The sequence below is a fragment of the Cohnella sp. genome (assembly GCF_041640265.1).
In the GTDB taxonomy this organism is placed as follows: domain Bacteria; phylum Bacillota; class Bacilli; order Paenibacillales; family Paenibacillaceae; genus Cohnella.
This window is the reverse complement of the sequence record NZ_JBEQAP010000023.1, coordinates 1-57,671: the sequence shown is the minus strand read 5'-3', so window position 1 is coordinate 57,671 and position 57,671 is coordinate 1. Positions and strand designations below refer to the sequence as shown.

Genomic DNA, 57,671 nt, shown 5'->3' with positions numbered 1-57,671 from the left:
CGCAGCTTCCTTCATCTCAAACTCTAAGCGTTCGATAATGGATGCGCGATCCTTTTTCGAAAGCTTGCTGAGATTTTCCGCACCTGTGAGGTATGTGCTTTTCTCCTCGGCAACCTTCGTAGCTTCGATAAGATCTCGAACCTTCTTAACGATCGTCTGAGGAGTAATGCCATGCTTTTCGTTATAGGCAAGCTGGATCGTTCGGCGGCGTTCGGTTTCGCTCATCGCCTTCTCCATAGAATCTGTGATCTTGTCTCCGTACATGATGACGCGTCCGCCGGAGTTCCTCGCTGCGCGTCCAATGGTCTGGATCAGCGATCGTTCCGAACGCAGGAAGCCTTCCTTGTCCGCATCCAATATCGTAACCAAAGATACCTCCGGCAAATCGAGCCCTTCCCGCAGGAGATTAATTCCGATAAGCACATCGAACACACCCAGCCGCAAGTCCCGCAAAATCGCCATCCGTTCTAACGTTTTGATATCCGAATGGAGATATCGCACCTTGATCCCGACTTCCTTCATGTAATCGGTCAAATCCTCGGACATTTTCTTTGTTAAAGTAGTAACAAGCACTCTCTCATCCTTGGTTATCCGGTCACGGATTTCACCAAGGAGATCATCAATCTGTCCCTTCGTCGGACGGACTTCGATAATCGGATCAATAAGTCCTGTTGGACGGATGATTTGCTCTACTACAGTAGGAGTATGCTCTAGCTCGTATGGGCCAGGGGTCGCGGATACGAAGACGAGCTGCTTAGCCTTCTCCTCAAACTCTTCGAATCGAAGCGGCCGATTATCTTTGGCGGATGGCAGTCGGAAGCCGTGATCCACGAGCACGTTTTTACGAGCCTGGTCACCATTGTACATCGCGCGAACCTGGGGAAGCGTAACATGAGACTCATCTATAACGATCATGTAATCATCCGGGAAAAAGTCCATCAGCGTATAAGGCGTCGCTCCAGGCTCTCTGAAGGTCATCGGACCGGAGTAGTTCTCGATCCCGGAGCAGAAGCCCATCTCGGCCATCATCTCCAGATCGTAACGTGTCCGTTGCTCAAGCCGCTGCGCCTCGAGAAGCTTTCCAGCCTCTTTAAGCACAACCAGCCTTTCCTCCAGCTCTCTCTCGATGTTCACAAGTGCCCGTTTCATCTTCTCTTCACCCGTTACGAAGTGAGAACCCGGAAAAATAATGACATGCTCGCGCTGTCCGGTAATCTCGCCGGTCAGCACGTCGATTTCCGTAATCCGCTCAATCTCATCCCCGAACATCTCGACCCTAATGGCAGAGTCCGAGCGTGAAACCGGGAAAATTTCAATGACATCCCCGCGCACGCGGAATGTACCCCGAACGAAGTTCAGATCATTACGCTCGTATTGGATATCGATCAGCTTATGAAGAATCGAATTCCGTGATCTCTCCATGCCCACGCGCAAGCTTAGCCGTAAATCCCGATACTCCTCGGGAGAACCGAGACCGTAAATACAGGATACGCTGGCTACGATAATGACATCTCGTCTCTCGAACAAAGAAGCGGTTGAGGAATGCCGCATCTTATCAATCTCATCATTGATGCTTGAATCCTTCTCGATATAGGTGTCGGTTGACGGAATATAAGCTTCCGGCTGGTAGTAGTCATAGTAACTCACGAAATACTCCACCGCATTTTCCGGAAAAAACTCTTTGAACTCGCTGCAAAGCTGCATAGCAAGCGTCTTGTTATGCGCGATAACAAGCGTTGGTTTGTTCACTTTGGCAATGGTTTGGGCAATCGTGAAGGTTTTACCCGTTCCCGTTGCGCCAAGCAACGTTTGATGCCTTTTCCCCTCTTGTATCCCTTGCACCAGCTCCTTAATCGCACCAGGCTGATCGCCATCCGGCGAATATTCCGACACTAGCTTAAAAGGCTTATTCTCGATCTCCAAAGCCGACATTTCCAGCTCCCCCTCTCAATTCATTAGATTTAATACCTGTGGGTTAGGCTCCCATAAATTCCGATATAAATAGCAATGTGTATGATTTAGCAGAATGTGTGTTCCCATGTATTATATCGATTTCCGTTAGCATCGTCAAAAGGTGTTGCGGCAAGAGTAAAGTATTGTAAAATTAGGAATATACAATCGTGCTGGGGAGAGTGAACCATGGGACTATTTGATTTCATCAAAGGACAATTTATCGAGGTCATTGAGTGGTTGGATGACAAGGGAGTACTGGTGTACCGTTTTCCAGCTTACGATAATGCGATTAAGATGGGCGCTAAGCTCATTGTTAGGGAATCCCAAACCGCCATTTTCGTGAACGAAGGACAAATTGCCGACGTATTCGGACCGGGCACGCATACCTTAAGCACGCAAAACCTTCCAGTTCTTACTGCACTTAATTCTTGGAAATATGCTTTTAACTCCCCTTTTAAATCCGACGTCTACTTCTTGAACATGGCCAATTTCACGGATTTGAAGTGGGGAACGACCAATCCCGTCATCATGCGGGACCCGGAATTCGGCATGATTCGCATACGCGGCTTCGGCAGCTACTCCATTAAAGTCGGTGATCCTGCTCTATTCCTTAGGGACATATTCGGAACGAAGCAGGAGTTCACGACTTCCAGCATTACGGGATTTCTCAAATCCGTTATCGTATCTGGTATTAGCGATCTGCTGGGCGAATCCAAAATTCCGGTGGCTGACTTATCCAGCTCGTACGATGAGCTAGGACAGTTATCCTTAGCTAAGCTGCAGCCGCATTTCTCGTCTATTGGCTTAATTCTATCTTCCCTCACCATCGAGAATGTCTCTTTGCCAGAAGAAGTAGAGAAGATGATCGATCGGAAGTCCTCCATGAACATAGCCGGTAATTTGGACAACTACATGAAATATCAGACTGCGGAAGCTATTCGCGAAGCTGCGAACAATCCCGACGGCGGCGTTGCCGGTGCAGGTGCAGGACTTGGTGCCGGAATGGCAATGGGACAAATGATGAGCCAGATGATCAATAGTCCCGCCGAGCCTCGGCAAGCTCCTCCTTCGCAACAGCCAAGCACACAACATACGAACACACAACCGGTACAGCAGGCATCAGGCACTAAGAAGTTCTGCTCCGAGTGCGGAGCTAAGCTTGGAGAAAATGCGAAATTTTGCTCCGAATGCGGAAGCAAAACGTAGCGGTGACAGATATGAGTACCCAAAAGACAGCCATCCGTTTCCCTTGCGCCAGCTGCGCAGGGCCGATGCTCTTCGACACGGAAAGTCAAAGCTTGAAATGCCAGTATTGCGGCGCTGAGCAGTCGATCGAAAACGTGATGGAGCAGCCGCAGGAGCATTCCTTCGATAATACGGGAGAAAATATCGCTGCCTTGCATGACTGGGGTACTAAGCAGCATGCGATTCACTGCGAGAGCTGCGGCGGCGAGACACTCATTCCCGTAATCCAGACGGCAACGTTGTGTGTCTTCTGTGGTTCTCCGAAGGTGCTTCAGCAGGATGATATTCGTAGCTTCCGACCCGAGACCCTTATTCCTTTCCAGATCTCTCGCGAGGAAGCATTGACCTCATTCACGGCATGGAAGCGTAAGCGCTGGTTTCTCCCGAACAAATTCAAGAAGCAGAATGTCGGCTCACAGCTGAATAGCATCTATATTCCCTACTGGACTTATGATACGGATACTTATTCATTATACTCCGCTGAAGTAGGCATTTATCATTATCGTACGGTTACGCGGACAAGAGTGGTCAATGGAAAAACTCAAACCTACACGGCTACTGAGAGGTACACCGTTTGGCACTCCACACGGGGCGATTATGACCGGCTTTTCGACGACATTCTGATCCCTGCTTCCGGACATTACAACTCCGGGCTATTGAAGAAGCTAGGCGATTTCAAGCTCGGCGAGCTTCTTCCTTACAAGCCCGAATACTTAAGCGGATTTATCTCCGAGCGTTACTCCGTCACTCGCGAGCAAGGCTGGGAGAAAGCGCAGGATTATGCAGGTGAGCATCTGGAGAATGAGATTAAAAGAAAGATCGGCGGCGATGAAATCCGCAATCTCAACATCCGTACGACTTATAGCGATATCACTTACAAGCATTTATTACTTCCTGTATGGAATGCCAGCTATACCTATAAATCGAAGCCATATTATTATATGGTGAACGGACAGACGGGTACCGTATCCGGACACGTCCCTCGCAGTGCCCTTAAAATTACGTTATTCACGCTAATGTGTCTGAGCATCGCGGGCGCCATCGTTCTTTTCATCATGAACCAACAGTAAGCTCAGAAGGGGCTGTCCTTAGGGGCAGCTTTTTTCTTGCTATACAGCGGGGTCTTTCGGAAAAAGTCGATTGACACGATTTAATATTTAGCTTATTGTCTAAATATAAGATTTAGATAGTTGCCTAAATATTTAAACAAATATCCCCCTTGAAAGGAGGAGCCTTGTCATGAATGATGCGTTCAAAGCACTCTCCGATCCGACCCGGAGGAAAATCCTGCAGTTACTGAAAGAGAGTGACCTCAGTGCCGGTGATATCGCGGATCAATTTAACATCTCCAAGCCAAGTATCTCTCATCATTTGAACATCCTCAAGCAAGCTCAGCTAGTCCAGGATGAACGACAAGGCCAAAGTATGATCTACTCGATTAATTTAACGGTTATGCAAGAAGCCATGGGTTGGTTTCTCGGCATAATTGGAGCCAAAGGAGACGATTCAAATGACAAATGAAAAATCCAAAGACACTTTAACCTGGTCGGGGAAAGATTGGTTTCTGCTTTCGGTAAACGCGATACTGTTTATTGTGATGTTTGTGGTGTTTAACGACCGCCTGCCTAATGAGGTCGGCTCGCATTACAATATTCGCGGGGAGCAAGACGGCTCGATGTCCAAGACAAGTTTCTGGTTAATGAATGGCGCTATTTGCGTTGCTCTTCCCGGACTGCTGTCATTCATGCGCTATATTGATCCGCGCCGTAACAATTACAGCCGATTCGAGGGTTATTATGACTTAATGCGCTGGTCAATCAGCTTATTTCTTCAAGCAACTTTCCTTATTGTTATTCTAGTCAACCTTGGTTATGACATTCCTGTCCTTCATCTGGTATTGGGCGGACTTGGCCTCCTTTGGATGGTTATCGGCAATCGGATGGGACAGCTTCGCAGCAATTATTTCGTCGGAATAAAAACGCCTTGGGCACTATCAGATGAGACCAATTGGAAATTAACTCACCGTTTATCGGGCCGGTTGTGGTTTGTTGCCGGACTAATCATGTTAGTATGCGCGTGGTTCGTCTCCGTGGAATGGTTTCTGCCCGTCTTGTTGATTTGCGTACTATCCAGCTCATTGATCCCCGTTGCTTATTCATATATTCTCTACACACGCAAATCTAAAGCTTGAATTCTATACTCCAAGCAAAACAAAAAACCGAAAGTATCCGAGGCTCCGTAACGTCAAGCGTTACGTATAACCGTCAACGATACTCCCGGTTTTTTTGTTTCCATATCCTACGCTCGCGTTTAATATCAAGGATTTTTCCGAGACTGACTAGCTCGAGGCGGAAGTCCTGGATCTTGGATGACTTCCTCTGGCTCGGCAGCCAGTTCTTGCTCTGCAACCGCCGCAAGTTCAGCCTCTGCCCTCTTTGCTTCCTTACGTGCAATCATAGTCGGAGAGTTGCCAAAGCGACGTGCTCCGGCTTCCTGAAGACTCTGCCATATCGTTCCTGAGCGAGGCGCTGCAACAAACTCTACCCCTTCGTCGGGTGCCAGGATCAATCCAAGCTGATAATGCTCACCCGCATATCGAGCACGCTGCAGGAATTTAATATGCCCTTCGCGGTTAACAACCTCTATCTTGCAAAAAGCCGATTGCAGCTGCATGGCTGCGTGCAGCTCCTCCTTCGTGCGGACGGCGGCACTATTCACCTTTTTGATTACCTCTCCAGCCTGCAGCCCCATCTCGGAAGCGGGTGTTCCCGGGAGAACAGCCAAAACCTTCACTCCTGTCCCATCCTGAGAGTAGAGCGGAACCCGGCCATTCTCCCTCCAACGGCTAATGAATAGAAGCCCTTCATGGAGAAGGAAGGCCGCAAGTGCAGCCACAACAACGAGCGATGACCAGAATTGCGCCCCAGCTGCCAACGCTGCAATGATAACTCCATAGATCATGAGTTGGTTTCCCGAAGCGCGTGCTTTCTCTTCGGGCCAGAACGCGACAGTGCGATCGCTAAACCCAATCAACACGGGAAAAGCCATCAAGCTCCAGCTAACTACCTCCCCACCAATCCCGAATAAGGGAGTCCAAGGCAACGTGAAGCCGCCCCCTGCGGGGATGAGCCAGAGCAAAGGAATCGGCCAAGCGCCGGAGAGCGCATAAGCTCCCATCGGTTTTCCTCTTTTTCCTAACAGGAATAATGGAATAGCTAACTTCGAGCCTTGCAATCGCACGAGTAAACCTTCTGCAATATGCAGAATCCCGGCCATAAAAAGCAGCCCTGGAACATCGATTGAGGCTAGTAACTGAATCTCGTTCTCAAGCATTCCCGGAGTCGATTGTAATCCTGTCCAATCAGACAAAACCTGAAGCAAACCCAAAGCCCCGGCAGCGTAGGCCAGGCAAATATAGCGCAGTCGAAAGAGTGCAAGAGTCCCCATAGCAATCCAAAGGAATAGGACCGTTTCCGGCGTGAAGCTTGCCCCAGCTCCCAAGCTCGCAAGAGATAGGATCAAGCCGATTACAACGCCGCCTGCTAATCTTGTTAACGTCAAGTACAAGGAGCCGTACAATCTAACGTGAAACAGCTTGCGCTGTAATGTAACTCCGAGTCGGGCATGCCACCAAACAAACGCTATCGCAATATAGAAATACGGGAGCATGAACAATTCAAGCGCAGCTTGTCCCGCCTCCCGCAATACATTCAGCAGAGGTTCCACTTTCCCTCCCCTTTCCAAACGACTTCACGGTTCGTTCTTAGTCTATAGTAAAAAAAGGAAGCTGACCTGAGGCCAACCTCCTTATATATTCGACAGCAAGAATAGAATTCCTCCATCATGGAGAGGAAGTTAATATCATTTCTCTAGCTTTAGCGAGCGCGGATTGCCACTGCATATCATAGTTGTCATCTTGAAGATTTACGTAGAGGCGTTCTTCTAAGCGTTGTGCAGTCTCCGCAGTTACATCGCCTGTCACCGGCAGTGACTCCTGCAATTGAAACGCCTCAAGAGCCGTCTTCGTTCCTAGGCTGAAGTAACCATCATTACGGTCAGCGGGGTAGCCGACCCCTTCCATGATGTTTTGAAGATTTTTGACTGCTTCGCCTGTGAAATCGTACTTGAGCACGGAATCCCGAGGCAAGCGCGAGGCTAAGAAATATTCAGGCTGGGGCACTGTGATATCAGGAGTTATCCCCTTTTCATGAATCCAAGTCCCGTCGGGGAGCAGCCATTTATATACGGTTAGCTTCACCAAGCTGCCATCGCCCAATTCTTTGTCATAACTCACTTGCACGGTACCTTTACCATACGTGGTCTCGCCAATGAGCACCGCATTTGCGGATTGCTTCAACGCCCCCGCTAGGATCTCGGCTGCGCTGGCGCTGCCTTTATTCATTAATATAACGATCGGATATTGTTTGCTCGTTCTGAAGCCATTCGGAGCAAATTCACTTTTGCGCTGTCCGTCTTTGTATTCGGATTGTACGATCGGCTTGCCCTTCTCAACAAATTGATCCGCTACATCAATAACCGACTGGAGAATGCCCCCTGGATTATCACGCACATCAATGATGAGTGCCTTCAAACCGCTCTCCTCCATCGAAGATAATTGTTCAGCCACTTGAGCGGAGGTTTCGTAATTAAACTGATTAATCCATAAGCGGCCGATCCCATCCGCTCCAAGCTTCGCATCCACTGTAATCCTATCAATCCGATCGCGAACTAGTTCTAGCTCTAATGGGTGTGCAGCCCCGGCCCGCTGTACCTTAAGCTTGGCTTTGGTCCCTTTTGGTCCGCGGATTTTAAGTACAGCATCACTTAAAGTCAGCCCTTGCAAGCTCTCACCATTCACGGATAACAGAATATCATGCGGCTGTAACCCTGCCTTTTCCGCAGGAGATCCGCGGAAAGCAGCCTCTACGACAATTGCACCCTTATCCAACCTTAGCTCTGCACCAATACCTGTAAAAGCGCCCTCTAATGCATCCGTAAATTTCTGTGCTTCATCCTTTGATTTATATACGGAATAAGGATCATCAAGAGCTTCAACCATGCCTTGAATCGCACCATCAAGCAACTGATTACGGTCCATTGGAAGAAGATACCGACGTTGTATTAAATCAATCGCCTTGTTTATTTTGTCTAGCTCATCCTTCTGAATTCCCTTTTCCGAATCAGAGGATGCTATCCCTGGCTCTGGTGCCGAAGCTGAGGAAAACCATCCAGGAAGTGCTTGGTACACATAAGTCGCCATACTGGCAGCGATTGCTGTTAGCACCATCATGGCCAATACGGTGCGCCCTCGAAACCACACGTGAGCCCACTCCTCGTCATATAGCTTATTGTTAGATTATGACAGGTCATCTTCATATATCCAATAGGTTTTATATGAAACCTTGAGAAAACTTTATCCCTTTTTTTTAGAAAAACAGCCGTCATCCGACATGTGGGTCGGGTGATCAGCTGTCACTCTTGTTGTTATTTCAAATATGGCGCGGGATTAACCGGTTCTGAATTTTTACGCACTTCAAAATGAAGATGATTGCCGGTAGACTGGCCGGTCGATCCGACTAGGCCGATTTTTTCTCCTCTTTTGACGGTTTCGCCTTTATTGACGAGGATTCCGCCATTCTTAAGATGACCGTATAGCGTCCACAGACCGCCGCCATGATCGATAATGATGCAATTCCCATAACCGCTCCAGGATTGCGCTACGATGACAACTCCTGTTTCTGCAGCGTAGACAGGCGTTCCGCTAGGTGCTGCAAAATCCGTACCGGCATGAAGCTTTTTCTTGCCGGAGATTGGGTGAGTTCTGTAACCGAACGGCGATGATAAGCGATAATCAGACTTCAATGGCATGCCTAGCTTGCCGCCCTTGTAGTAATTCTTGATGGTATTCTTCTTCGCTTCTAATGCGGAAGCTTTCTTGGCGAGTTCCGTAAGCTGCCTCTCGGACTCCTCGCTGATTTCTTCCATCTCTTCGATTTCTTTAGAAATCTGGGATATCATGACTTCTTTTTCACGCTCGTTTTTTTCGAGCTCTGCCTTACGGTTTTCCATTTCGGCATATAGTGCTTTAACTTCCTTGAGCTCTTGTTCAACTTGCGCTTTCTTACCCGCAACTTCCACTGAATATTCTTTCTTCTGAACCGCTATGTTGCGATCCTGGGTAACGATAGATTCAACCGCATCGTAGCGATCGAGAAAATCGGTAAAACTTGTAGAACTGAGCAGAACATCTAAATAGGAAGCAGTACCCGTCGTATAAGCCAGACGAACCCGAGAATCCATGAGCTCTTCTCGGTTCTTCAATTGCTTAAGCGCTTCTTGCAGCTCCTCGCCTGTCACGAACAGCTTCTCTTCGGCAACGGCGATATTACTTTGAGTCGCTTCAAGCTTCTTCTGCACCTGGTCAATTCGACTAAGTAAAGCTTGGATATCCTCTTTGGTCGTTTCCTTCTGACCGGTAAGGTCTTTTACGGTTTTTTCAGCATTCTTCTGATTTTTAGCTGTTTGCTCCATCTCGTTTTTCAGCTCTTTTAGCTGTTTGTCTATTTTCTCGACTTCCGATAAAGCTTGTCCATCATAAGGTTGAACAACAAGTATGAGTACCAGGATCATTGACAGCAGCAGCAGAAATTTCCTCTTCACAAAGTTCCTCCTTCTGATAAGGTTTACCAGATATAATTAAAGGTTAATAATGGTTAAACTTTTAAATATTTGCGAACGGAAATCGTACTGCCCCAAATTCCTAACAGTGTTCCAAGCGTAACAATCGTTCCTCCGACCAACCACATGACCTCATCTACCGTCGAGAATTGAATCATCAGTAAGCCAACATTCGCGGTTGTCGTTTTCACTAGTTGGGTGTATCCAAAAAGCAGGATGGCAGTACTTAGAATAGATCCGCCAAACCCGATAACCGCCCCTTCAATGAAAAACGGCCAACGGATGAAGCTATTCGTCGCACCAACAAGCTTCATAATCGATATCTCGCGGCGACGAGCTATAATGGTCATCTTGATTGTCGTCGAGATGAGGAACATCGCCATTACGGCTAGACCCAGCACGATGAAAAACCCAATATTTCGAACCGCATTGGTAATAGTGAATAGCTTCTCGATCGTATCTTTGCCATACTTCACCTTAGTAATGGGCTTGGTTGTATCCATTAAGTTAATGGCGTCGATCTGCTTGGCTATAAAAGCGATCTGCTGAGGGTCGAACGCTTCAACCTCAAAGGAGTCCGGTAAAGGGTTGTTCTCCTTTTCATAGCCTTCCAACGCTTCCTTACCGTCTTCCCCCATGCTTTCCCGGAAGCGATTTAATCCTTCTTCCTTAGAAACAAAAGTGACAAGCTTTACTTCGGGAATCCGTTTAATCATTCTTTCAACTTCATCAATCTTCGTCTTCTCTATATCCAATTGAAGGTAAACGCTAATCTGAACTTGGCTGTCTATTTGATCTGCCAGCTTGTTTACGTTAAGGGCAAGCAGCATAAAGATACCAAGTATAAATAACGACACAGCTATGGAGCTCATAGAGGCGAATGTCATCCAGCCATTGCGGCCAACGTTCTTGAAGCCCTCGCGAACGTGACGGGTAACGGTGCTAAATTTCATAACCGTATTCCCCTCTCTGCTGGTCACGAACGATCGAACCCTTCTCGATCGCGATTACGCGCTTACGGAGCGTGTTCACGATCTCTTTGTTGTGGGTCGCCATAACAATCGTTGTTCCGCGGAAATTGATCTCCTCTAGCAGGTTCATAATGCCCCAAGAGGTCTCCGGGTCTAAATTTCCTGTAGGCTCGTCCGCGACAATAACAGCTGGACTATTCACGATTGCCCGTGCGATCGCGACACGCTGCTGTTCTCCACCGGATAGCTGCGCTGGCAGGCTGTTCGCTTTGTGCTTTAGGCCGACTAGCTCCAATACTTCCATAGTGCGACGTCTAATCGTGCGCCGAGGGGTTTCAATAACCTCCATTGCAAAGGCTACATTCTCATAAGCCGATAGCTTAGGCAATAGCTTGTAGTCCTGAAAAATGACGCCGATGTTCCGTCGAACGTACGGAATCTTGCGATGCTTAAGCTTACCTATATTGAAGCCATTCACGGAAATTTGCCCTTTTGTCGGCACTTCCTCTCGGTAAATCAGCTTCATAAACGTGGATTTTCCCGCACCGGACGGGCCGACAATGTATACGAATTCGTTACGATCAATGACAACATTAACTCCCTGAAGGGCTGTTGTACCATCGGGATAAGTCTTCCAGATGTCATGCATATCAATCACGGTATCACTTCCTGTTAAGATTCAGACTTAAGTAACTTCGACATCATGCCTTATAATCCTTTCTTTGTCGAGATTTTTGTAGGGGATTTTGTCGTTTTATACGGCTCGATCCTATGCGGGGTAAGCTCTTTAACTAAATTTTAAGAAATTTCTAATCTTTTAGGAAAACGAAGTGAATGTTTTGAAGTATATATAATTAGAAAGTTTTGGAAGATAGCAGTAAGGAATGGAGATGGATGCACAATGAGAAAAGGTTGGTTAATCACCTGTCTGCTCGCGCTGCTCATTATTGCGGCTGGGGCAGGCGGAACCATTTATTATGGAAGCGATGAAACGATGCCGGAGGGTACTCATGTAGGAGGCTTGGCAGTTGGAGGGCAGACAGCGGATGAATCGCTTAGACAGATACAGAATCAAGTTGCAAAGTTGGAAAAAGTCACGGTTACAGTAACGCCTCCCACGGTTAATGGAACTATCGGCGATTCGTTGTCGGATTCCACACGTACACTTGAGGAGTTAGGTATGCATATAGATGCTACGGACGCAGTCAAGGCCATCGAAGACTTCCGCGATGCCTCCTGGTGGGAACGTGCCCTCATACGATATCAGAATAAGATGAAGAGCAGCTACGACATCCATGTGACTTGGGATGAAGAGATGTTCCAGAAGGAGGCCACCTCCTCCTGGAGCCAGGCAGCTGGACTGCCGCCGAAGGAAGCTACGCGAACGATTAACGAACGAGACGAGGTTGTCTATACTTCAGAGGTCATTGGTACGAAGTTGGATATACCGGCGTTGCTGGTGAAGGTGAAGACGTACGAACCGAAGAGCTTGGCTGCAGGATCGGTTGAAGAGATCGAAGATATAACCATTGAACTGCCAGTCATTCAAACTGCTCCCGAAATTACATTAGCTAAGCTTAAGGAAGAAGGTATTGAACGTAAAATAATTGAATTCACAACTGACTTTTCTACTAGCGGCGAGGGACGTACGCATAACGTAACGGCTGCTGCCAAAGCATTAAATGAGACACTTTTGTTGCCGGATGAGATTTTCGAATATGGAAAAATCGTTGCCAAAGCGGATAAAGAATATGGATATAAGGAAGCTCCCGTTATACTCAAAGGTAAATTAACGCCCGGTATCGGCGGCGGGATCTGTCAGGTTTCCAGCACACTTTATAATGCAGCTTTGTTAGCTGGACTCGACATTGTTGAGCGCCGCAACCATTCCCTCGTCGTCGGCTACTTGCCTAAGGGGCTTGATGCAACATTCGCGGACGGGTATATTAACTTCAAATTTCGGAACTCGACGGGTAAGCAATTATTAATTCGCACTGTAGTGATAGGCAAAAAAGTGACTGTGAAGCTATTCGGAACGAAGCCGGAGGATGTTTCCTATCGAACGGAAACGGAGCAGGTGAAAGAGAATCCTCCCAAGATCGTTTATGTCGCCAATGATAAGCTGATCTTAGGTAAGCAGGAAACCCTGCAAAAAGGCTCCTCAGGTTACGTCGTGGAATCGTACTTATTGAAGTTGGTTAGCGGCGAGTTAGTGGAGCGCAAGAAGTTATCCAAGGACACTTACCGCTCTCAGGATACAATGATTGCAGTGAATCCGCATGACCCAAGATTGAACTTGGATGGCAGCACGCCTACACCAGGAGCGACCCCTGCTCCAGAAGGAACGGACGGACCTGTTGAGCCTATCTGAGCTGGCAGCTGTATGGGTCGGTTGGGGGATATAATAGTTTATAATTATATAATGATATTGTTATTTCAGTGCTGGAAAACAGTGTCGTACGCGGGCTTAGGCTGCGGGGTGACACTGTTTTTTTGTGGTTATCCCGTTAGCTCAGAGTGGGAATGAGGGGCTGGCGGGTTAACTTTTAGAAGTGATTAGCGGAGTCTGGACATAGATGTGGTGATAAAGCTCCACAGCTGAGATACATGATTGCGAATGCGACATGCAGGGTTGGCGGGGTTGGCGGGACAGGATGTTCCTCTTCTAATGAGGCCCATCCTGCTTTATTCACGTAGACTCGGAACTAAATTAAAAATAATCGCATAAATGCATCTAATCAAACAATTCTTGCCTATTTTCGAAGAATAACAGCATATTGCAGCTAAAAAGTGTGAATATCAAATAAATGATAGATATCGGGTTAAATAGATGCACTATGTTGTTATTTCGGTCCAACCATCCACTTAGAAATAAAATAAATGCATATACGCACTATTTCTTCATGCTGACACATTTTCACTCTATAGCAGGAACTATCTACATTTTCCATCTCGTCATTCACACATCATTCCTCTCACTTAAATACGCTTCGAAGAAGCTCGTAACGAACGACTCTTGCGCCAGAATTTCCTTGGACTGGACGGAACCAGCCCCGATCACTTAATGACTGAAGCAACCCCACCGCCCTGCGATGATTCATTCGTAACTCCACTGTCACGTCTTTCGGCCGAACTGAATGGGATAGTACCATCGCCAGACGGATTACTTCACTCTCTGCGAACAAAAGCGGCTCCGGTTCCATCTGAATGGATTCATACCGGCTTAGCAGCATGCGAAACAATGCAATGATTATCTCAGGCTGCTGAACGATATCGTCGTACGCAATTGAAATGACTTGGAATCCGAGACCCGCGAGAAATAACTCCCGTTTACACTCATTGCCAAATCCTTGCCTATCCATTTCTTTTATATGTTTGGTATACCCCTTAATCTCCCATATAAACTTCGGACCGATTCTAGGTATATAAGCAAAATCCCCAAAATAGGATTTCCCCCGCCAGTCTACAATTTCATACTCCGGGTGCATTCCCTCGAAATTCCCTTTTAGGATCCACCAAATATTTTGGAGGAACAGCTTCTCACCATGACCGTGACCCCGTTCTAATCTCCCCCTTCGTTCCCCGGTTCGCCGACCCAAATGGCTGTTCAGAAATACTTCATGCGCTTGGTCAAAATTCACACTAACCCCTCCTCATATAGACTTACAAGTAAAACAGTTTCGCCGTCCTAAGTTATCAGAAGTGTATATGGGCATAGAAAGTAATACATTCTGACAGTCTAGAAAGACAAAAAAGAACGCCCCGAAATCACCCTGTTAGGATGGTCGAGACGTTCTTCGTCACTTGTTACGATTATAACATTAATCCTAAATAACACTCAAAGTCACACTAGTCCAGACTTCTTTACGTACTCCGACGTCCACGCTATTGTGCGAGTCAGTTCCGCTTCGGCGCGCTCGATGGCTGCTTCGACCTGTGGAGTTGCGGTACCGCCGTAAACGTTACGGGCATTAACAACAGCCTCCGGTTGAAGCACATCGTATATACGATCGTCGAACAGTTGCGAGAATTGCTTGAACTCCTCTAAGGTGAGGTCGAGGAGGAACTTGTTCTGTTGAATGCAGTAGAGGACGGTCTTACCGATGACCTCGTGCGCTTGACGGAAAGGCAGGCCTTTATTCACGAGGAAGTCTGCAATATCCGTCGCGTTCGAGAAATCCTGGTCAACCGCGCGACGCATCTTTTCCTTGCGAACCTTCATCGTCTCGATCATGGAAGCAAACAGCTGAAGAGCACCCTGCAAGGTCTTAACTGTATCGAACATACCCTCTTTATCTTCCTGCATGTCCTTGTTGTAGGCCAGCGGAAGCGACTTGAGAACGGTCAGCAAACCAACCAAATTTCCGTATACGCGTCCTGTTTTGCCACGGACGAGCTCCGGTACATCCGGGTTTTTCTTCTGCGGCATGATGCTTGAGCCTGTGCAGAAGGCGTCGTCCAGCTCCACGAATTGAAACTCCGTGCTAGACCAGAGAATTAACTCCTCACTTAGGCGCGACAAATGCATCATGATAAGCGAAGCGCCGCTAAGGAATTCCACGATAAAGTCGCGGTCGCTAACGGCATCCAAGCTGTTCTCGTAAACACGGCCAAAGTTCAGCTGCTTTGCAGTATAATGACGATCGATCGCAAACGTCGTGCCCGCTAGCGCTCCTGCACCTAACGGCAATGTATCGATTCGCTTATAGCTATCCTGCAAACGCTCGATGTCGCGTCCGAACATTGACACATACGCCATCAAATGGTGAGCAAACAGAATGGGTTGCGCCCGCTGTAGATGAGTATAACCCGGAATGATGGTGTCGAGGTTCTGCTTAGCTTGTCCGATGAGCGCAGCCTGCAGCTTCTGTAATTGATCAACGAACTCGACGACCCGCTTACGCAGATAGAGATGCATATCCGTCGCTACTTGATCGTTGCGGCTGCGGCCGGTGTGAAGCTTACCGCCCACTGGACCGATCTCATCTATTAATGCTTTCTCAATATTCATATGGATATCTTCATCCGCAACAAGGAACTTCTGCTCTCCGCTCTGAATACGAAGACGGACCTTTAGAAGTCCATCCTTGATTTTCTCAACGTCTTCAGCAGACAGAATACCACAATTGCCAAGCATCGTCACATGTGCCAAGCTGCCTTGAATATCCTCCTCGGCCAACTCTTTGTCAAAGGTAATGGATGCTGTATATTCTTCAACCAATTGATCGGTTTTCTTAGTGAAACGTCCGCCCCACAGCTTGCTCATGGTAAGTAAACCCCTCTCTATCGTTACACTTCTAACGACAAAAGGGGAGTCCCTGCGAAGGTGTCTCCCGCATAGCCCCGACTTCAGCGGGGGATGGTTCGGCAGGCTTCGCGCCAGGTTCTCCCTTTTGTCTTTATCAGTTAATGCCGGAAGCGCCGGTTATGGCTGAAGAAACCTTCAGCCGCAGCGCATTCAAGCGGATAAAACCAGTTGCATCGCCTTGGTCGTAAGCCTGCGTCGGGTCCGCTTCCATCGTAGCGATGTGCGGGTTGTAGAGGCTGACCGGGCTTTTCAGGCCTGCTGCCATGATATTTCCTTTGTACAGCTTCAGGCGTACGGTACCTGTAACATTCTTCTGGCTCTCATCCACCAAAGCCTGAATGGCTAGGCGCTCCGGCGCGAACCAGAATCCGTTATACACTAACGTACTATATTTAGAGATTAAGGAATCGCGCAAATGCATGACATCGCGATCCATGGTTAGCGACTCCATTTTCCGATGGGCGGTGAACAAAATACTTCCGCCCGGCGTTTCATACACGCCGCGGCTCTTCATGCCGACAAAGCGATTCTCCACCATATCCACACGGCCCACGCCATGCTTGCCGCCGATTTCGTTAAGCTTCTCCATTACAGCCAGCGGGCTCAGCTTCTCTCCGTTAACCGCAACGCAGTCGCCGCCTTCGAAATCGAGCTCGATATACTCCGCTTGATCCGGTGCTTTCTCAGGGGATACGCTAAGCACATACATGTCTTCTACATCAGCCGCGCTGGAATCAAACCAAGGATCCTCAAGCATTCCGCTCTCGAAGCTGATATGCAGAAGGTTACGATCCGTCGAATAGGGCTTGGAGGCCGATGCTTGAACAGGGATGCCATGCTTCTCTGCATATGCGATCATTTCTGCGCGTCCCGGGAAAGCTTTGCGGAACTCTTCGTTACGCCATGGAGCGATGACTTCAATATCCGGAGTTAACGCAGCAGCCGTTAGCTCGAAACGAACCTGATCGTTTCCTTTGCCTGTAGCGCCATGAGCGATTGCAGTTGCACCCTCAGCAATTGCGATTTCTACCATGCGCTTAGCTATGAGCGGGCGAGCGATGCTAGTACCCAGAAGGTACTGTCCTTCATACAGCGCACCCGCTTGAAACATCGGATAGATGAAGTCCTTAGCAAACTCTTCGCGAAGATCGTCGATGTACACCTTGGAGGCGCCTGTTTTGAGCGCTTTTTCTTCTAGTCCGTCCAGTTCGTCCTTCTGGCCGATATCCGCGGTGAAGGTAATGATCTCGGCATCATAGGTTTCCTTAAGCCAAGTTAGGATTACGGAGGTGTCGAGGCCTCCGGAGTAAGCTAGAACGATTTTATTTTTTGCCATGTGGAATGAAAGCTCCTTCGGAAAATGGAATGTACTTGTTAATTACATGATTGCAGCCATGATCGCTTTCTGTGCGTGCAAGCGGTTCTCGGCCTCATCGAAAATAACGGAGTGCTTGCCGTCGATCACACCTTCGCTCACTTCTTCCCCGCGATGGGCGGGCAGACAGTGCATGAACAGGTAATCGGACTTGGCATGCTTAGCGAGTTCTTCATTTACTTGGTAATTTTTGAACGCTTTTTCGCGTTCCTTCTGCTCTTCCTCAAAGCCCATGCTCGCCCATACGTCCGTGTATATGATATCGGCGCCTTCAACCGCTTCCCGGGCATCTCTTACGACGTTAATCTTAGCCCCGGTCTCCGCCGCGACTTCATTGGAGGACTTCACCACTTCCGGATCTGGCTCATAACCTTCAGGAGAAGCGCAGGCGAAATGCATACCCAGCTTGCTTGCCCCCATCATAAGAGAGTGGGTCATGTTATTGCCATCGCCGATGTACGCGATTTTGAGCCCTTCCAGCTTCCCTTTTAACTCGAGCACTGTTTGATAGTCCGCGAGCGCTTGGCAGGGATGGGCACGATCAGACAAGGCGTTAATGACGGGAATCGTCGCACCGCGGGCTAATTCAACGACATTGCGGTGACCAAAGGTCCGGATGATAATGCCATCTAAGTAACGGGACATCGTCTGGGCAGTATCGCGAATCGTTTCGCCCCGCCCCATCTGAATGTCATTACGGCTGAGGAACAGGGCGTGACCGCCCAGCTGATACATGCCGACCTCGAAGGAAACGCGGGTACGTGTCGACGATTTCTCGAAAATCATACCCAGCGACTTGCCCTTAAGCGGTTGATAGACCTCTCCGGACTTCTGCTTGCGCTTGAGCTCTATGGCTAAATCCAACAAGTAACGGATCTCTTCCGGCGAATAATCAGTTAGTCCAAGAAAATCGCGGCCCTTCAGCTGCGCGGACATTTCTTCCAAGATTGCAGTTGGTTGCAAAATAAATCCCTCCACTTCTTTAGGAGCTGACGGATTTCGCCGCCGCCTGTTCCGTAAGTACTGCAGCGATTAGGCTAACCGCTGTATCTATATCCTCGCGTGTAACTAGCAGATTAGGGAGTAACCGTATGACGTTGGGACCTGCCGGTACGACTAGCAAACCCCGGTTATGAAGCTCCGCAATCAACTCGGCCGCAGGGTCGGTAAGCAAGATTCCGATCAATAGCCCTTTACCGCGAACCTCCACAACGTTCGGAAGATCGTTCAGATTTTGCTGAAGCTGAGCAAGCAGATACTTAGAGGCTTCGGCAGCGCGTTCAACCGCTTTTTCCTGCAGCATCGTTTCAATCGTAGCTGCAACAACAGCCATCGCGATGGGCGTGCCTCCGAAAGTGGTGGCGTGAGCGCCAGGAGTAAACGCTGGTTTGACATGCGCCTTAGCCAGCATTGCTCCAACGGGAAACCCGCTTCCGATTCCTTTTGCCAAAGTAAACACGTCAGGCTCAACGTCATAGTGCTCATAGGCAAACATTTTACCCGTACGCCCCATGCCCGTCTGAACCTCGTCCAAGATTAGCAGTATGCCATGACGGTCACACAGCGCACGGACTTCCCGGAGGAAACCCGCATCAACTGTAATGACACCGCCCTCGGCTTGCACAAGCTCTAGCATGATTGCGGCAGTGTTATCGTTAACGGCAGCTTCTAGTGCGGCTATATCATGCAGAGGCACATGGCGGAAGCCTTCCGGCAGCGGAAGGAAGCCTTCCTTAACTTTTTCCTGACCTGTCGCGGTTAGAGTGGCCAATGTCCGTCCGTGGAACGATTGGTTAAAGGTGATAATCTCGTACCGATTATTGCCTTTCACCTTCTGGTGATACCGGCGGGCAATCTTGATTGCCGCCTCATTCGCTTCCGCACCGCTGTTGCAGAAGAATACCGCGTCTGCACAGCTATTATCGACGAGCAGCCTTGCCGCTTTCTCCTGGTTCGGATTGCTGAATAGGTTGGATACGTGCCATAGCTCATCAAGCTGGCTCACAAGGGCTTTCTTCACCGCATCCGGAACGTGCCCGAGATTCGTCACGGCCAAGCCGCTCATGAAGTCAAGATATTCCTTCCCTTGATCATCCCAAAGGCGGCTTCCTTTTCCCTTGACCAAAGTGATTGGAAACCTTGCATAGGTCGGAAACAACGCGCTCTCACTCATCCCGATCTCTCCTTTTCCTTAACCGATTTACAAACGCACAATTCGGGTTCCGATATTTCCTTCCGTCACCGCTTTGATAAGCACACGGGGCACTGCACCGTCAACAATGAGCACTTCCTTCACATTGCCATGCAGGCAGCTCATTGCGGCGCGCACCTTCGGAATCATTCCGCCATATATTTCTTCACTCCGGATCATCTCTTCTATGTCTGCGAAAGTAACCTGAGGAAGAATGACCTTCTCCCCGTTCACTGTCCGCATAATGCCAGGTACATCGGTCACCACGATCATCGTATCCACGCCAAGATGGGAGGCAATGGCTCCCGCGGCGGTATCCGCGTTAATGTTATAACGCTGACCGGCTTCATCGATGCCGATGGGCGCAATAACGGGCAAGTATCCTAATTCAATAATACCCTCAATTAATGTTGCGTTAACTCCGGTTACGTCACCAACCAGTCCGACTTCGTGGGCGTTGACAACTGGCTTAGCTCCAATAAGGTTCCCATCCGTACCGGATAGTCCGATGGACTTCGCTCCATTCTTCTGAAGCTTACGCACGATTTCTTTGTTGATGCGTCCTGCCAGCACCATCTCGACAACGTCCAAAGTCGCTTCATCCGTCACGCGAAGCCCGCTCATAAACCGGCTTTCAATACCGAGTTTGCCCAGTATCTCGTTGATTGCAGGACCCCCGCCATGAACGATAACCGGCTGAACACCTTGCTCCTGCAGCCCTCGCAACTCCTCGAAGAAGGCATCCGGAAGCGCCGCAAGCGTGCTGCCTCCACATTTCATAACGAATCGTCGTTTATTCATCATGTCCGATCTCCTTACGTCCGATAAGCGGCATTAATACGCACATAGTCGTATGTCAGATCGCAGCCCCACGCAATCGCTTGCCCGCTGCCCATATTCAGGTTTACGTTAATGCCAACCGTGTCGCCTTTTAAGTATTCTAATGCTATCTCTTCGTCAAAAGGAATGGGCCGGGATTGCTCCAGCACCAGAATGTCTCCCAATCGGATATCTACGGTACCTACGTTAACCGGCTGACCTGCCCGCCCGACTGCGGCTATGATTCTTCCCCAGTTGGCATCCGCGCCGTATACGGCCGATTTCACCAGGCTCGAGCCGATTATCGTCTTCGCGATCGCTTGAGCCGCTTCATCCGTTGCCGCGCCGATCACGGTTGTCTCGATCAGCTTCGTCGCGCCTTCGCCGTCGCGAGCGATCGCTTTGGCCAACTCAGAGCATACATGCCGCAAGCCATCCGTGAAAGCTTGGAAGTCTGGATGCGATCGCGTCAATTCTTGATTTTCCGCCAAACCGCTGGCCATCGCTACCAGCATATCGTTCGTGCTCGTATCGCCATCGACCGTGATCATGTTAAAGCTGACGTTCGTCACTTCTCGCAGCAGCTCTTGAAGCAGCGGGGCTCCGATATTTGCATCCGTTGTTACAAAGCCCAGCATCGTCGCCATATTCGGATGAATCATTCCCGAGCCTTTCGCCGCTCCCGCAATCGTAACCTGCCTGCCATTCACCATGAGGCTGACACAGGAAACCTTTTTGACCAAATCGGTTGTTAGAATCGCCTGACAGAAGTCATCGGAGCCTTGTTCGTCGTCTCGTAATTTCGAAGGGAGCTGAGCGATCCCCGGGATGACACGATCCATCTTCAGGAGCTCGCCAATGACACCCGTTGAAGCTACCGCTACCTCACGCTTACTTACGCCTAGTGCTTCCGCCATTTTCGCTTGCATCGTGTTGGCATCTTCATCACCCTGAGCTCCCGTGCAGGCATTGGCATTTCCGCTGTTCACGATTACCGCGCGCAGAATACCGCCCTCGCTTAAGGCATTACGCGTCACCTGAAGCGGTGCCGCTTGGAACAAATTCGTTGTATATACCGCAGCTGCAGTCGCTGGAACCTCGCATACAATAACGCCAAGATCGTGTCGCTCTGTTTTTTTCAAGCCGCAATGCAGGCCTCCAGCCTTAAAGCCCTTAGGTGTCGTTACGCCTCCACCTTCAACGATCGTATAAAGCTTATCTCCCATGGTAATCGGTCCGTTCCTCTCGTCCGTGTATTAAGGGTAAACCGGGGTGAATTGCAGTCCTAACGTCTCATCCCAATCCATCGCCAAATTCAAATTCTGAATCGCTTGGCCGGCTGCGCCTTTGACCAGGTTGTCGATCACTGAGATAAACGTAATACGTCCTGTTCTCTCATCAACCGAGAAGCCGATGTCGCAGTAGTTGGTCCCCCATACTTCCTTAGTCGCCGGCCAAATGCCGCTTGGTCTAACCCGTACGAATCGCCGCCCTTCATAGAACTGTTGATAGAGCTCTACGAAATCCGCAGTCGTACGTTTATCTGTAAGCGTCGCGTACATCGTACACATGATTCCTCTAGTCATAGGAACCAGATGCGTAGTGAATGTAGTGATGACAGGAAATCCTGCCGCCTCCGAAAGAACTTGCTCGATTTCCGGCGTATGTTGATGTTTATTCAGCTTATATGCTTTAAAATTCTCGTTAATTTCAGAGTAATGAGAGCTAAGATTCAGCCCCCGGCCTGCACCTGAAACAGCGGATTTCGCATCAATGATGATACTGTCCGGCTTAATCCACCCTGCTTGAACTGCAGGATACAAACCAAGCAGCGTCGCCGTGGAATAACAGCCTGGATTCGAGATGAAATCCGCACCGGAAACGTGTTTGCCGTATATTTCCGCGAGTCCGTATATCGCTCGTTCTACATCCGCTTGCGGTGCAGGCTCATGTTTGTACCATTCACGATAAGTATCGCCCGATTTCAGACGGTAGTCGCCCGAAAGGTCAATCACTTTAAGTCCAGCAGCAAGAAATTCCGGCGCCAGCTTCATGCTTATGCCATGGGGAGTCGCTAGAAACACGACTTCTGCCTTGGACTTAATGAGCTCCACATCCACTCCGTCCAACAGGTCGGTGCGAATTTCCGTTAGATGAGGGAACCCCTGCGCTATCGGTGATCCAGCATTAGAAGAAGAAATGACCGAGGTTACGGTAACGTAAGGATGCGATTGCAGCAACCGAATGAGTTCAACGCCGCCGTAGCCGGTTGATCCCACGATCGCCGCGCGTATATTAATTGGATTCATAATAGCTCCTCCATGCATATAAAAAAGTAAGATCGAAATTATGAATTATTATACATCAAATGTATTATTTATTCAATGGTTGGATTCCATTTCTTTAAGCGTAATCATGCTCTTGAATGCCGCTCGTCATGAAAGCCTTCGCCCAATACTTCAGCTGCATTACTAATGATGACGAAAGCATCCGGATCCGCTTCCCGGACAAGCGCCTTCAGTCTCATGACCTCGTTCTGGCCAACAACCACGAGGAGGACAGGACGCGTATCCCCGGTATAACCGCCGACACCCGAGAGCTTCGTCAGCCCTCGATCTAGTTCATGCAGGATAGCACCGGACACGCGGTCTGGATCTTTGGAAATGATAAAAGCGGCTTTCGACGTTTGAAGACCCGTTTGTATAAGATCAATGGTTTTGCTGGTAGCGAATAAACCGATTAGAGCGTATAGAGCATTTTCCAAAGAGATGAATATACCGGCTGAGAGAATGACAAGCCCATCCAGAGATGCAATAGCCAATCCAAGTCTAATTCCAAAAATACGGTGTATGATCTGCGCGGCAACATCCATCCCTCCTGTCGAACCCCGCCCCCGGAATACAAGTCCGAGACCGATTCCCACTCCAAAGCCGCCATAGAGCGAGGCAAGCAGCGGATCGTTCGTCGGCGGGTCCAAGTGCGCAGTCAGAAGCACGAACAGAGGCAATACAATCGAGCCTACAGCCGTCTTAATGCCGAAATGCTTCCCAAGCACCAGAACACCCGCTATGAATAGAGGGATATTAAGCGCCCACTGGGTAAATGCCGGCGGAATATGCGTGAGATTGTTCAGAATGATGGATATACCCGATACTCCTCCGGAAGCGATACGATTGGGAAGGAGGAAGAGATTAAAGCTTAGCGCGATCAGAAATGCACCTATAAGTATGGATAGATAGCTAAAGAGACGACGAGTCCCCGGGGAAAAGCGGGGAGTACGGCGTTTATTAACCGCGGAAGGTAAGTACGAAGCTTTATCATTATGCTGGGCCATGGGTTCTCCTCCAATGAAAAAACTTCCACCACTTATTAAGTGTTGGAAGTTGCAGACTTAATTATGCATAACGGGCTCGCTTATTGAGCTTCCTGCTTTATTTGATGTCGTAAATAACCATCAATGAAAGGATCTAGTTCGCCATCCATAACCGCACCGATGTTGCCGGTTTCTACGGATGTTCTGTGATCCTTGACCATGCTGTAAGGGTGGAACACATAAGAGCGAATTTGGCTGCCCCACGCGATATCCAAATGCTCGCCTCTAACAGCGGCAAGCTCCTTCTCCTGCTCTTGAATCTTCAGCTCATAGAGCTTGGACTTAAGCATCTTCATCGCCATTTCGCGGTTCTTAATTTGCGAACGCTGCGTCTGGCAAGCGACCACAACACCTGTCGGAATGTGTGTTAGACGGATGGCCGAGTCTGTTTTGTTAATATGTTGGCCTCCCGCACCGCTCGCACGGTACGTATCGACGCGCAGATCCTCAGATCGAATATCGATTTCGATCGTATCATCAATCTCGGGCACGACATCACAGGAAGTGAATGAAGTATGGCGGCGGCCGGCGGAATCGAACGGTGAAATCCGTACAAGCCTATGAACGCCTTTCTCAGCCTTAAGATAACCGTATGCGTTGTAGCCCTTGATCTGGATGGTAACGCTCTTGATTCCCGCTTCGTCTCCCGGCAAATAATCGAGCAGCTCTACCTTGAAGCCGCGCTTCTCCGCCCACCGGGTATACATTCGATATAACATTTGAGCCCAGTCTTGCGATTCCGTACCGCCTGCACCGGGATGCAGCTCTAGAATAGCATCAAGCTTGTCGTATGGCTGATTAAGCAGCAATTGAAGCTCGAAGGAATCGACTTTGCCGGTTAGAGCTTTCACGCTCTCCGTCCACTCTATGATCATCGATTCATCCGATTCCTCTTCAAGAATCTCTAGCATATCCTCTAGATCCTGGCACTCCGTCGCCAATCCCTCGAATTGCTCGACGACTGACTTAATCGCATTCATGTCGGCTATGACAGCCTGGGCTTTCTCATTGTCATCCCAGAAATCCGGTGCGCTCATCTTCACTTCATAGTTCTCTATGAGCTCCTTCTTCAGATCTAAGTCAAAGAGACCCCCTGAGCTGCTGAAGTCGCTTCGCGTTACCGCGAAGATCTTGCTTAACGGACACATCTATCTCGAACATGTTCCAATCACCTCATGGAGTCTTGTGCACTGAGCACGGATATGATTATTCTATGCGTCCGTGGCACAATTTGAATTTCTTCCCGCTCCCGCATGGGCACGGATCGTTGCGTCCGACGCTGTTAGCATTCCGCGTAACTGGCTTCTTCGGACCTGCTTCAGCCTTCGTATCTACCGCTTGGCCCTCAGCTACCGCTTCACGCTTCGGATTACTCTGTACTTGCGCCTTCATGATGTACATCGTGATCTCTTCTTCAATCCGTTCAATCATCGAGAGGAACATGTTATGTCCCTCGAATTGATATTCGCGAAGCGGATCATTACCGCCATAAGCGCGCAAGTGAATCCCTTGACGGAGATGATCCATCGCATCGATGTGATCCATCCACTTGCTGTCTACTGCGCGAAGAACGACAACTTTCTCGAATTCACGCATCGTATCAAGCCCAATGTTCTCTTCACGCTCGTCGTATATCTTCTCGACAAGCTGGATGAGCATCTCGATCATTTCTTCTTTTTCCTTGCCCCATAGATCTTCCTTGGTCAGGCGATCCTCAGGCAGGAAGTGAGCATGAGCATACGCAACCAAGCTGTCCATGTCCCAATCTTCCGGAACCTCATTATCCGGGCAATGGCTCTCAACCGCTCGCGTAATGACAGAACGAATCATACCCATAACGATTTCGCGAATGTTCTCCGCATTCAGAATTTCACGGCGATCTCCGTAAATTCTTTCCCGTTGCAGGTTGATAACATCATCATATTGCAGAACGATACGGCGAGTGTCAAAGTTACTGCCCTCGACGCGTTTCTGGGCAGATTCGATTGCACGTGAAATCAGACGGCTCTCGATCGGAGAATCCTCGTCAAATCCAAGGCGCTCCATCATGCCCATGATGTTATCCGCACCGAAACGACGCATGAGCTCATCCTGCATGGAAAGGTAAAATTGCGAGGAGCCCGGATCACCTTGACGTCCAGCACGCCCACGCAGCTGATTGTCAATCCGGCGGGATTCATGACGCTCCGTACCCATAATGTGAAGGCCGCCCACTTCCACTACACCGGTGCCGAGAAGGATGTCCGTTCCGCGGCCTGCCATATTGGTTGCTATTGTAACAGTGCCATATTGACCGGCGTTTGAGATGATTGCAGCTTCTTCAGCATGGTACTTGGCATTCAGCACCTGGTGGCTGATCCCCTTCTTCTTGAGCATATCCGAGATTCGCTCGGAGTTCTCGATGGAAACCGTGCCGACTAGAACAGGTTGTCCTGTTGCATGACGACGTACAATTTCTTCGACGACCGAGCGGTATTTGCCATTCTCTGATTTATAGACAACATCGGGAATGTCGGTACGAATAGCCGGGCGATTCGTCGGTACTTGAACGACCTCAAGTCCGTAAATACGCTTGAACTCTTCTTCCTCTGTCTTCGCCGTTCCTGTCATACCGGCAAGCTTCTGATACATCCGGAAATAGTTCTGGAACGTGATTGTAGCAAGAGTCATGCTCTCATTCTGAACCTTAAGCTGCTCTTTCGCTTCAATCGCTTGGTGAAGCCCATCGCTATAACGGCGACCTGCCATTAGACGGCCGGTAAACTCGTCGACGATAATGACTTCTTCGTCCTGGACGACATAATCGACGTCCCGCTTCATAATATAACGAGCGCGAAGCGCTTGATTGACATGATGGTTAATCGTTACGTTATCGTGCGAGAACAGGTTCTCGATATTAAGCGCACGCTCTACCTTAGTGACCCCGTGCTCGGTCAAGGCAACGCTGCGCATCTTCACATCAACTGTGAAATCCTCAACATCCGTAAGTTTGTTGACGAGACGGTCAGCGGCATAATAGAGCTCCGTCGACTTCTGAGCTTGCCCGGAGATGATCAACGGAGTCCTCGCTTCGTCGACAAGAATGGAATCTACTTCATCAATGATGGCGTAGTTAAGAGGGCGCTGTACCATCTGCTCCTTATACAAAACCATGTTATCGCGCAAATAATCGAACCCGAATTCATTGTTCGTACCATAAGTAATGTCACACGCGTAGGCAGCTTGCTTCTCCTCATGAGAAAGTCCATGAAGATTACAGCCTACTGTCATGCCTAGGAATGAATAGATTTGACCCATTTCCGCGCTATCGCGCTGAGCCAAGTAATCATTTACGGTAACAACATGTACGCCTTCGCCTTTTAAGGCATTCAGATACACGGAAAGCGTACCTACGAGGGTTTTCCCTTCACCGGTTCTCATCTCGGCAATCTTGCCTTGATGAAGAACCATACCGCCAGCAAGCTGCACGTCATAATGGCGCTTGTTCAGCGTGCGTTTGGCTGCCTCTCTTACGACTGCGAAAGCCTCAGGCAGAATGTCCTCCAGTGTGTCGTCTTTGGCAAGGCGACCGCGGAATTCATCCGTCTTCGCGCGAAGCTGATCATCACTCAATTCGCTGATGGTGGACTCTAGGTTATTAATTTGGTCTACAGTTTTAAGAAGACGCTTCACTTCGCGTTCGTTGGCATCTCCGAATATTTTTTTGACAAGTCCGAGCATATAGGAAGTACCCCTCTCTCTGGCCGGGTCTAACAGCATCTTCTCATTTTAGCAGTTTGGTGAAAAGGGGGCAAGGAATGAGGTGGGATTGGTAAAATTATGAGGGTTCTAGCCCAGCAAAAAAGCCCCGGCTTCAATGAGCCGAGGCTTGTTTATTTAAGTATTATTCAGCAGATTCTATTAGTCCGTATTTTCCGTCATTGCGACGATAGACGACACTTACATCCCTAGTTTCCGTATTCGCGAAAACATAGAAGTTGTGGCCTACTAGATTCATTTGTAAAATCGCTTCTTCAACACCCATAGGCTTCAGGTTAAAACGCTTCGTTCTTACTAGCTCCAGATCATCTTCTTCATCATGTACGATTGTCGTTACGCCTTGACCGCCGGTATCTTCCTTGAAGAGCGCTCTTGCAGAGCCGGCCTGACGGAAATTACGGTTGATTTTCGTTTTGTGTTTGCGAATTTGTCGTTCTAGCTTATCTACTACAAAGTCAATTGATGCGTACATATCCTCTCTCTTCTCTTCGGCGCGAAGCAGCGCTCCAGGGAGTGGGATCGTAACCTCAATGGCCTGCTGGCCTTTGGTAACGCTTAGGGTTACGTTTACATCGGATTGGGGAGGAACTTCAAAATACCGTTCCAATCGACTCAGCTTCTTCTCCACGTAATCTCGAAGAGCATCTGTCACTTCCATACGTTGACCACGAATGTTGTATTTCATGGGCACTCCTCCTTTGCATGACTCTATGATAACATACCCGAAGCATACGTTTCAAAACATTCCGATGATTTATTTGAATTATTTGATAATTAAAATAATAGAGTGGAAATTGTTAACAGAAAATAAAAATACCCCGGATTTCTCCGGGGCGGCATGACAAGATATTATTGCAATTATGCTACAACTTGTATGAGTGTTCGACGCCAACGCGTCGTTATGATTAGACTCTTGTGACGTTAGCTGCTTGAGGGCCTCTTGCGCCTTGAACGATATCAAACTCAACAGTTTGGCCTTCTTCAAGAGCTTTGTAACCGTCCATTTGAATCGCAGAGAAATGAACGAACACGTCGCCGCCTTGCTCTGTTTCAATAAAGCCGTAACCCTTCTCCGCGTTAAACCATTTTACTTTACCTTGCATGTGCTAAACATTCCCTTCATATTCAAATGCGTGTAATCTAGGCAATAATGCCCAACCCACAATTCGAATATAACATCTGTGAAATATTTGTGTCAATGGTTTTTTGTAAGCGGATTCATTCTGTTTTTAATAGTTTAACCCCTTAAATGAGTTTCAATTGCATCTCGGCAAATGCAAAATCAAAAAAAGTGTCAATATCGACAGATCGTTCCCGAGGCATTATGTAGGCTTTTGTCTCGGGCTGCAAAAAACCTGTATGCTCTTCCAAATGTTCGCGATGTGAAACGTAGACCGCCCCGTTCAAAACGTAAACGGCTGGAAGCTTTTGACGAGAAACGTTCCGGTCCTCAGCATCCAGCAATGGTTTCATTGTACCGTTTTCATTAACGTTATACATCCAGAAAGGAGATTTATCCACAGTAGTGACTGAGACACAAGAGGAAGCGCCAGAATTGACCAGACACTCCAAGCAACCGTCTATATCGGCGGCTGACCGCAGCGGGGATGTAGGCTGAAGCAGGACAATAATATCATATCCGGACACTTCGCGGATCGCATGCAGTACAGGATCGATGCCGGGCGTATCATCCTGCGCAAGGTCTGCAGGGCGAATAAATGGAACATCTCCTCCAAAACGGCGGGACACTTCGGCAATTTCCGGATCGTCCGTGCTGACGATGCAACGGTCAATATATCGGGAAGAAGAGGCACAGGCAATGGTCCATGCGATCAGCGGTTTTCCTGCCAGTTCGCGGATATTTTTGCGTGGAACTCCTTTGGAGCCTCCCCGAGCCGGGATGATGGCAAGTACTTTTTGACCGTAGATCATAAGAACCCCTCTTGATACACTTCAACATTCGCCCGTTCAAAATCATCCATCCGTCCAATATCGATCCAGTACTCTCGGATTGGAAATACGGATGTATGCAGTTCCTTTTGGATGATCGCTTCAAAAAGGCTTGGCATGTCGAAATAAGTGTCTTTCGGAATCATTTGAAGTACCTCGGGATCTAAGACGTAGATGCCGCCATTGATAAAAAACTTTTGTACCGGTTTTTCTTCGATTTTACGCAGCCTGTTATTATCCACCTGGACAACACCGTACGGAATTTGAATCTCGTATTCTCGAACACACATCGTCGCCTTCGCTTTTGAATCCGCGTGGAAATCTACCAATTGGCGAAAATTTACTCTAGTCAACAAATCTCCGTTCATCACGATCAACGGCTGATCCGGAATTCCCGGAATCAGACTGAGCGCTCCTGCTGTACCCAGACGCTTGTCTTCATCTATGTAACGGATTTCGACACCCCATCGCGAACCGTCTCCAAAGTAGTCTTTGAGCATTTCCCCTTTGTAATTGACGGATAGATAAAACCGATGGAACCCGTTGGATATAAAACTTTCCAGAATCACTTCAAGAATCGGTTTCGTACCGACTTTCAGCAGAGGTTTTGGACAATCTTTCGTCAGTTCTCCCAGACGCGTCCCGAGTCCCCCGGCCATAAGCACGACCCAATTGTCCCGGCTGTTCCGCTGCAATAGCTCATCAATCAGTTCAAGCCGCACAACACGGCCTGTCTCGTCCAGCACGGGAAATTGGCGTAAATTCAAATACTGCATGACGCTTAAGATCATGTCCCTATCCATATCAATCTTAGCTGTGCGCGGCTCGCGGTTCATCACTTGCGATACAGGGAAATCCAAACCGACTCCTCGCAAAATACCCCGCCGAACGTCGCCATCCGTAACCGTTCCTATTAAACACTGTTCTCCATCCACGACAAGTGCAATCTGCACAGATCCTCTATCAATAATTTGGAGAGCCTCCAGAATGGTCGTATCTGGGGAAATAAATACATCTTCGGCTTTTTTCATCGAGTTCTCTCCTTCGCTGGTAGGCCGACAACAAGCGTGTCTGCCGGAACGTTTCTCACGACGACCGATCCGGCGCCGACCACGCTGCGCTCTCCGATTGAAATACCCTGAATGACCGTCGACCCGGCGCCGATCAAAACCCCGTTTCCGACATGGATGCCGCCACACAATGTCACTCCCGGCGCAACATGCGTATGGTCGCCGATGCAGCTTTCATGGTCGACAGACGCACGAGTATTGATCACACTGTTAGCACCGATCGAAGCTTCCGCCTGAACAACCGCTCCTGCCATCACCTGCGCGCCTTCCGCAAGGATAACGCTTTCCGCCACAACCGCATGATCATGAACCAGCGTTGCAAAAGAATAGCCTTGTCGTTTCATCTCTTCAAAAAGATGCTGCCTGCGAAAGGAACCGACGGCCCATCCTACCCCGTTCACTAGCGTAATATCTTGTGGAGGGTATGACGCAGGAAGCAGTTCGTTTCCAATAAATGGAATCAACTGCTTCTCTATTTGTTTTGAAGGCGTTAACGCCACATAACCGATAATCTGCCGTTTACAGCGAATCAACAAATCCAAACACACAAGAGCGTGGCCGCCGCCGCCCAGTAAAATGATAGGCTTCGAATCTATCACCATTCTATCAACTCATCTATCTCGTAGGACCGCTGCGCGGTGCGACCTAACAACACCCAGTACATAGACGGAGGAAGCCCGGTTCCCGGACGCTTGCAAGTTAGATTCGTTTCGTCTAGTATCTCACCTGCTTGAATCGATTGAGAGGCCACAATGCTCTTTCTCGCTGGAACCATGTTTTGGATCTCCGATGCTGCCGGCATCTTCACATGGCTGCCTAGAGCCCGTTCCACATTTCGTACCTGGCGGACGAATTCCACCAGTTCATGAGGTTCAAGCGATGCTTGATGATCGGGACCTTCCATCGTCTTGTCCAGCGTGAAATGTTTTTCAATGACGGTCGCACCTAGCGCAACAGCCGCTGCCGAAACTTCGCATCCCAAGGTGTGGTCAGAATATCCCGTGCGCAGTCCGAATGCTTGCTTCATGGTTGTCATTTTGTTTAAGTGAACGTCATCATAAGGCGTAGGATATTCCGTCGTGCAGTGCAGAAGATTTACATTGGCCTTGATCGCTTCCTGCCCAGCAACAGAACTGTATGCGTTGTGAAAGAGGGGCAAAGAAGGTTGTTCATTTCGGCTAGCGGTATATCCGAATGCCACCGCTCCCAATGCTTCTTCCACTTCTCCAAGCGTCGCCATGCCCGTCGAAAGAATAAGTTTGCATCCCGAACGAGCTGCCGCCAGCAGCAAAGGCAAATTCGTCAAATCTCCGGATGAAAACTTTAATTTTCTTAACCCGAATTCATGAACCAGCAGGCGAAAGCTATCTTCATCGAAAGGAGTGGAAAGAAACTCGATACCCTTTTCCTGACAATAAGAGATGATAGCTTGATGATCAGCGACCGACAACTCCAGCCGACGAATCATTTCCAACTGCGACTCATTCCGATCTGTCAACTTTTTCTGGTACTCCGCTTTCTCCGCATGCTGAGAAACGAGCTTGTCCGCTTTAAAGGTTTGGAATTTCACCGCGTCCGCTCCAGCTTCAGCCGCTTTCTCCACCAGCTTAAGCGCCAAGTTGAGCGATCCGTTATGATTGACTCCCGCTTCCGCAATGATGAATACGGTTGAACTCATTCCAATACCTCCTTCAGAAGCATTATAAGCTGATTATGTGATCCGAGCTTCATAAAAAGATTTAAATAAAATTCCTTCCAAAGGGATTGTCTTTAATATCTCTTTAACAACCGGCGCAGAATTTCCTTCTCCGTATAAGGACTTAGACTCCGGCAGCTTAGCTTGAAATTCCGGGGACAATGCCAGTTGCACCGATTCAATAATCTCCTGGCAAGTATCGCCGCAATCGATTACAGAAGAACCCTTTACCCTGCCCTTCTGCCTTTGTCCGATGTTTACCGTAGGCTTGTGAAACATTGGCGCTTCAAAAATGCCGCTGGATGAATTTCCGATCACCACATCCACATATTTCAGAAGACTTAAATATTTCAACTGACCGAGAGAAACGAACGATACTGCTCGCTCCCGGTTCTTATTCACATATTCATCGATCATCTGTGAAATGATGCGGCCATCCGTATCAGCATTCGATTTAGTAAAGATGATCTTCGCATCCTTGAAATGATCTAGCGCACGAAGAAGCATTTCCATATACTCGGCAGGAGATTGACGGGACAACGTTAATGGGTGGTAGGTGACGAGAAAACAGCGATTTCCCAGCTGAAAGGTAAGAGAATGCTCCAACTGTTCCCGAGACAATAGAGATAAACGGTGGACATTATCCAAACCTACGGCGCCCACATTAAACACCTTATCCGGCTGCTCCCCCAATTGAATCACTCTTTGGCGGTATTTCTCCGTGGCGGTAAAGTGCAAATGCGCCATTTTCGTTATGGAGTGCCGGATAGCTTCATCCATAACACCCTCAGTGCTTTCCCCGCCATGAAGATGGGCGATGGGTATTCTGGCGATCATAGCCGCTTGGGCCGCAACCATGATTTCATAGCGGTCTCCGAGCAATACAACTGTATCTGGGCGCAAACGCTCAAACGCATCTGCAAACCCGATCAGTCCCAGCCCCATCGACTTTGTGAGCCCGACCGGAGTGTCGCTGGAAAGCAGCATTTCCACCTTCGCATCGATTTGAAAACCGTCCTGTTCGATATGGCGGTACGTCAACCCGAACTCGGGAGACAGATGCATCCCAGTGACGACAAGCTGAAACTCTAGCTCAGGATCATCCTGTATTTCCTTCATCAACCAGTAAAGCAACCCGGATTCCGCTCGGGAGCCGGTTACCACACATAGCTTTCTCATGTTCCCTCCCTGAAGATCGAAGGACCGCTTGGCAGGTTAATGATCTTCCCTTGCAAATCGACAGTAACTGGCAGTTCCATGCGAGGACAATGTTGATACATAGGAAGTTGATGCAATGGCGTCCACACAGGCCTTGTCAACATACCGGCTTCGTTGGTGCGCTGTAAAATCTCATCTCTCACTCTGATATCAGCCGTTTCCAGAATGATGGCATTTAACCAGTAATTGCTTGTTGCATAATCGGGTTCTTTGAAGAAAGAAACACCTGGCACCGACTGAAAACGTTGTTCGTAAGCATCCGCCAAACGGCGTTTCCGAGTCAAAAAATCAGGAACTTTTTCCAGCTGCGCGCAGCCGAGAGCCGCGTTGATGTTGGGCATCCGATAGTTATACCCGACGCGATCATGCTCAAACGACCACGAATGCGGAATTTTGGCGGTCGTCGTCAGATGTTTGGCCATCGCAGCTAACTCCTTATCTTGAGTGAGAATAGCCCCGCCTCCACCTGTGGTCATGATCTTGTTTCCGTTAAAGCTTAGAACTCCAAAAAGACCGAAAGTTCCCGTCGATTTACCTTTATAGAGGGAACCCAGGGACTCTGCTGCATCCTCGATGACAGCGAGATCATATTGCTCCCCCAGACTGAGAAGAGCTTCCATATCTAAAGGATGTCCGAATGTGTGCATGGGGACGATAGCGCGAATTCGCTTGCCTGTTTTCCGGTTGTACAATGCCCCATCACGTGTTTGTTCGCCAATTTCCCGCAAATATTCACCCAGCCTAATCGCATCCAACCCCAACGTCGAAGTGGAAACATCCGCAAAATGAGGAACAGCCTGACAATAAGCAATCGCATTCGCCGTAGCTACAAAAGTAAGAGACGGAACGATTACCTCATCGCCAGGCTTGACTCCCGACAACAGCAAAGCGATATGAAGTGCGGCCGTACCGTTCACAACGGCAACCGCGTGCCGAGAGTTCGTGAACGCGGCCAGTTCGCCTTCCAATCGGTCGACAAACCGCCCGGCGGAAGAAACCCATCCGGTATCCAGACACTCCTTGACATATAACCATTCATTTCCGGAAAACTCGGGTTCATGCAGAGGAAGGACACCGTCATCGCTCCCGGCGATTTGCCTGATCACGTCGACGATTGTCGATCCTAATAGCTGTGCATCTTTCTTCATGAGACCGACTCCCTCTGAGCTCGATGCAATATCAGATATTGTACAAATCGGCTTTATAATGTTTCAGATTCGAAGCTTGCGTGAACCACTCGATCGTCTGTCGAAGTCCTGCTTCCAAGCCAATTTCCCCGGCATACTGCGGCTTCCAGTTCAATAATAAATCCGCCTTCCGGTTATCCGCCCAAAGACGCTCCACTTCACTTTTTTCAGGACGCATACGCTGATGGTCCATATCCATTTCCAGATCCACATTCATCAAGCGGGAGATCATATTCGCCGTTTCGCCAACGGATATTTCGAAATTGCTACCGATATTGATCTCTTCCCCAATACTCCGCTCCGATTCCATAAACGCGATGAATCCTCGAACGGTATCCTCGACATAATTGAAATCCCGAGTTGGATGGACAGATCCCAGCTGAATTTTATTTTTCCCCTGCGCAAGTTGAGTAATGATCGTTGGGATAACGGCTCGGGCCGACTGTCGGGGACCATAGGTGTTAAACGGGCGAATGATCCCAACCGGCAATCCGAATGAGCGATAAAATGAAAGAGCCATTTGATCAGCTCCGATTTTGGACGCTGAATAAGGGGATTGCCCTTGCAAAGGATGTTTTTCATCTATCGGTACGTACAATGCAGTGCCATAAACCTCACTAGTGGAAGTATGCACTACTTTGCTGAGTTCAAGCTGCCTTGCGGCCTGAAGAACGTTTAACGTCCCCTTGATATTCGTATCTACATAAGTATCCGGAGAATGGTAGGAGTATGGTATAGCAATCAACGCTGCCAAATGCAGAACAGCATCGCAGCCACCAAGCGCCTCTCTGACCCCGTTCGGATCCCTAACATCACCAGCAAACACTTCGAATTTTCCACGGACATCTTCCGCACAGTGATCGAGCCAGCCCCAGGAATTAAAGGAGTTATATAGTACGAAAGCACGCACGTCGTATCCGCGACGTACGAGCGCTTCTGTTAAGTGAGAGCCGATGAATCCATCGGCTCCCGTAACCAACACTTTTCGAAATTTAGCCATAAATTGCTGCTCCTTATCGTTACAGTTCTTCGGCTGCCGCCATTTGCATCCGCAACTCGACTCTGCGCACCGCTTCCTGTACGATTTCATTCAACTGAGGCAAACAGTTTTTCATTGCATTTATAAAGGTTCCCAGCACTTCGCAGAACAAATCAGCCTTCTTGATGACATTTTTCTCTTGAGCCAGCTCTGGAAGATTACGATCATATTCAAGAACTTCGATTGGGATAGCCACTGCGATTAAGGCTGTGAAGAGCTCGTTTTTCATAATTGGTTCCCACATCTGTTCGATTTCCACCATTATATTTTGACACTTGTTCGGCTTCATTCGCCCTAACCCCCGAAGCCCTCCAAGTTTCTGTTCGATCCGCTTCAGAGTCGTTTCCATCTTAGCAAGCTTCCCTGGCATTTGAAACAAACGATTTGTTATCTCCATCTTGCGCGATTCGCTATATGGTTGCAAATATTTTGCCATCGACTCGTCCATGAAATTATGAGGAACGATTACATTTTCCGAACGCTTCAGCACACTCTCCATCTGTTGCCATTCCGTGCACTTGATTTTAGCCCCTACTTGTGAAGTATTGATAAACCGGATACCCGGATACATTTCAAGCACTTTTTCAATTTCACTTAATGTAACGCGCATCATTTTATTGGTCCGATTCATGCCGCCTCGAACATTTTCGACTTGCATATCAGCCGTTTCAATCATAGAATCGCTTTGTTCCTGGCTTACGTGTTTGGCACCGGGAGCATAAATGTGTGTGCCGGGGTACGAGAAGTCCTGACCCGTAAAAACTATATCCTTGCATCCCATATAGATGGCCCCTTGAATTGCCGGTCCGGTTACGGAAGGGGGAGAACTAAAAACGGGGTCTTCCATTGTCCATCCGACCGTGTAACGGGAGGTTAAATCACCATCAATCAAAAAGTGAAATAGCTTATTCTTGTTCTCAATAATTTTGTTTTGGATCAACGGATTATATAGAAAAGGAACGTCATTCACATCCAGATGACTAAACGCATCATAGTTGGCTTCTGAACCATCCACGGATACGATCAAATGCGGGGTAATACCAAAATGCTTCAAAGATTGAATTGAAGTGCCGGCGGCAATGATCAGCGCATGATCTTTCAGCTTCCTCAGCGTCTCGATATCCGCCTCCAAAGAGGGTCCCGCGCCAACAATGACCGCGGTTATACCCTCCAGCTTATCTTGTAATCCACGAATCGAGGGGGTATTCACAATATGAGCTATATTGAACAGCTTGTTCTGAAGCCATTGAAATCCGAACACATTCCGAGTTCGTGTCGATACCTCAAAAAGCATGATGGCTGTTTTGGCATCCTCAAAAAAATCCAGTTTTTTGCGGATATCCAGTCTATCATACACAGGAATAGCGGTGATAGCCGTTTTACCTTTTTCACGCCTCGCAAAGTAATAAAACGCAGAATCTCTTAACGTTTTATTCCAACCAGCAATAAACAATTTAATATTGATCTGAGAGAATAACTCCTGAAAATCGACAGCTTCCATGGCGGCAAGAAGTAATTGTTCATCCGGCTCGAAAATAACCAGTTGATGTTCCGGATACTTACGGGCCAATTGCAGCATGTGGTAACCCAAACCGAAACCGAAAACGAGTACATTTGATTTGCCGTTTATCGTTTCGGCGATCGATTCTGCCCATCGTTCAGCTTCGTGATGCGGATCGTAATGGCTGTAAAAGCTAATCATTTTGTTGTCTGCTGTAGCTACACAAAGATTGGGAAGTCCATTTCGGGCATACGTTACCTGATAGCGGGAACGATCCAGTTCCAAGCCGCGGATAGCTTCGTACACATGAGCAAAATGTTGCTTCAAAAAGGCAAGATTCGCAGCAAACCGGCGTTCTTTAACCGGTTGTTCATCGCCAAGCAAGGACTTAAGATGTAGAAACAATGAAGCAAGTTCATACTGGATATGATCTCCTGCCTGAACAAACTCTTCTTCATCAACGTGTCTGTTCAACGTTTCAAATTGCTCTGAAAATTCCGAAATAAAATTTGCAAATACAGGGAAAATGGTAGCATAGTCTCCTATTTGCACAAGTTCGTTATGAACCGTTTTTGATGCTCTATATAGATCGTCCATTGCTTGCACCAATTGACCAAACATCTGCCAGGTTTGCTCCGTAACTGACTCGTAAAACAACTCCGAGACGTCTTCACAGGCTTCGATCAATCCCGGTAAAAATCGTTTTATTTCATCCAATGCGGATTCAATTTCAAAAGTCTCGCCGCCCATCTCGGTACCTCCATCTATTCATCAAAACGAAACGAGCATGTATCTATTGCCTAGTCGTCATTTTTGCTTGTTAAACATAATACTGTCTTGAAAGCCCGGAGGGTTGTATGCTGCTTTCTGTTTTTTGGATGTATTCAGGCGATTTAAGCCTTGCATGGCCTCATCTTTCAACCTTTGCATATGACGCATAATGACCGGATCGTATTGTAAAATTTCTCGAATCAGGAGCTTTTCCTGCTGCGTCAATTTCCCTTTTCGCTCCACCGCCTCGGTTAACGCCTGTCTTGTTTCTACAAGCCGTTCAACTCGTTCATAATCCGGTGGTTGATCCAGTTGGCTTACCTGCCGCGACTCATCCAGCACTAACCGGAGCAGTTCATCCATGATGAGCTGATGAAACAACCTGTTTAGCAGCTTGTGACCATGCTTCCTTCAAATCTATCAAGTGAGACAGCACTTCGTCTGCGGGTTCCTTGCTCTTATTCATGTTTGCTGTAATGAGTAGGTGCAGCATGTACTCATAAATACGTGCAAGATCAGTTGAAAGCGGGTATTGAAAATTTAGCGAGGCTATCAGTTCATGAATAATATTTTGCGCTTTAATCAGGTTATAGTTAGCTTTTTCAATGTTGCGCTTTTCAATGGATTCAACACCCTGCCTGACGAACCGGATTGCGCCGTCATACAGCATGATAATCAGTTGTGCGGGAGATGCCGTCTGAACGGATGACTGTTGATATTTCTGATAGGGGGTTGATATCATAAAATTTCACTCCTTAACTCGATGCCCCGAATAAACTACCGGCTTGCGCGCTATAACGGTTCATTGCCGTCTCCATGGCCGTAAACTGCTTATAGTATCGCGTCTCAACCAAGGTCAGACGACGGTTCCAATCGACCAATCTCGAATCGATCGAAGTTAATTGATCGCCAATGGTGCTGGACGGAAGGAACGCGGTGTTTATGTCCGTACTATATTTGGAGGTTCCCGCTTTTGTAGCCAGTTCATTTAACGCAGCCATTACGACGTTGGATAAACGGTTAAACAAGCCGTTGTCAGGGTTTGTTGGCGACACCTTCAAGGTCGGATCGGTTTCTGTTGTTTGCTGCGTGAAAAATTTCATAACTTGATCGGGATCGGCTTCAATCGCTGCGCGAAGCTTCGCTTCATCCTGAATAACCAGCTTGCCACGATATTCCCATGTACCTGTCGTTATACCAAGAGAAGCCAATTCGACTGACGTACCTCCGACTGATACATTTGTAATCGAGGCAAGCCTTGCATCGCTTACCATCTTAGAAAGTGAGGAGTCGCGGCGGAGAAGGCCGCTCTTCGCTTTTTCCTCCCACAGCCTAATTTCGTCCTCTTTCATACCTGCCCTCTGGTCAGCGGTCAAAGGCGGATATTTGCGGTATCGCTCTTCATTCAGCTTGCCGTTAACTAAATCGAATATATTGTTATAATCTTGGATAAAAGATTTGATTGTATCGACAACTTTATCCGCGTCGGTCACGACGTTTAATGTAGCTGCCGTTCCGCCAGTCGGCGCATTCAGTGTAATTTCGACTCCATTTTCCGTAAACGTGTTGCTTGAGCGGGTAGTGGCAATCCCGTTGATTTTAAGGCCGGTGGTATCTGCCCCTGCGGTTGATACCGTCAAGTTGAAATTGGCAAGAAAACCCTCGGGACCGTCAGTGACTGTGATGCTGCCAGCACCGGTCGATTTCGAGGTAAGCGACATCATTCCGGTTGCACTGTCCAGAAACGCATTGACTTTCGCGTCGCTGCTGTTGATGGTCGAGACAACCGACGCCAAAGAATCCGATTCACTAACTGTAATCGTATCGGAAGAAGCTCCGTTCGTGATCGTAAATGTCACATTCCCGGAACCGTCGGGCGTATAGTTAATGGTCCCCGCAGTCTTCAATTCGCTTAGCGTCTTGCTAGTGTCTACCGTTCCTATGCCGGATGAGCTTGTCAGACTGGCGGCAGTTGCCAGAGTGGTCACTTCTACAGTCATCGTACCCGCTACAGCGCCTGAATTTGCCTTTGCGCTGACAGCAGTTGTATTGCCGGTGATGTTGACTTGCTTGGCTCCGATGGAGCTTTCCAATCCGTAATTTAACAGCTTGTTGTTGCGGAAGTCTACCAACTTGATATTAATGTCCCGATATTGCTCCCGCTGCCATTCCAGTGTCGTTCTCTTCTGCGTCAGCTTATCGAGCGGCACACGCTTCGCTTTCATCAAGTTTGAAACGATTTCGTCAATATCCAACCCGGACGAAAAACCTGAAATCCTCATATCTCTTCCCTCCTTAGTTATACTCTTTCGTCAATTAATATACCGGCAAATTCCATCATCTTCGCAACCAAATCCAGCGTCTTTTCCGGAGGAATTTCACGAATGACCTCACCTGTGTCCTTGTTGATGACTTTCACCATGATGGTGTTCGTCTGTTCGTGCACCTTCATTTCGAACGATGTTGATGGACCTTCCAGCGCTCTAATTGCCCGGTCTATAGCCCTGACCAACTGCTCTTGGCCGACTGATATTTTGGTACCCTGATCTTCCGCTTTTTGCAATTCCTTTCCTGTACGAACCTGAACTTGTTTCGAGATCGAATCCTGAGATCCGGCAGGCGGCTGGTAAGTTTGCTTTAAGGGTTTAGAGGGTTGAACTGGTTGAATCGGTGTTTGGGAGGCATTATTGGTCGTTTGCACATTCATCTCGGTCACTCCGTTCTTCAATCTTGTTACCTTATATATCGACGGTTGGATACGAATTGTTTAGCTTTTTTTGCTGCGTGCGCAAACGAAAAAAGAGACCCTGGATAAACCAAGGTCTCTGTCGAACTTGCTTTGGACGATTAACGAAGAAGTGAGAGAACGCCTTGCGGTGCTGAATTTGCCTGGGCAAGCATTGCCTGAGCCGATTGCAGCAGAATTTGGTTCTTCGAAAGGTTGACCATCTCTTTCGCCATGTCCGTATCACGGATACGGGATTCGGCAGCGGTCAGGTTCTCGACCGTCGTGCCGAGGTTGTTCGAAGTGTACTCCAAACGATTCTGCTTGGCACCGAGTTTGGCGCGTTCCGTTGAAGCGTTGGTGATCGCCGTCTCGATATTAGCCAAAGTTGTTGCGCCATTAAGACCAGTTAACCCAGTGTTGGCGACACCCACGACAGTGATCACTTGAGCGTTGTCATCGGTTTGAATCGTCACGTTAGACGTGATGTTAATACCGTTGAATTTAGTGTTATTAAGAATGCTGTCGATTTGTGAACCAAGTTGAGTCATCTCTGTAGTGATGTTTGCTTTATCAGTTGCAGAATAAGTACCATTGGCCTTTTGAACGCTCAGTTCTTTCAACCTTGTGAGCATTGCACTCACTTCGTTCATCGCACCTTCCGCCGTCTGTACGAAGGAGATGCCGTCCTGTGTATTGCGCTGTGCTTGTTCCAGACCGCGGATTTGTCCACGCATTTTCTCGGACACCGCCAAGCCGGCTGCATCATCAGCTGCACGGTTGATACGTAGACCGGAAGACAGCTTTTCCATGCTTTTGCCTGCAGCGGAGTTGTTCAGAAGCAGGTTACGGTGAGTGTTTAACGCTTCGATGTTGTGATTAATACGCATGATTCATTTCCTCCTTGAGTGGGTAAACTTCCACATCCATGTGGATTCGGCTGGTTCCGATCGGCCGCCCGGAACCTGCTCTGATTACTTTATCGGATGCCGGGACGAAATGTATTATAGCTGCTCGAAATTTTTTTTCGTTTTTTTGATTTTGTCTGCTAGACTTCGGACATCCAGTTGCAACCCGGCAGCATCGCGGTTTGTTTCCTTGATCGAGGTGAGCAGTTCCTTCCGTACGATCTGGACTTCCCTCGGAGCGGATATCCCTAATTTAATTATGTCGCCGTCAATTTCCAGTATCGTCACTTCAATCTGATCTTGTATAATGACGGACTGCCCTTTCTTGCGGGAAAGCACCAGCATCTGTTTCCGCTCCCTTCTATTTCGTTGCATCCAGCGCTAACAACCGATGTCTGGTCGTATAGTCTGTTCGCGAGAGAACCAATTGCTTGCCTGATCTCGAACTATTATTTATGACAACGGGAGCAACCAAGTTGGCAGTCGCCAGCTCAAGTTCACCAGTAACGCTCACGATTGTTCGGACGATGATTTGATTGGTCGACTCTATTTGCAATTCCCTCATTGCAAGTTCGGGCAATTCAAATTCGTAATTTGGGAAAAATTCAAACGGATCGATTACAATGAATGCCAGTTCTCCATCATCAACTGATTGTAAATAGGCTAAAGGAGCTTGTTCTTCAATTACAATCAGCATAAACCGGTGCGACTGCTCAAATCCAGGAATCCCCTCAGAAAACTGTATAATGTCCTCTTCCCTTACTTCTAGCTCGCCAAACCTCGCCGTGTTCAGTTTCATGTAGCTTCCCCCATTGTTGAAAATAAGAAATAGCTATGGCGCGCGATCCCGCCTATAGCTATCATACCCTGAACCTGATTTATGCCATAATATTAATCTGTGGTGACGTAATGGTCACCTTCGGGTACTGCATCATTTGAACCTTCACACTTCCCCGATGGTACGTCACTTCCGGACGATGGACCTGTACGTCCATATTCAATTCACCGGGTTGCACTTGCAGGTTTAAATCTCTAGGCACATAGTGAATGTCGACGTTATCCGGTGAAGCTTCACCGTATACCTGTAAATCGGGAGCTCCCTCCACAAATTCATTCAGCGCCATATCCGGCATCGGATTTCCACGATTTCTCAAATCGCCTATCCTATTGCCTTCCTCTACAATACGCACCAAATTTTGCTGCGCAATCCCCTTGTACTGTGAATTAATTCGCTTCCAGAATGCATCCGGCTTCCCGCCGTTCAGCGCATCCCAAGATCGGGACTGATCGATAATCAGTTCTCCTGGCCCGTTGTTCGCTGTGATGACCGGTGGCTTAGATTCAACTTGCACATCGGGTTTCGGCCTGTGAATTTCGAAGCGCCCCCGCTCCGAATCCACTCTTATGAGCCCTTTCTGGGACTGTACAGATATGAAGGGAACCATATCGCGCTCACCTCACTCCTGTTTTATCTCAGAAAATCCACTAAAGTCGGCGCTATTATTTTGGCCCCGACTGAGAGCGACGCCTGATAGACGCTTTCGTTTACTTTCGATTTAATGATCAGATCCGCAATGTCGGCATCTTCGGTCTTGGACTGCAAAGTTTGCAGGTTTAGACTCAAATCTTTCAAGCGACCTTCCATTAACTCAACCCGGTTCACTCTGGCGCCAATTTCTGCCTGCTGTGTTAACACCTTGTCCATTCTCGTTTCGAGGAACGGAATTTGGGCACTGACCCCGCTGTAGTTACCCGATTGCAAACTGGAAATCATTTGATCAAGAACATGAAATGCGTTGTCGTCTTCGTTCTTGGAAGCAGCTATACCCGTAGGAGGATAACCGAACACATCGCTCCCGGTTAAGTTCACAGGCAATTGAACTCCTGCACCAATGATATAGTCAAGTTTTCCATAGTCCGTCACAACGGTCTTGGGATCGACACTCGGGTCGTACGTTGCCTTGTCCGTAAACTGTCCATTAAATACGTACTTTCCCTTAAGTTGGCTATTTCCGATATCGACCAATTGTTCCTTCAACTGCTTGATTTCCAAGGCAATATTGTCCAATGCAACTTGCGGGTTCGTTCCGTTCGAGCCTTGCACCGCCAGTTCCTTCGCCCTCTTAAGAACATCGTTGACTTGAGACAGCAATGTGTCGTTGAAATCGAGCCAGGAGGTCGCCGAATCAACGTTGGTCTGAAACCTCTCATTAACCGCCAAATCACTTCGATAACGGAGTGCGTAGGTAATACCAACCGGATCGTCGGAAGGACGGTTGATTTCCCGGCCTGTTGACAGCTTCTCCTGTAAGATCTGCGATTGGTTTAAGTTGGAGTTGATATTACGAAGCAACTGAGACGTTAGGGTACCCTGAGTAACGCGACCAAACATATTTGTATTCCTCGCTCTCTAATCTAAATACTATGGCTATCTGCTTAAGCCGTTAATGATCTTATCTAGACACTCATCAATTGTTGTCATGAATCGGGCCGCCGCATTATAAGCGTGTTGGTATTTGATCATGTTCGTCATCTCTTCATCGAGTGATACACCGCTAACAGATTGGCGACGGGACTCCACTTGATCGATGACGATCTTGGAATTGTCTGCCTGCCTCTGCGCTTCTTGAGATTGGATACCCAACTGACCGACAAGTGAACGAAAGAAATCGTTAACTGTGCCTAAGCTCGTACTCGCGCTAGGGCTCACCGAGGCAAAATTGATCTTGGTTTCGTTAAACTGAGCAATAAGCATAGCCAAATCTTTATTACCGACAACAACTTTCTCCGTGGTTCCGTCCATATATGTTCTCATTGAGGAAGCAATATTAGAAGCATCGGCTTCAATGTCCGCGTAGATCTGTATGTTGCCAGCCGTAAGTGGCCCCCCGTCTTTCGAAACGAAGAATGTCCCTCCGGCTTTTAATGGATCTTGTGTGGTATACCCTAGCTGGTGCAAGCCATTCAAGCCCTTAACCGTTGCCGTTAAGCTGGATGTTAAAGTTCTTGCAGATCCGGTGTATGTTACTCCATCAAGCACGGTACCTTCCGGTAGAACTGCTCCTGCAGGAATTGTAACCGTAATATCTCCGTTAACCAATCCATTGACCAACGTGTTAAGTTGACTTTGGTAATCTGCGACATATTGATCACGCGACTTGATCATCCCATACACTTCGCCGCCAGTAAGATCTGCTCCGAAGCTAGCTTGAATACCATCTAATGTCATTAGAGTGGGAGTGACATTGTCGACGAGCACCTGAGCTCCTAATGTCACCTGGTAGCTATCTGACGTCTCCCGAACAGTAATGTTAGCAATCTTCGACAATTCGTCGACCAGCAAGTCCCGTTGGTCCCGCAAATCGTTGGCGTTGTCGCCAAAGCCTTCTGTCCGTTGAATCTGAGCGTTCAAGCTTGCAATCGTCTGAATAGCCGTGTTCATCTGGTTAACTTTAATATCGATATTCTCCGTAAGATCCGCGCTAAGGTCGCTCAATTGTCTGCTGGTCTGGTTGAAAGCATCAGTAAGCGCTTTGGCCGTCTCGCGGACAAGCTTTCTTGCCGTAATGCTCTCCGGGTTCTCGCTGAGGTCATGCCAAGAATTCCAAAATTTATCTAGCACCGAACGTAATCCGGACTCAGAAGGCTCGTTGACAATCGTCTCCAGCTTCTGGAGGGTATCTACTTGTATGGACCAATTTCCGTTATTCTGGTTCTCGTTACGGAATTGGTTATCTAAAAATCCTTCGCGGATTCGCGTAATCGAACTAAACTCAACACCGGTTCCTAACTGCCCCGGAGCATTAGAACGCATCATCCCGACCGCTTCCATTGGTTTGGAGGCAACCATATTAACGGTTTGCCGGGAATATCCCGCCGTGTTCGCATTCGCAACGTTATGCCCTGTTGTTTGTAGCGCTACCTGCTGTGTAACTAAGCTGCGCTTGGCCGTTTCCAATCCATGGAAGGTCGATCGCATCATCATCTTCCCCGTTTCGTTTCTTAAGTAGAAATGCTATGCCTTGGAATCAAAAAATTTGAGGTTAAGCTGCCCTTGAGATAAATCGGACGGCTTCTTATAAACAAAATCCTGGTCGTCATAGATACCCGTCAACAGACTCAGGGAGAAATCGTTAAACTCAATGGACTGCTGGGTCAAGCGTACATTAATATTGTTCAGCGCCTTTAGCCGCTCGACAGCCTGGATCAAACGTTCTGCCAAATCCGAAAGCTTCAGCTTTTCTTCTGCATTCGTAATCATGCGAGTTAAATCCGTTACCTTGATATCAGGCAATTGACCTAAGCCCTTCTCTACTAAAAAAGCCGCGACAGCCTTCTGACGACGAGCTTCGGTTTCGAGAATCAGCTTAACAAGTCTAGATTCCTTATTGACCATCTCGGTAAGTAGGCTCACATCATTGCTGATTAGAGCTTCTTTCTTCTGCTGCGCAAACGTTAGCAATTGCTCATGTTGAACCAGCAACGTCTCCAATGCTTCACATAAATCGTGAAATGCCATGTTATCACCTTCTGCTTTCTGCATTCCAAGCGGCTGCTACTGCACGAAAGGAAGCAATTTCTCGGCTAGCTTCTCGGCATCTACTGTATACGTTCCGGAAGACACTTCGTTCTTCAGGCTCTCAATTCGCTGAGCGCGATTCGGATCTTCCGTGATTGCGCGTTGAGCACCTAATAGCTCCATTGCTTCTGCGGAGAACTGTACCTCATCCTTGCGGCGCTTGCCGGAAGCTTGATTGGTACGTGCATCATTATTCTGTTGATAGGTGCGATAAGCACCAATTCGCTGCGAATCATTAATTTTCACAAATATCACTCCAATATATAAAAAAACCGATAATGTATATTTCTATTATCGGTCAACGTTTATGAAATGTTTAGAGTAACTGTTATTTGCGGTCGTTCAGTCGGTCTCCAATCTGATAAGCACCGCTGTTCTTAGCCTCATCGGGATTATGCTGAAGCTGTCCCGTAGACTGCGCATTCTTAACGTCACGGCTTAGACGACCTTTACATGAATCACACATATGTCCATCCCGAATGAGTATACCGCATACTTCGCAAGGATAAGACATGTTCGGTGCACCCATTAAAGAAATTCGGCCTTCTCTGATCCATTTAGTAATTTGTTTAATGCTGATTTCCGTATCATCCGAAAGCTGTTGAATGGTCAACCCTTTATTCGCGCGCAAATACCCCACACATCGTTCATAGTCTTTCTCTAAAGCCTGATGGCAATTCGTGCATACGTCACGAAAATTCTTGGCGTATAATCTCCCACAACGGGGACAATTGGCTAAATCCATTACTGCCCCTCCATTCCAGACAAATTTAAAGTCAAGTTTATGTTATTATACTAGTATTTGTTGGAAAAAGATATTTAATGAGATAGAAGTATGAACGATGTATGGAAATGGGATAATATCAGATACCACCCCGCAAGTAATGTCGTTTAATGGAAAATAATTGTCTTGACGGTTATATAAGTGATCAAATATAATTCCTAGATTATTGAAATTCTAGGAGGTTTCAAGGTTCTCATGAGGATTCATCGCACTTCTGCAGCTAAATCTATCGTAGCAGCATTCGTAGCCGTCCTTCTTTTTCTATCAGGTACGACTTTAAGCTCCGCTGCTTTGGACGATTGGACTGTACTCGTAGTGAAAGACGATTATCAGCCCGCTAAATTCGAGCCTGTTAGCGGCGCTTACCTTGGAGCTTACGTTATTCAAGATGAATTCATCAAGGCGGATATGAATACTTTCAATGAAGTAACCGGTAAACAGCATGCAAGTTATTTCCGTTATGTCGGGTACGGAAAGCCTTTCCCTCAGACATGGGTAGACAGTGTCATTGCAGCCGGAGCTGTCCCGCATATTGCTTTCGAGCCTAACAACGGTCTTGATGAAGTAGAAGACAATGCTTATTTGCGCGAATTCGCGCAGGCTGCCAATGCTTCAGGCGTACCGATTTTCTTGCGTTATGCCAGCGAGATGAATGGAACTTGGGCCGCTTATTCAGGTGATCCCAAGCAGTACATCGAGAAATGGCGCCTTGTTCACCAAGTCATGGAAGAAGAGGCTCCTAACGTAGCTATGGTCTGGACCGTATTCACCTTTCCCGAGCAATCCATCACGAGCTATTATCCTGGTGATGAATATGTCGATTGGGTTGGCGTAAACGTCTATAATGTCGTCTATCACAATAATGACTTGCGTAACCGTGGAGACAAGGAAGATCCATTGAAATTGCTGGACTATGTATACAACACCTTCAGCGCTCGGAAGCCGATCCAAATATCCGAATTCGGCGCAACGCATTACACCGTTACGGATAACTCTTATCACATTGATTTCGCGGCACAGAAAATCACTCGCATGTATAAATGGCTTCCCACCTTGTATCCTCGGGTGAAATCCATCTTTTACTTCGATGTAAACAATCTCGTGAATGCGCCGGTCGGTCGGAAGATCAATGATTATTCCATTACCAACGATCCTATTGTGTTGAATGCTTATAAAAACATCGTAGCCAAGGATTATTATTTATCCAAAGTTACCGAGATGCCTACAGAGCCAAGGCAGGAGTTACTTTCCGTGCGCGGGCTTCATTTTGATAATAAAGGGACGCTTTACAGCGATGTAGATGTGTTCCGTCAGTTCCTCGGTCTAAAGGTTGATGTCATTGGAAGTCGTGCAATTGTATCTTCCGGAGCCTTCAAGAAAACCTATACCATCGTTTCCAAAAGCATCCCTAAGGGCTTCTACGGGGATACTCGCCGAGTCAAGGGCTTGCCGGTTCGGGCAATCGCGAACGATTTTGGTTATAAAATCAAGCTCGACATAAGCACGAAGACTATTCAGCTACTGAAAAAATAAGGAAGAAACAAGCTGCCTGCCGAGATTGATTCCCGGTAGGTTTTTTAACAGAATTTATATCTTTCGGGGGTATCCCTTCGGAATAACGATCTATTGCAGTTATTTTCGTCTTGGAAGGGTTCTGGCACTAGAATAACAACCTATTGCAGTTATTTTGAAACAAAAGTGAGATCTCGATAACTCGTATCCAGAATAACTGTAAATTTGATGTTATTCAACTAAATCAGGTGTATTGAGGGAAAATAACAGCTTATTCGCAGTTATTTGTAGAAGCTCATTGCCTCAAATCCGCTATACGTCTACCTATAAAGAGCGGTCAGGTTATCGTCTAAACGTAAACGTTATGTGAACCTTAATGGACGACATTGTCGTTTATGCTTGTAATCAGTGTTGTTAAGACCTAGCCCACTGCAGCCCGAGAACAAGTGGATCCCCGTTGGAGTGAGAGGCTCCCGTCCTTAATATTCGCGCACATTCGTTGATTGTGCTTCCCGTTGTATAAATATCGTCGACTAACAAGAACGCAGCTCCCTCCACCGTGGAGAACGATTCGTCCAACATAAATATACCCCGCATATCTGATGTCCGGCTGCGTCGATCCTTAAGGCTCTGCTTCTCGGTATGGAACAGCCGCTTCAGCAGAGGGGAATATGCAAGTCCATACCACCCCGCTAACCTCACCGCCATTCGCTCCGCTTGATTAAATCCCCGATCCTCCAGCCGCTCCCTTGCGAGAGGTACTGAAGTTACTATGGGCTGAGAAGAAGACATGCCACCTCGGCTTATGAAGTCCCTTTGCAGTTGCTCATAAGCGAAAGCCAGCATGGCTGCCATCACGGGCTCTAGGACTTCTCTCCCTCTGTACTTATACAGCGCCAACCATTCCTTCATGGCAGAGTTATACCTTACTGCGCTCCGACAAACCTCATAATGACGAACATCGAGCCTTTCGCAATCACCGCAAATCTCAGGCCTGCCGCAAACACGACAAATCGGTGAAGCAATCCATGGGATCGCCTCTCTGCACCCGCCGCACAAAGACAACAATACCGATCGCGGACCGGGATGACGGATTGGAATAGGAGAAGCATCTGAGGCACATGCCTTTCGCACTTGCGATCCGCAAACGGGACAACTGCTTGAATTGGGCTGCATCCACCGACTGAAGCTCTTCACTTTTCTTCCCCCTGTCTCTTAAGATAACCCTTCTTAGCCGCAATTCGATTCATGGTGCTGATTTGACGGATCGCATCTCTCTGCGACAACGTAAACTCCTTGCCAATGAAGTATACGAAACCGTTAGGATCGTCTATGGAGCGACCGGATCTTCCGGCCATCTGCACCAGTGCTGCAGAGTCGAATTGCGGATTATCTGCGCTAAATACAAATACGTCGCTCTTCGGAACGGTAACCCCTCGTTCTAGAATCGTAGTCGTAACGAGTATGCGGATAGATCGGCTTCGAAAGGAATTGACTTTGTCACCGCGAGAAGGATCTTTCGATGAGGTCCCCTCAACAACCTCCGGAAGGAGTCCAAGTTGAAGAGCGTAATCCCTAAGCAGCGCAACTAAGCCATTCACATCCGCAATATATGGGACAAAAACAAAAAGCTGTGCACCTCTATCGACTGACTTCTTCAACCTCATAAGTACCCGAGAGGGCATCGCACCCTTACGAGTCCACACGAACAACGGCTTCGCTGCCACTCTTACTGGTAAAGGAAGCGGATGCAGGTGATATCTGACGGGTACCTTAGCATGAGGCAGTCTGCCGCGTGCCGCTTGACGTTGCAATTCTAGAGGAGGCGTTGCGCTAAGCAGCACAGTTACTCCGCCGCTCTTCCGGGATTTAGCTGCCGCATATTGAAGCATAGGGTTGTTGTGGTAGGGGTAAGCATCCAGCTCGTCAATCAACACGAGATCGAACGCTTCATGGCAACGGAGCAGCTGATGGGTCGTTGCGAGCGTTATCGAACCCCCTCCGAATCTGTCAGGACTGCCTCCATGGAGAACGCTAAGGCTTGTTCTTGGGAAAGCAGCTGCTAATCTCGGAGCCAGCTCGAGTACGACATCCTTGCGCGGTGTCGCCACAACCACACGACCACCCGATCGAACAACCTCTTCAATAAGAGGAAATATCATCTCTGTCTTACCAGCCCCAGTGACAGCCCATAGGAGAAAGGTCCGATCTCTCGGGGAGGTTTCCTCAACGGTATGCCTGATAAATCGGAGAGCCTCGCCCGCTGCTTCGGTCTGTGCCGGACTTAGTTTCCAATGCTCTATATTAAGAGAATTTACTGCGGGGATGTCGGTTTGAGAACGAGGGGAGTGTACACGAGATCCTTCATGCACCCCAAGTACGAGTAACCCGCATTCACGGGTGCGCCCCATAGTAAGGCATTTTTCACAGTAAGCGCACAAGAGACCGCATGAAGCGCAGGGACTTCTGCGCAAGCCATGCTTCTCCTCAGTTCCGCAACGTCGGCAGGCAATAACCGGCTTATGCTCCTTCCAGAATTGAAAAGAGTTCCAGCGACTTCGAGAATACCCTTCTTTGGACTCCATAATACCTACAGCCGCAGTAAGCTTTACGAGCCCGAGCAACGAGGCTAGCTGTATAGCCGATATGATTTTCTCGGATCCATAATCCAGATGCATATCCTCTAAGACAGCATCCACCTCAGCACTCAGCAGGGCACGACCGCGCAGTTTTTCTCCTATCCGCTGAGCCATGTTTACCAGAATGTCTGTATCTAAGTCACTACGCAAGAGTGAAACCAAGCTTAAGTTAGCTGACTCATCCCCATTCAGCATCCATACCCCCGAAATTCCCGCCTCATAACCTTTCAGGTTCACCTCCTGCACAGCTCCAGTAAGTACCTCCGCTGCCTCCAGGAATGTTAAAGTTTGCCCTCGAAGCTCTGGCTTTTGCACTAATAAGTGACATGTCATTTCCGCAATTCCTAATGGGAGCGGGTCATTCCAGCCGACCATCCCCTTATCTCTCCAAAAGCCGATATCCACATCCAAAGAAATGGACCAGAAAGGATTCCATCCCTCCTCTGAATAAACCATATACAGTGAAGCCTTCATCTCCATCACCTCCGATTACATCGCTGCTAAACACAAAAAAACACACCCGCAACGTCCGCCCCGAAGGCAGAATCGCGAGTGTGCTTCACCCGTTCATTCTATCAAGTACATTTGCTATTATTATACATTACGCGTTGCAATCCAACAACCCATCCCAAAAGCCTAACGGCTGCCATCTTACAACGGCAGTCTCGCCAAATCTTCTTTTCGCGCGAGTTCAACCCAGATTGCATGCTTGGGCATCAGACACTCCAAGCCAGATTCCGCTAGCGACAACATACTAGGCTCTTGCCGAAAAACCGCTATGGCTGCATCATGGCGTGCAAATTTCTCCATAATGCGACCCGTATCATCAGATGACTCATTTAACACAACTGTAATCCCAATCTCAGTACCCGTTCGAAGCGAGAATTGTTGCAACGCACGAATATACCATTCGATTTGCATTTGGTGGTTGCCTGCGACAAGTACATACTGGCGACGATTTAAGTCCGTTCTTCGCCCCATTATCCCATGCACGATGACCGCAGCCGCAACGTAAAAGCCGACAATCCACAGTAATTCGGGAATCACGGCGACCACCTCCTTAGAGGCAATATATGCCGGGTGCTAGAAGAGTGTTCGCATGAAAAAAGCGCAGTCCCCGGTCATTTACTGACCGAGAGCCGCGCTTATTTGTGTCTGAATATGTAAGTAATTAGTCCATCCTGTCCATTAGAGCTACAACGTTACCCAGCCGAATTTGATGGAATGAATAACCGCTTGTGTGCGATCGTCGACTTCCATTTTCTGCAGAATGCTGCTGACGTGGTTCTTGACTGTTTTTTCACTAATGAATAGATTCTCGCCAATCGTCTTATTGCTCTTGCCCTCAGCCATAAGCCGAAGCACCTCAGCCTCACGGCGGGTGAGTGGATTGTTCCCACGCGGAATAAGCTTCGTGATCGTTTCCTTACTTGCGGCTGTTCCGGAAGCGGCGCCGATCTGATCTAGATAGGTCATGCGTCGAAGCTGATTAATCAGCTTCCCGGTCACCTTGGGATGAATATAAGCATTCCCCTCAGCAACGGTTCGGATGGCATTAATGAGCGATTCGGCTTCCATATCCTTGAGAAGATAACCCGTTGCTCCCTTGCGCAGGGTTTCGAATACGTAACTTTCATCGTCATGAATGGACAGAATAATAACTTTAATGTCGGGAAAAATGTCCCTTAATCGCTCTGTCGCCACTACGCCGCTCTCAATGGGCATATTAATGTCGAGCAGAACAACGTCAGGCTTGATGTGGTTGCAGAATTCAAGCACCTGAATGCCGTCTCCACACTCTCCAATGACTTCCAAATCGCTTTCCATATTGAGAATGCGTTTCAGACCTTCACGAAAGAGCTGGTGGTCATCTGCAAGAAGTACCTTGATTATTCGCGTCCCTGTCTTCGTCTCCATTAACCTTCATCTCCTTTCATATCTCTATTGGTAGGCACTTGAATACGGATTTTGGTCCCTTGACCCGCAACCGATTCAATTTCCAGATTCCCTTGTAATAAATCCACACGTTCTCTCATCCCAATCAGACCGAAATGCGAGTGCGTTCTTACCCGCGACTCGACAAGATCAGTATGAAAACCAATGCCATTGTCTTCGATAAATAGATGAACCTCGTTTTCTAAAAAGGTTATCTCCACTTTGACGTAGGTTGGTTGAGCGTGCTTTAAGGCATTGCTATATGCTTCCTGTACCATACGGAACATGGCAGCTTCCATGGCAGATGAGAGTCTTCTCTCCTTGCCCGAAGTTTCGAATTTAGAGCGGATCCGAGTATTCTCCTCGAAATCCTGAACGAACTTGCGCAACGTTGGCACAAGCCCAAGATCATCAAGCGCCATGGGGCGGAGGTTAAAAATAATTTTGCGAATTTCTCCCAGTCCAGAGCGAATCTGCCCCTTCAGGTCAATCAACTCGGAGCGAATAACTTCCATGTCTTTAGTCTCCAGCATACGCTCCGCAAGCTCTGTCCTCAGCACCAGGTTGGCAAGCGATTGAGCAGGTCCATCATGGATTTCACGGGCAATCCGCTTACGCTCGTCTTCCTGAGCAAGAATGATCTTCAGGCCGATAAGCTGACGATTCTTGGCTGATTCTAATATGCGCGTTACCTGGTTAAGGTCTCCGGACAAATACTGGAGCACGACGTTCATTTGCGAACCGATCGTCTCTGCCCGCTCAATAGAAAGCGAAACATTCTTAACTCTCTTCTGCAAATCGTCGCGCCTGGCCTTCAGGTAGTTCTCCTTTTCCCGGTAAACCATCAGGTCCAACTGCAGCTGTGTCGCTTTCTCGTAGGCTGATTTAATATCAATCTCCGAGAAACGGACGAAATCGCGACTCACTTCAGTAAGCCGGATACGCGCTAGCCGATAGTCCCGCTCGAGATGATCGACTTTATCAATCGTGTCGGTTGTTTCCTTCAGCACGACTTCCAGCTCCTGCCCCAGGGTCTGAAGCTCCTTGCGGGCGGACTCGCATATTTCGAATACTTGTATTTTACTGTCTTCCATTACACTTATCGCGTTCTGGATGACTTGGTCGATCTCGTTCACACGATAATCCACAGTCTCGACTCCCTTATCCGATCCCGGTCCGCTGCCGGAGAAACCTTATAGGTAGGGTGTCCGCGGATTTAGGGCTCGTATCAATAATAGCATATTTATACGATTCGTGAAGCCAAAAGAGGGACTTTAGACATAAGATTAGTGAATTGTAATGGTTTTGTCAGCGCTCGCCCAATCCACTTTCTGCCCTAGCTGCTCTGAGATGATACGGACGGGAACATAAACACTGCCATTCTTAAGAATCGGCGCAGAAGTCATCGGTTGCCGAACTCCGTTAAGTGACATATCCTTACCGTCGACCCAAAGTTCAAGCATCGTATCTCCTCTTAGTACCCTTACTCTTTTCTCCGGATTGCTCCAATCGATTTGTCCACCCATTACTTCTGCTACGAATCTTAGAGGGAGATAGGTTACTCCATCCTTCATGAAAGGTGCCGCAGGCAGCTTAACCGCAGCTCCATCCACTTTCGCTTGTGTTTTGCCGATATTCATAACGATATTCGGCTTTTTGATAGTAATTGGGGCAGGCGGATATTGCAGAGTGATGTCGTCGATCGCAATCTCACCTTGAAGCTCACGCTCGTCCTGATCCTCCTCGAGGTTAACGACATATAGCTTCGTCAGACGTGCCGGACCTTTAATGTTAGATGCAGCCAGATCGACACGGACCGTCTTCCAGCCCGACCAATCAATCATACGTGCGATGGTGACGAATTTTTGCTTCCCGTCCGCATCGATGAATTCCGCGCGCAACCAGTTCATGCTGTTATCGCCCAGCACATCCATCGTCATCGAGGTCGGAGCACCATCCAGCGCAATTCCGGCCCCGCCATTCAAGACGGCATAGGCAAATCGGCTGCCGCTGCCTACCGTGAAGTCATAAGCTAGATTAAGCGCCTTCGATGATTCTCGTTCCGGGATACCCGTTACGATAGCAGCAGTACCGAAAGTCTGTGCCGGCAGTCCCGTAAACCCGATATCATAAGCCACATTTTCGAAGTTCTCCAGAGACTTCTCAGTGCCCGATGAAAGTACGGCAACCGTACCGAATCCGTCATACCGCGCGATGGCGTATCCGGCAGCAACACCTTCTTTAACGGTGTTGACGGTAAGTTTACCTCCACTTACGGCAGCCGTAATGCCTGAGAATTCCCATTTGATAGCAGAAGCAGGAACGGATAACTCCCTGCCATCCTTAAGACGAGCTTTCACAGGAACGGAAATCGTGCTGCCAGGTTTGAGCACCGTGCTGCCTGGCTCAATTGTAAGCCGTTCAATCTGCTCTTGCCCGATGACCTCTACAGCGATATCGGCGCTAGCTTGACCAGCTGTGACGGTTAACGTTGTTTTACCGGTTTTGGCGGCTGTGAACTTCCCTTCGTTAAAAGCTCCGATCGATGAGCTAAGCTTCCATGAAGGCTTCAAGCCGTTCGGATCGATCGGGTTATAATAAGTGTCGTAAGCTTTTAAGGAATAGTTCGTTTCCTGTCCGATGAATAACGTCTGCGGGCCGCTAGCGACAATCCCTTTGATGCTTCCGGCGGGTGCTGTTGTAAATACGCCGATACCGTTGGACACCTGTCGCTGAGTCGTACCGTAGAATGTTGGATGAGTCAGTCTCACGGAGAAATCTCCAAGCGGGCGCGAAACCATTGTCGTCGAGCCGCCTCCGTCGAGGTTAACGCCTTTCCAGACACCGAGGTCTGTCATCATCAGCTGCATATCCTTGAGAGAAACTCCATCACGGCCGCCATTCTCTTCTACGGTGATGAGGTAAACTGTGCTGCCGTCCTTAGAATAACCGACAGCCGTACGTGCGCGATCTGCCGATCCGCTTACCCCGTTAATGTTGCGGGAGAAGGCTGCGGCTTTGCCATTCTCAACCAGCAGCGTATGACCGCCTACCATCATCTCGAATTGTGACTGATCGTATGTCTTTCCGTTGGTGAGCGATTGGAGTTCATAATGAGCCTGAACCGTATCCCCGACTCTCAATTTATTGATTATGAAATCGGCCGCTAAGCGATGGCCGCGAAGAATATACCCGTTCGCTGGGATCACCGTCGTCGCCAGCGGCTTACCATTGGATATCTCCGTGACAATACCGTCCACGACTAACGCTTCCGTAGGTGTCGTCCCGCTTCCCTTTGGTCTATCAGGTGCAGTCCAAGCACTCGTATACATATAGAGCTTATCGACATGACTATAGCCGTTGTCAGGCTCTGTCCGGTAAGTAGACTTGTTCACACCAGCGAGCGGGAATGTCGCCACACCCTGACCTACAGTAACCGTGCCATTGAAAGTGAACTCATCAATCATCGGCTTGCGATCCTTAGTAACCGCGAAAGCATACATGCCCTTCAGCTGAGAGGTGCTTACAAGAAGCTGACCGGAAGTAATCTGGGCACCGATTGGAGCACCTTCGTTAGAGGTGCCGAACACGTCTGCGTTTATCCCGGCTACCGCACCCGTCCCTTTAGCCATAGCTGTGACACTCTGCCCGAAGGTTACGCTGCCTTTTTGCCCGCCGAGAGCGTTCAATTGGACATAAGGATTGTTCAGGTCAATCTGAATTACATGCATCATTTCAGTTGACTCTCTAGCGTCTGAAGATACCCATGCGTATGACTTGTGACGGGCGCCAGAGGTGACGACCGTTTCCGATTTCAACACTAGCTTATAGGTGGGAGCTTGAGCAGCCGCATGAGCGACGGGGACGGCGACCCAAACAGCGCTAAGCGGAGCCGAAAGTGCGAGCATTCCAGCAATTAGAGGCAATACTATCTTTGATGTCTTTTTACGAGAGGGGGATGATGTTATAGCGTTAGGTATGATATTCATAGATTTGGATCGTTTTGCGAAATTGTGATTAAGCTTCTGCATGTAATTTCTCCTGCATATCTATTTAGATTTAGGAGGAAGCCAAGTAGACTTATAGCTTCTCCTAAATGAATAGACTCTGTTCGGAGCGAAAAGTTACATAATAATATTATTAAAATCTCTTCATCTGGAGAGAATGTTAAATTTGTTTAGTCGAGAGACTGTATGCTGGGTATCTGCGGTGCTGGTGAATGATGCTACTTGGAAGACTCCAACTAGATCGGGAGGAAGGTAATACTGTGGAGATTCTACGTGAAAAAACTACAGCTAAATTGAGGGAACACTTTCGTCAGATGCCCCTACCCCTCGCTCCTTTATGACGATATCCCGTTCGCTCAGCATTCCTGTAGAGCGTTAAATTTCCACTTTGTAAATAATGAAGCACCCCTATAGGATAGAGGTAGGCCCCACGAAGGCACTACATTCTATCCTAGGAGATGCTCTACTATGAAGTTTA

The 57,671-nt window shown here is 48.2% G+C and carries 52 protein-coding genes (1 of these 52 running past the window's edge); 6 read left to right on the top strand and 46 right to left on the bottom strand.

Annotated features, from left to right (window positions below; all coding sequences use genetic code 11):
* A protein-coding gene (gene uvrB, locus ACESLK_RS17080) for an excinuclease ABC subunit UvrB (protein ID WP_373230838.1) crosses the window boundary here: on the bottom strand, positions 1–1,932 show its 5' portion. 69 nt of this gene lie to the left of the window's left edge; only the first 1,932 of its 2,001 coding nucleotides appear in the window; it begins with the start codon at positions 1,930–1,932; its stop codon lies off the left edge, out of view.
* Between the two features lie 207 nt (positions 1,933–2,139).
* Here uvrB and ACESLK_RS17075 point away from each other — a divergent pair, with 207 nt between their 5' ends.
* From ACESLK_RS17075 to ACESLK_RS17060, 4 genes are all read left to right on the top strand, one after another.
* A complete protein-coding gene (locus tag ACESLK_RS17075; RefSeq protein WP_373230836.1) occupies positions 2,140–3,159 on the top strand; it encodes an SPFH domain-containing protein in 1,020 nt (339 codons plus the stop codon).
* Positions 3,141–4,268, top strand: coding sequence for a TFIIB-type zinc ribbon-containing protein (locus ACESLK_RS17070; protein ID WP_373230835.1), 1,128 nt, complete (start codon positions 3,141–3,143; stop codon positions 4,266–4,268). Before ACESLK_RS17075 ends, ACESLK_RS17070 begins: the two co-directional genes overlap by 19 nt.
* A 169-nt stretch (positions 4,269–4,437) precedes the next feature.
* Positions 4,438–4,719 carry an autorepressor SdpR family transcription factor gene (locus ACESLK_RS17065; protein WP_373230833.1) on the top strand — a complete coding sequence of 94 codons (282 nt, stop codon included), beginning with the start codon at positions 4,438–4,440 and terminating at the stop codon, positions 4,717–4,719.
* On the top strand, positions 4,709–5,389 hold the full coding sequence (locus tag ACESLK_RS17060; RefSeq protein ID WP_373230831.1) for an SdpI family protein: 681 nt from the start codon (positions 4,709–4,711) through the stop codon (positions 5,387–5,389). Before ACESLK_RS17065 ends, ACESLK_RS17060 begins: the two co-directional genes overlap by 11 nt.
* A gap of 125 nt (positions 5,390–5,514) precedes the next feature.
* Here ACESLK_RS17060 and ACESLK_RS17055 read toward each other — a convergent pair whose 3' ends face one another.
* The 5 genes from ACESLK_RS17055 to ftsE all read right to left on the bottom strand — a co-directional run bounded on the left by ACESLK_RS17055 (position 5,515) and on the right by ftsE (position 11,505).
* Positions 5,515–6,924, bottom strand: a complete 1,410-nt coding sequence (locus ACESLK_RS17055) for a PDZ domain-containing protein (protein ID WP_373230829.1) — start codon at positions 6,922–6,924, stop codon at positions 5,515–5,517.
* A 115-nt stretch (positions 6,925–7,039) separates the two neighbouring features.
* Positions 7,040–8,518: a S41 family peptidase gene (locus tag ACESLK_RS17050; RefSeq protein ID WP_373230828.1), complete on the bottom strand. Its 1,479-nt coding sequence runs from the start codon at positions 8,516–8,518 to the stop codon at positions 7,040–7,042.
* Between the two features lie 164 nt (positions 8,519–8,682).
* Entirely contained in the window at positions 8,683–9,858 is a 1,176-nt protein-coding gene (locus ACESLK_RS17045) for a murein hydrolase activator EnvC family protein (protein WP_373230827.1), read from the bottom strand.
* Positions 9,859–9,911: 53 nt separating this feature from the next.
* Positions 9,912–10,829 (bottom strand): permease-like cell division protein FtsX, encoded by a 918-nt coding sequence (gene ftsX / locus ACESLK_RS17040; RefSeq protein WP_373230825.1) that lies wholly within the window; start codon positions 10,827–10,829, stop codon positions 9,912–9,914.
* Positions 10,819–11,505, bottom strand: coding sequence for a cell division ATP-binding protein FtsE (gene ftsE / locus ACESLK_RS17035; RefSeq protein ID WP_373230824.1), 687 nt, complete (start codon positions 11,503–11,505; stop codon positions 10,819–10,821). The genes ftsX and ftsE overlap by 11 nt, the downstream gene beginning before the upstream one ends.
* 243 nt (positions 11,506–11,748) lie before the next feature.
* Between ftsE and ACESLK_RS17030 the strand changes: the two genes are divergently transcribed.
* The gene (locus ACESLK_RS17030; protein ID WP_373230823.1) at positions 11,749–13,218 is read left to right on the top strand and encodes a VanW family protein; all 1,470 of its coding nucleotides are present in this window, start codon (positions 11,749–11,751) and stop codon (positions 13,216–13,218) included.
* Positions 13,219–13,822: 604 nt separating this feature from the next.
* On the opposite strand, the gene ACESLK_RS17025 is transcribed toward ACESLK_RS17030, so the two are convergent.
* The 34 genes from ACESLK_RS17025 to ACESLK_RS16860 all read right to left on the bottom strand — a co-directional run bounded on the left by ACESLK_RS17025 (position 13,823) and on the right by ACESLK_RS16860 (position 47,061).
* Complete coding sequence (locus ACESLK_RS17025) at positions 13,823–14,488, bottom strand: hypothetical protein (RefSeq protein WP_373230821.1); 666 nt, start codon at positions 14,486–14,488, stop codon at positions 13,823–13,825.
* Between the two features lie 203 nt (positions 14,489–14,691).
* Positions 14,692–16,113, bottom strand: a complete 1,422-nt coding sequence (argH, locus tag ACESLK_RS17020; protein ID WP_373230819.1) for an argininosuccinate lyase — start codon at positions 16,111–16,113, stop codon at positions 14,692–14,694.
* Positions 16,114–16,249: 136 nt separating this feature from the next.
* Complete coding sequence (locus tag ACESLK_RS17015; RefSeq protein WP_373230818.1) at positions 16,250–17,491, bottom strand: argininosuccinate synthase; 1,242 nt, start codon at positions 17,489–17,491, stop codon at positions 16,250–16,252.
* A gap of 42 nt (positions 17,492–17,533) precedes the next feature.
* Positions 17,534–18,466: an ornithine carbamoyltransferase gene (gene argF, locus ACESLK_RS17010; RefSeq protein ID WP_373230873.1), complete on the bottom strand. Its 933-nt coding sequence runs from the start codon at positions 18,464–18,466 to the stop codon at positions 17,534–17,536.
* Positions 18,467–18,512: 46 nt separating this feature from the next.
* Positions 18,513–19,703, bottom strand: coding sequence for an acetylornithine transaminase (locus ACESLK_RS17005; RefSeq protein WP_373230816.1), 1,191 nt, complete (start codon positions 19,701–19,703; stop codon positions 18,513–18,515).
* Positions 19,704–19,730: 27 nt separating this feature from the next.
* A complete protein-coding gene (gene argB, locus ACESLK_RS17000) occupies positions 19,731–20,522 on the bottom strand; it encodes an acetylglutamate kinase (RefSeq protein WP_373230871.1) in 792 nt (263 codons plus the stop codon).
* A 14-nt stretch (positions 20,523–20,536) separates the two neighbouring features.
* Positions 20,537–21,766 carry a bifunctional glutamate N-acetyltransferase/amino-acid acetyltransferase ArgJ gene (gene argJ / locus ACESLK_RS16995; RefSeq protein WP_373230814.1) on the bottom strand — a complete coding sequence of 410 codons (1,230 nt, stop codon included), beginning with the start codon at positions 21,764–21,766 and terminating at the stop codon, positions 20,537–20,539.
* Between the two features lie 30 nt (positions 21,767–21,796).
* The gene (gene argC / locus ACESLK_RS16990; protein ID WP_373230811.1) at positions 21,797–22,849 is read right to left on the bottom strand and encodes an N-acetyl-gamma-glutamyl-phosphate reductase; all 1,053 of its coding nucleotides are present in this window, start codon (positions 22,847–22,849) and stop codon (positions 21,797–21,799) included.
* 104 nt (positions 22,850–22,953) lie between these two features.
* On the bottom strand, positions 22,954–23,874 hold the full coding sequence (locus tag ACESLK_RS16985; protein ID WP_373230809.1) for a YitT family protein: 921 nt from the start codon (positions 23,872–23,874) through the stop codon (positions 22,954–22,956).
* A gap of 80 nt (positions 23,875–23,954) precedes the next feature.
* Positions 23,955–25,074, bottom strand: a protein-coding gene (prfB, locus tag ACESLK_RS16980) for a peptide chain release factor 2 (protein WP_373230807.1) whose coding sequence is annotated in 2 segments (ribosomal slippage) — positions 23,955–24,995 and positions 24,997–25,074 — 1,119 coding nt in all. Because the reading frame shifts where the segments join, the coding sequence is not laid out codon by codon here.
* A gap of 45 nt (positions 25,075–25,119) precedes the next feature.
* Entirely contained in the window at positions 25,120–27,633 is a 2,514-nt protein-coding gene (secA, locus tag ACESLK_RS16975; protein ID WP_373230806.1) for a preprotein translocase subunit SecA, read from the bottom strand.
* A 163-nt stretch (positions 27,634–27,796) separates the two neighbouring features.
* Entirely contained in the window at positions 27,797–28,357 is a 561-nt protein-coding gene (gene hpf / locus ACESLK_RS16970) for a ribosome hibernation-promoting factor, HPF/YfiA family (protein ID WP_373230805.1), read from the bottom strand.
* A gap of 220 nt (positions 28,358–28,577) precedes the next feature.
* Positions 28,578–28,775 (bottom strand): cold shock domain-containing protein, encoded by a 198-nt coding sequence (locus ACESLK_RS16965; protein WP_115993872.1) that lies wholly within the window; start codon positions 28,773–28,775, stop codon positions 28,578–28,580.
* Between the two features lie 142 nt (positions 28,776–28,917).
* A complete protein-coding gene (locus ACESLK_RS16960) occupies positions 28,918–29,604 on the bottom strand; it encodes an acylneuraminate cytidylyltransferase family protein (RefSeq protein ID WP_373230803.1) in 687 nt (228 codons plus the stop codon).
* The gene (locus ACESLK_RS16955; RefSeq protein WP_373230801.1) at positions 29,601–30,653 is read right to left on the bottom strand and encodes a nucleotidyltransferase family protein; all 1,053 of its coding nucleotides are present in this window, start codon (positions 30,651–30,653) and stop codon (positions 29,601–29,603) included. Before ACESLK_RS16955 ends, ACESLK_RS16960 begins: the two co-directional genes overlap by 4 nt.
* A complete protein-coding gene (locus ACESLK_RS16950) occupies positions 30,650–31,294 on the bottom strand; it encodes an acetyltransferase (RefSeq protein WP_373230800.1) in 645 nt (214 codons plus the stop codon). Before ACESLK_RS16950 ends, ACESLK_RS16955 begins: the two co-directional genes overlap by 4 nt.
* Positions 31,288–32,370 carry an N-acetylneuraminate synthase gene (neuB, locus tag ACESLK_RS16945; protein ID WP_373230799.1) on the bottom strand — a complete coding sequence of 361 codons (1,083 nt, stop codon included), beginning with the start codon at positions 32,368–32,370 and terminating at the stop codon, positions 31,288–31,290. The genes ACESLK_RS16950 and neuB overlap by 7 nt, the downstream gene beginning before the upstream one ends.
* A 33-nt stretch (positions 32,371–32,403) precedes the next feature.
* Positions 32,404–33,567: a UDP-N-acetylglucosamine 2-epimerase gene (gene neuC / locus ACESLK_RS16940; protein WP_373230798.1), complete on the bottom strand. Its 1,164-nt coding sequence runs from the start codon at positions 33,565–33,567 to the stop codon at positions 32,404–32,406.
* Positions 33,564–34,754, bottom strand: coding sequence for a LegC family aminotransferase (locus ACESLK_RS16935; RefSeq protein WP_373230797.1), 1,191 nt, complete (start codon positions 34,752–34,754; stop codon positions 33,564–33,566). Before ACESLK_RS16935 ends, neuC begins: the two co-directional genes overlap by 4 nt.
* 31 nt (positions 34,755–34,785) lie before the next feature.
* Complete coding sequence (locus ACESLK_RS16930) at positions 34,786–35,793, bottom strand: NAD-dependent 4,6-dehydratase LegB (protein WP_373230795.1); 1,008 nt, start codon at positions 35,791–35,793, stop codon at positions 34,786–34,788.
* A 19-nt stretch (positions 35,794–35,812) separates the two neighbouring features.
* Positions 35,813–38,083, bottom strand: a complete 2,271-nt coding sequence (locus ACESLK_RS16925; RefSeq protein WP_373230794.1) for a motility associated factor glycosyltransferase family protein — start codon at positions 38,081–38,083, stop codon at positions 35,813–35,815.
* A 57-nt stretch (positions 38,084–38,140) separates the two neighbouring features.
* The gene (fliT, locus tag ACESLK_RS16920; RefSeq protein WP_373230792.1) at positions 38,141–38,467 is read right to left on the bottom strand and encodes a flagellar protein FliT; all 327 of its coding nucleotides are present in this window, start codon (positions 38,465–38,467) and stop codon (positions 38,141–38,143) included.
* Positions 38,460–38,846: a flagellar export chaperone FliS gene (gene fliS / locus ACESLK_RS16915; protein WP_373230791.1), complete on the bottom strand. Its 387-nt coding sequence runs from the start codon at positions 38,844–38,846 to the stop codon at positions 38,460–38,462. The genes fliT and fliS overlap by 8 nt, the downstream gene beginning before the upstream one ends.
* Before the next feature lie 13 nt (positions 38,847–38,859).
* The gene (fliD, locus tag ACESLK_RS16910; protein WP_373230790.1) at positions 38,860–40,386 is read right to left on the bottom strand and encodes a flagellar filament capping protein FliD; all 1,527 of its coding nucleotides are present in this window, start codon (positions 40,384–40,386) and stop codon (positions 38,860–38,862) included.
* Between the two features lie 17 nt (positions 40,387–40,403).
* Positions 40,404–40,811 carry a flagellar protein FlaG gene (locus ACESLK_RS16905; RefSeq protein ID WP_373230789.1) on the bottom strand — a complete coding sequence of 136 codons (408 nt, stop codon included), beginning with the start codon at positions 40,809–40,811 and terminating at the stop codon, positions 40,404–40,406.
* Positions 40,812–40,951: 140 nt separating this feature from the next.
* Positions 40,952–41,719 carry a flagellin N-terminal helical domain-containing protein gene (locus ACESLK_RS16900; protein ID WP_373230788.1) on the bottom strand — a complete coding sequence of 256 codons (768 nt, stop codon included), beginning with the start codon at positions 41,717–41,719 and terminating at the stop codon, positions 40,952–40,954.
* Positions 41,720–41,833: 114 nt separating this feature from the next.
* Entirely contained in the window at positions 41,834–42,082 is a 249-nt protein-coding gene (gene csrA, locus ACESLK_RS16895; protein WP_373230787.1) for a carbon storage regulator CsrA, read from the bottom strand.
* Between the two features lie 16 nt (positions 42,083–42,098).
* Positions 42,099–42,536 (bottom strand): flagellar assembly protein FliW, encoded by a 438-nt coding sequence (gene fliW, locus ACESLK_RS16890; RefSeq protein WP_373230786.1) that lies wholly within the window; start codon positions 42,534–42,536, stop codon positions 42,099–42,101.
* A 79-nt stretch (positions 42,537–42,615) separates the two neighbouring features.
* Entirely contained in the window at positions 42,616–43,182 is a 567-nt protein-coding gene (locus tag ACESLK_RS16885; RefSeq protein WP_373230785.1) for a DUF6470 family protein, read from the bottom strand.
* 23 nt (positions 43,183–43,205) lie between these two features.
* Positions 43,206–44,129 (bottom strand): flagellar hook-associated protein FlgL, encoded by a 924-nt coding sequence (flgL, locus tag ACESLK_RS16880; protein WP_373230784.1) that lies wholly within the window; start codon positions 44,127–44,129, stop codon positions 43,206–43,208.
* Between the two features lie 36 nt (positions 44,130–44,165).
* A complete protein-coding gene (gene flgK / locus ACESLK_RS16875; RefSeq protein WP_373230869.1) occupies positions 44,166–45,716 on the bottom strand; it encodes a flagellar hook-associated protein FlgK in 1,551 nt (516 codons plus the stop codon).
* Between the two features lie 36 nt (positions 45,717–45,752).
* Entirely contained in the window at positions 45,753–46,256 is a 504-nt protein-coding gene (locus ACESLK_RS16870) for a flagellar protein FlgN (protein WP_373230783.1), read from the bottom strand.
* A gap of 36 nt (positions 46,257–46,292) precedes the next feature.
* On the bottom strand, positions 46,293–46,562 hold the full coding sequence (flgM, locus tag ACESLK_RS16865; RefSeq protein ID WP_373230782.1) for a flagellar biosynthesis anti-sigma factor FlgM: 270 nt from the start codon (positions 46,560–46,562) through the stop codon (positions 46,293–46,295).
* 82 nt (positions 46,563–46,644) lie between these two features.
* Positions 46,645–47,061 carry a TIGR03826 family flagellar region protein gene (locus ACESLK_RS16860; RefSeq protein ID WP_373230781.1) on the bottom strand — a complete coding sequence of 139 codons (417 nt, stop codon included), beginning with the start codon at positions 47,059–47,061 and terminating at the stop codon, positions 46,645–46,647.
* Positions 47,062–47,295: 234 nt separating this feature from the next.
* On the opposite strand from ACESLK_RS16860, the gene ACESLK_RS16855 reads away from it, so the two are divergent.
* Entirely contained in the window at positions 47,296–48,633 is a 1,338-nt protein-coding gene (locus ACESLK_RS16855; RefSeq protein WP_373230779.1) for a glycosyl hydrolase, read from the top strand.
* Positions 48,634–49,026: 393 nt separating this feature from the next.
* On the opposite strand, the gene ACESLK_RS16850 is transcribed toward ACESLK_RS16855, so the two are convergent.
* The 6 genes from ACESLK_RS16850 to ACESLK_RS16825 form a co-directional block, all read right to left on the bottom strand.
* Positions 49,027–49,809: a ComFC family protein gene (locus ACESLK_RS16850; RefSeq protein ID WP_373230777.1), complete on the bottom strand. Its 783-nt coding sequence runs from the start codon at positions 49,807–49,809 to the stop codon at positions 49,027–49,029.
* A complete protein-coding gene (locus ACESLK_RS16845) occupies positions 49,806–51,725 on the bottom strand; it encodes an ATP-dependent helicase ComFA (protein ID WP_373230776.1) in 1,920 nt (639 codons plus the stop codon). The genes ACESLK_RS16850 and ACESLK_RS16845 overlap by 4 nt, the downstream gene beginning before the upstream one ends.
* Before the next feature lie 177 nt (positions 51,726–51,902).
* The gene (locus ACESLK_RS16840; RefSeq protein WP_373230774.1) at positions 51,903–52,298 is read right to left on the bottom strand and encodes a hypothetical protein; all 396 of its coding nucleotides are present in this window, start codon (positions 52,296–52,298) and stop codon (positions 51,903–51,905) included.
* A gap of 147 nt (positions 52,299–52,445) precedes the next feature.
* Positions 52,446–53,168, bottom strand: coding sequence for a response regulator (locus ACESLK_RS16835; protein WP_373230773.1), 723 nt, complete (start codon positions 53,166–53,168; stop codon positions 52,446–52,448).
* Positions 53,168–54,334 carry a sensor histidine kinase gene (locus ACESLK_RS16830; RefSeq protein WP_373230772.1) on the bottom strand — a complete coding sequence of 389 codons (1,167 nt, stop codon included), beginning with the start codon at positions 54,332–54,334 and terminating at the stop codon, positions 53,168–53,170. The genes ACESLK_RS16835 and ACESLK_RS16830 overlap by 1 nt, the downstream gene beginning before the upstream one ends.
* A gap of 138 nt (positions 54,335–54,472) precedes the next feature.
* Entirely contained in the window at positions 54,473–57,094 is a 2,622-nt protein-coding gene (locus ACESLK_RS16825) for a stalk domain-containing protein (protein WP_373230770.1), read from the bottom strand.
* Between the last annotated feature and the right edge of the window lie 577 nt (positions 57,095–57,671).

Excerpts from the sequence above, each read along its gene's own strand:
- fliD (WP_373230790.1), bottom strand. The coding sequence starts at position 40,386 with ATGAGGATTTCAGGTTTTTCGTCCGGGTTGGATATTGACGAAATCGTT.
- ACESLK_RS17060 (WP_373230831.1), top strand. The coding sequence starts at position 4,709 with ATGACAAATGAAAAATCCAAAGACACTTTAACCTGGTCGGGGAAAGAT.
- flgL (WP_373230784.1), bottom strand. The coding sequence starts at position 44,129 with ATGTTTGGTCGCGTTACTCAGGGTACCCTAACGTCTCAGTTGCTTCGT.
- ACESLK_RS17015 (WP_373230818.1), bottom strand. The coding sequence starts at position 17,491 with ATGGCAAAAAATAAAATCGTTCTAGCTTACTCCGGAGGCCTCGACACC.
- ACESLK_RS16965 (WP_115993872.1), bottom strand. The coding sequence starts at position 28,775 with ATGCAAGGTAAAGTAAAATGGTTTAACGCGGAGAAGGGTTACGGCTTT.
- ACESLK_RS16835 (WP_373230773.1), bottom strand. The coding sequence starts at position 53,168 with ATGGAGACGAAGACAGGGACGCGAATAATCAAGGTACTTCTTGCAGAT.
- ACESLK_RS16845 (WP_373230776.1), bottom strand. The coding sequence starts at position 51,725 with ATGAAGGCTTCACTGTATATGGTTTATTCAGAGGAGGGATGGAATCCT.
- flgK (WP_373230869.1), bottom strand. The coding sequence starts at position 45,716 with ATGCGATCGACCTTCCATGGATTGGAAACGGCCAAGCGCAGCTTAGTT.
- ACESLK_RS16955 (WP_373230801.1), bottom strand. The coding sequence starts at position 30,653 with ATGAAAAAAGCCGAAGATGTATTTATTTCCCCAGATACGACCATTCTG.
- ACESLK_RS16900 (WP_373230788.1), bottom strand. The coding sequence starts at position 41,719 with ATGCGTATTAATCACAACATCGAAGCGTTAAACACTCACCGTAACCTG.
- ACESLK_RS17070 (WP_373230835.1), top strand. The coding sequence starts at position 3,141 with ATGCGGAAGCAAAACGTAGCGGTGACAGATATGAGTACCCAAAAGACA.
- ACESLK_RS16930 (WP_373230795.1), bottom strand. The coding sequence starts at position 35,793 with ATGGCTAAATTTCGAAAAGTGTTGGTTACGGGAGCCGATGGATTCATC.
- argB (WP_373230871.1), bottom strand. The coding sequence starts at position 20,522 with ATGAATAAACGACGATTCGTTATGAAATGTGGAGGCAGCACGCTTGCG.
- fliT (WP_373230792.1), bottom strand. The coding sequence starts at position 38,467 with ATGGATGAACTGCTCCGGTTAGTGCTGGATGAGTCGCGGCAGGTAAGC.
- ACESLK_RS16935 (WP_373230797.1), bottom strand. The coding sequence starts at position 34,754 with ATGAAGAAAGATGCACAGCTATTAGGATCGACAATCGTCGACGTGATC.
- argJ (WP_373230814.1), bottom strand. The coding sequence starts at position 21,766 with ATGGGAGATAAGCTTTATACGATCGTTGAAGGTGGAGGCGTAACGACA.
- argF (WP_373230873.1), bottom strand. The coding sequence starts at position 18,466 with ATGTCCGCGCAGCTGAAGGGCCGCGATTTTCTTGGACTAACTGATTAT.
- ACESLK_RS17030 (WP_373230823.1), top strand. The coding sequence starts at position 11,749 with ATGAGAAAAGGTTGGTTAATCACCTGTCTGCTCGCGCTGCTCATTATT.
- hpf (WP_373230805.1), bottom strand. The coding sequence starts at position 28,357 with ATGAAATACAACATTCGTGGTCAACGTATGGAAGTGACAGATGCTCTT.
- fliW (WP_373230786.1), bottom strand. The coding sequence starts at position 42,536 with ATGAAACTGAACACGGCGAGGTTTGGCGAGCTAGAAGTAAGGGAAGAG.
- csrA (WP_373230787.1), bottom strand. The coding sequence starts at position 42,082 with ATGCTGGTGCTTTCCCGCAAGAAAGGGCAGTCCGTCATTATACAAGAT.
- ftsX (WP_373230825.1), bottom strand. The coding sequence starts at position 10,829 with ATGAAATTTAGCACCGTTACCCGTCACGTTCGCGAGGGCTTCAAGAAC.
- ACESLK_RS16905 (WP_373230789.1), bottom strand. The coding sequence starts at position 40,811 with ATGAATGTGCAAACGACCAATAATGCCTCCCAAACACCGATTCAACCA.
- ACESLK_RS16855 (WP_373230779.1), top strand. The coding sequence starts at position 47,296 with ATGAGGATTCATCGCACTTCTGCAGCTAAATCTATCGTAGCAGCATTC.
- argH (WP_373230819.1), bottom strand. The coding sequence starts at position 16,113 with ATGAGCAAGCTGTGGGGCGGACGTTTCACTAAGAAAACCGATCAATTG.
- neuB (WP_373230799.1), bottom strand. The coding sequence starts at position 32,370 with ATGAGTTCAACCGTATTCATCATTGCGGAAGCGGGAGTCAATCATAAC.
- ACESLK_RS16885 (WP_373230785.1), bottom strand. The coding sequence starts at position 43,182 with ATGGTTCCCTTCATATCTGTACAGTCCCAGAAAGGGCTCATAAGAGTG.
- neuC (WP_373230798.1), bottom strand. The coding sequence starts at position 33,567 with ATGAGAAAGCTATGTGTGGTAACCGGCTCCCGAGCGGAATCCGGGTTG.
- ACESLK_RS16860 (WP_373230781.1), bottom strand. The coding sequence starts at position 47,061 with ATGGATTTAGCCAATTGTCCCCGTTGTGGGAGATTATACGCCAAGAAT.
- ACESLK_RS17075 (WP_373230836.1), top strand. The coding sequence starts at position 2,140 with ATGGGACTATTTGATTTCATCAAAGGACAATTTATCGAGGTCATTGAG.
- secA (WP_373230806.1), bottom strand. The coding sequence starts at position 27,633 with ATGCTCGGACTTGTCAAAAAAATATTCGGAGATGCCAACGAACGCGAA.
- ACESLK_RS16950 (WP_373230800.1), bottom strand. The coding sequence starts at position 31,294 with ATGGTGATAGATTCGAAGCCTATCATTTTACTGGGCGGCGGCGGCCAC.
- ACESLK_RS17065 (WP_373230833.1), top strand. The coding sequence starts at position 4,438 with ATGAATGATGCGTTCAAAGCACTCTCCGATCCGACCCGGAGGAAAATC.
- ACESLK_RS16960 (WP_373230803.1), bottom strand. The coding sequence starts at position 29,604 with ATGATCTACGGTCAAAAAGTACTTGCCATCATCCCGGCTCGGGGAGGC.
- ACESLK_RS17005 (WP_373230816.1), bottom strand. The coding sequence starts at position 19,703 with ATGAGTGAGAGCGCGTTGTTTCCGACCTATGCAAGGTTTCCAATCACT.
- ACESLK_RS16925 (WP_373230794.1), bottom strand. The coding sequence starts at position 38,083 with ATGGGCGGCGAGACTTTTGAAATTGAATCCGCATTGGATGAAATAAAA.
- ACESLK_RS16870 (WP_373230783.1), bottom strand. The coding sequence starts at position 46,256 with ATGGCATTTCACGATTTATGTGAAGCATTGGAGACGTTGCTGGTTCAA.
- fliS (WP_373230791.1), bottom strand. The coding sequence starts at position 38,846 with ATGATATCAACCCCCTATCAGAAATATCAACAGTCATCCGTTCAGACG.
- ACESLK_RS16985 (WP_373230809.1), bottom strand. The coding sequence starts at position 23,874 with ATGGCCCAGCATAATGATAAAGCTTCGTACTTACCTTCCGCGGTTAAT.
- ACESLK_RS16825 (WP_373230770.1), bottom strand. The coding sequence starts at position 57,094 with ATGCTCGCACTTTCGGCTCCGCTTAGCGCTGTTTGGGTCGCCGTCCCC.
- argC (WP_373230811.1), bottom strand. The coding sequence starts at position 22,849 with ATGAATCCAATTAATATACGCGCGGCGATCGTGGGATCAACCGGCTAC.